Raw genomic sequence first — 57,671 nt, 5'->3', positions numbered from 1 at the left:
CAACACTGGTGGTTTTACAGACATCGATGAAGTGATCTTTGACAATGTTACGATAATAAAGCAAGATGCTGGATTGGAAAATTCATGGTGGTTATATGAGGAAGTATATAAAATGGATGACAGATACGAGTTTCACATGTTGTTTCAGAATCAGGATATGGGGCTAATTGACTTTATCATCTCAGCTGAGCAAGTCTTCTTTAGAAGGAAGGGGTCCGATGGTGGTTAAACTAATGGGCATTTATAATAGTATTCATTAATCGGGGAGCACATCAGCTGCTCCCTTTTTGTTACAATTTTAATAAGGAAATATTAATGGCGATTGTACTAATCGTCATCATTGGATTCATATCGCAAGATAAGCGTAAAAGGGCAGCCGATTAGGCAAGCACGGTCGCGCCGTTTCGCGTTTATAAGGACGGCGCGCGCGCAGCGCCTGCATTACCCTCTGCGCGAACGCTGATTATCAGTAGCTAAGAGATATAGAAAATAAGGCGCCCCTATAATAGCAACAATAATCCCTGTGGGAATACCGGCAGGTGGTAGAATAACCCTGGATATTGTATCCGCTACAGACACAAGCAGTGCCCCAACCAGCGCACACACGGGGATAAGGATAATATGTCTGGAGCCTACTAACCGTCTGGCGAGGTGAGGTGCCATCAGCCCCACGAAGCTTATACTTCCGCTGACAGACACACAGGACGCCGCCAAAGCCACAGAAACGAATAACATATTTCTGTGCTGTTTTGCAACCGAAAGACCTAAGCTATGTGCGGTGTCTTCACTCATGCTCAGTACATCTAATTTTCTCGATTTGTAAATTAAGTAAGGTATCAAGATGAGAAGCCATGGAAGCAGAGCTAGCACAAATCGCCAATCTCCCCCCCATATATTTCCTGCTCGCCACACGGCTACAAAGTCGAACTGTTCCTCATCTAGCTTGATGACAAGAACGGTGGTCAGGGCAGAGATTCCCGCCTGCATGGCAATTCCTGTTAAAATCAATCGCATAGGCGCAATGCCATCTATTTTTTTGTAAGCAAGGACATTTATTAATAGAGCCGTCAACCCGGCACCTATTAAGGCTAAAAAAGGCAGAGTAAATACAGACAAGACGGATGCCGTGCCAGCAAACATGATAAATAGAATAACCATAAGCCCTGCGCCTGCCGATATACCAAGCAGTCCAGGATCTGCCAACGCATTTTTTGTTACTCCCTGAACGACACATCCAGATAAAGCCAGCCCAGCACCTACAAGTATGGATAAGATTATTCGTGGTAACCGGAAATCAAATAATATGACATTTTCCCTCTCCGTTCCTCCCCCGAATAAAGTGCGCAGGGTATCAAGCGCGGAGAGCTTTGTGTAACCAGTATTCATACTAACAATAAAGGAAATGGCAAGTGCGCACACAAACAGGAGAACGATCGCTGTATTTCGAAACGCCACCTTGTTCTTGTAGGCTTGATTCTTCTTAATCAGCTCATTCATTACGCCGCCCTCCTTTGCTTGCGCGATAAATAAAGGAAGAAAGGAATGCCAACCAACGCAGTCAACACACCAACAGGTGTTTCAAACGGTGGGTTTATCATACGCGCACCCAAATCCGCGCTCACCATCAAGATTGCTCCTAATACGGCTGATACAGGTATAATCGAGCGGTAATCAACACCTACCAGAAATCTAGTTACGTGGGGTACGACCAAACCGACGAAACCTACCGCGCCTACCACGGATACCGAAGTTCCGGCTAGAACCAGCACAGTCAGTGAGCATAGCAGAGTTATCAGCTTCGTATTTAAGCCCAAGCCCTTTGCAACATCTTCTCCCATATTAAGGATAGATATATATCGTGAAAGGACAATAGCACCAATTAATGCTATGCATACCCAGGGAGACATGAGAATAATCTGTTCCCATGTGGCACCAGCAACACCGCCCGCCATCCAAAACATGATGTTTTGCGCAACTTTGCTATAAAGCGCAATACCCTGGCTTAACGCGGTAAACAAAGCACCGATAGCGGCGCCTGCCAGCACGATACGCATGGGCGTTGCAGCACTACGGCGAAACATTGCGATTCCATTGACCATTAAGTAGGCAATTGTTGCACCAATAAAGGAAAAAACAATGATAGAACTGTATCCAATTTGCGGAAAAAACGCGAAACAAACGGCCAGAGCCAAGCCCGCGCCGGCATTAAGACCCAAAAGGCCGGAATCAGCCATGGGATTGCGCGTTATGCCTTGCATGACTGCTCCTGAAACTGCAAAAGCTGCACCTACCAGAGCGCTAGCAAGCACACGGGGGATGCGTAGGTCTACAATGATTACGTGTGACATGTTGTTGCGGTCAAGATTGAAAATTGCTTCCCAGATATTTGAAAGCGGAATATTTTTGGCTCCCAGTGTAACAGAAAATGCCATCAAAAGTAGCAGGGTGATACTCCCGCCAAGCATAATAAGTAAAGCTGTCATTCCGTTTTTATTATGAATGACGGAAGATGTAGCAACGGATTTAGAAACCATACTGAACGCCCTCATTCTACTGGATATAACATAAGAAATCGGGCAGACTTTACCAGTCTCCCGATTTCTTATGCGGTTTTATTCTTTATTTCACTATGCTTTGTACCACTTTTTCTATAGCAAGTTTCTGACTTAGTGGGGCACCTGACATGGAGCCAGGAGGAAGTTTGAACACGTTATTATTTTTTACAGCCTTTAAATTCTTCCATATTGTCGTGTCCTCTGTACCAGGCTTAGTCCAGGTTGGCGTATAATTGTCTTTCTCCGCACCATCAATATTATCTAAGAATATGTAATCCGGATCCAATGCTGCCAAACCTTCTAGTGATATCTGGGTATATTTCTCAGGGTAACCTTTCGGTGGGGTCAAGCCAAACCCTACGTTTTTATCAAAGTATGCGGTTCGATTCGTAGGACCGGAGCCAGTAAGGCCAAAGTTATTATTACCCAAGTCGCCAATAACAACTGTAGTTTTGTCCTTGTATGGAGCCAACTTTTCACGGGATTTCGCTATTAAGCTTTCTAGATCGGTGATGATTTTCGCAGCATCTTTTTCTTTGCCCAGGATCTTAGCATAGTCGTTTAAAACCTCTTGCCAAGTTGGAGAATCAAATACCAGTGTGGGTGCAACCTTATTGTATGCTGCATAATCATCTTTATCATTAGCTGTTACGACAATTACATCTGGAGAGAGACCCATCATTTGCTCATAGGCTTTAGAGTTACCCAATTCTACGATTTTCAATTTATCTGCCATTGGTTTGAGCGCTTCTCTAGTCATAACAAACGACTTTGCAGTTGGTGCTGCAACCGGCGGTACACCAAGCGCTATAAGCGTTTCTATGTGTCCAAAATAAGTCGGAATGATTTTTGTAGGGGCCTGTTTAAAAGTAACGGTATGTCCAAAATCATCCGTGATCGTTTTTGGCCACTCGGAAGTTGACGCTGTAGGCGCCGCTGAAGCCGCTGGCGCTGTTGACGGCGTTGAGGACGTTGCTGCTCCCTTGCTTTCTGAAGCCGTGGATGCACACCCTGTCACCACACCCACAATTAATCCAAGCGATATAATTGTACTAATATTTTTCTTCATTTTTTCCTCCTGCATTTTTATATGATAATGATTATCAATATCGTTTTCTTTTCTGAATTCTAAAGGCATCAGCAATAATTGTCAATACTTTCTTTTAATTCGGAATCAACCAACAAAAAGATGACTCCTGATCAATCCATCAATCCAGAAGCCATCTTTTCATAAATGGCAATCAGATATATATGACTACTCAATAAATTAACCCTAAAATTCACAAAGGCATTCCGCAAGCATATTGGCATTGATGAAGTTGCTCAAAAAAACGAAGTATTTTCCATTTATTTCCTATATATAATATATAAAACGTTCGAATGGAGTGATTCATACGGGGACATTTGGAAGAGGATGTTTATACATCATTGTAGGTATAGTCATTATTACTATTCTTGCCTTCATTACAAGTAGCACCATAAATATACCTTGGTTTATTTTCATTCCACTCATTATTCTTGCCTTCTGGATTGCAAATAAGAAAGGTAAATGAATATGTAATGATGAGGAACTAGAAAGGGTGAGTTTTTGCATTTGAAGAAGATGCAATTGACATGAAATCAGGAAAATCAGCAAGGTACTTCTTCGCTATTGATGTTCGTTAATTAAGTTCTGAAGTTAAAAAATGGCGTGCACTCATTGAGAGTGCACGCCTATTTCATTTCTACCTGTATGGAGAAACAATAATCGTGGTTTTCTTTTTAATCAAATTGTGCTCGTACATGTTTTGAGAATTCCTTGGTGTAGCTGGATAGATTCGTATTGCAATGAACAGCCCATATATCTCTATAGAAATAATCTGGATCTTTAAATGGAATTTGAATTAGAGTTCCACTAGTAATGTCATCATGGCCCTTTGTTGTAAAATTATCTAAAATCGTAAAGGCATTTCCTTTCAAAATAAACTCACAAAATGGTTCAGTACTGGTCAACGTCACATAAATCGAGTTACCATCTAGATTTGCTCTTTTGATCATTTCTTTATGAGCGGTAGAGTTGAGCATGATGATGGGTTCGTTTTTTAAATCTTTCGATGTTAAATAATCTTTAAATCGAAAACGAGACTCTTTTCCAACGCAAATGCACAAATAGCTTGTATATAGCGTTTCAATATCAAAATTTCGATTCATTAATTCTTGTTGTTCACCAATAAAAGCAAGATCGATGCTATTGTTTGTAATTTCTTCACAAATCTGCTGAGGCATTTTTTCTAGGAGCTCTATTTGTATATCTTTAAATTCCTTTTTGAAAGAAAATAACGCTTGTTTAATGATATGTGCAAACGCAGTAGAATACGATATTTTCAATTTTAAATAATTCTCATTTTTTGCACGATTAATATCTTCGTATAATTCTATATATTTTGTTTTCAATTCTATAAGTTTTGACAGTACGATTTCGCCTTCAAGTGTTGGAATTGTTCCTTTGCTAGTTCGTTGGAAAATGGTTATTCCTAGTTCGTTTTCTAATGATTGAATGGATTGACTAATGGCTGAGGCAGTTATATGTAATTTATCTGCCGCTTTTCGTATTGATTTTTCTGTGGCTACTTGTAGAATATATCGGATCTGTTCTGAATTCATGGGGTCACCTTATCTCAAGTGGTTAAATAAAACTATACACAGTGTAAACAATCTCTAGATTGATCATACTCATTTTAATAATGTAATGTTCATGATACTGGAGAAATAGTTAAGATTACGTTCTCCTTAATCTTAGAAGAACAGGAGATATCTATAGCTGATCAAAACGGCTCGAATGAATCCTTGCTTGACATTATTCTTGAATGTAAACAGCTCATTCATCAGCTTGAAGAATTATCCATATTATATATGGAAAAGTCGAATGTGTATACGGACGAACTTTATATTCGCGAGCAGCGCCCGCAACACATTGAATTCACCGCATTCTCGGACATTACTCTTGACGACACGGATTCCATTAAAGTGGAACTCCACAAAATCCAAAATGGAGAGCAGAAGGATGAATATCCAGTTGATCCAAAACTATATTCGGCTAATGTAAATGCAAGATAGTGACTGTTTACAACTTCATAAAAAGTAATTCTTTTTAAAGGCTTGAGGAATCAAGTCTTTTTTTGCTGAGTGTTGAATGCTTTTGGCAGGGAACGCACTGTCTTGGTACTGAAAGTTATGTTTCTTCCTGTTCACAATGTCAAGTAGTTAAATAAAACTATACACAGTGTCAACAATCTCTAGATTGTTCATACTCGTTTAAATAATATAATGTTCATGTTAATGGAGATAACGTTATGAGGCTCTTCGCCCTAATATTAGAAAATCGCTATTATACCTTGAAAGTTTGGAAGGAGAAGTTTTCATGAAATTAAAAATAGGTTTGTGGCTGCTGACGATAGCCCTCATAATTGGGGCGGTGTCGCCGCCCGGTAGTCTGAACGCGTGGGCGGCGGGTGCGGACAAGTCTGGCGCGCTGACGGGGGTTACGGGGAATGTGAAGCAGGGGACCACCGTTATTCCAGAAGGAGGTACCATCGATCTATCCAATGGGGATGAACTCAGCGTCGAAGTATCGTTCGGTGTGCCTGTTGCTGGCGATGATCCGACTCCGACGACGGTCGTGGAGCGTAATGATACGGCCAGCTTCTCGCTCAGTGAGGGGTTCACGCTTACATCGGGAACAACGCTGCCGCTTCAATTCGACGGAAAGCTCGTAGGAACGACGTCGCTAAACACGACCGGAACCAATACGGTGACGGCCGTTACGGTGTTCGATGGAGATGCGGATGTATTCGATGAGAACGGGGGCTATTATGGCGTCCAGGGGAAATTTAACGTAAGTTTGAAATACGACAGCGCCGGTACCGCCGGGGGTGAAGGCACCCACCAAGTACAGATTCTAGGCAAGACCTATACCGTCGTGGTGCCGGCACAACCAATCGTGTACAACATGGTGAAGACGGGGACTGCGGATTTGACCAACAAGATCATCCATTGGACGGTGAAACTGTCCGGGACGAAGGGGGCAACCGCGGTTAATCTGGACGGGTATGTGTTCAGCGACGACCTGAGCGGCGTGGGTGCATATGTGGCGAATACGTTCCAAATCGACGGCGTCGCCGCTACCCCTGACGAGACGGTCAGTACGGTGACGTATACGCTGGGTGATGCGGCTAGTGTACGCACCATCATGTTCGATACCGCGATTCCGGATGATAAATATTATAGGAATCATCAGACGGAGTCAGTCAGCAATACCGCCAATCTGCTGAAGGACAATGCACCGGTGAAGAGTGGTACGGGCACAGTCACCTATACGACGCCGACGTGGATTGAGAAGACGGGCGCAGCTAAGCACAACAATCCCGACAGCGATCCTACGTATGATCCGGACGATCAATATATCACATGGACGATTACCGCCAACAAGTCACAAGCTGCGCTAGTAGATCTGACCATTACGGACGCGTTGCCAATGAACTTGAACTTCGTGTCGGCGCAATGGCAGACTTCTACGGACGCTGCAACCTGGACTGATGAAGGTGCCAGTATTGTTGTCGAACCGGCAGGGGGCGCATATACGCGACCGGGAACGACCAACACGATGGTCCGGCTCGTAATTACGAGTAAAGTGCCGTATAACGGCACCGACATCACCGTAGACAAACGAACCTTCAATAACACCGCCACGCTGGATTGGACTGGCAAGCCAAGCAGTTCAACGATGAGCACAGGCAGCGTCGGCGTTGGCATAGGGTATGACGCGCTTAAGAAATCAGGTGTGCTGGATAAAGCTAACCGTGAAATTACATGGACAATCAAGGCCGATGCCAAGAATCAACCCATCACCGATATGAGAGTGTATGACTTGCTCGTATACGACAGTAGCACGAGTATGGCCCTCACGACAGGCTGGCCGGGAGGCATCTCCGAGGCGAACGTGTCGAAGCAGTCGGGATTGCAGTATGTAGCGGGCAGCGGTACGACTTCCGTGGGGACATTAAACGTGATTCCGATTATGAAGAACGGGCAGCAAGTCGCCGATCTGATCGAAGTGACGGGATTGTCGACGACTGTGGTCAATACGATTACTTTTAAAACACGGATCGTGGACCCGGCGGTGTATGCAGGCAACAGCAATAAAAACGTGAACAATACCGCTACGCTTTTTAATGGGACGAGCAAGCTGAGGGGCGCATCAGGCACCGTCATCTATCAAAGCCGCACACTGGCGAAGGAACTGCTGAAGCGCGAGGCGATGGCTGATCCGGCTGCGGCGGTCAATGTGCAACGTACGACCAACGTGAATGAAGGCTTCGATTATGTCGACAAGTCGGTTATCTTCCGCTTGAGCGTGAATGCGGATAGCTTGAATTTCAACACGTCGAACGTGGCGAGCAACGAGGGAAATGATACGCTCGGCACAGCGACGGTGACGGATACGCTGCCGGCTGGCTGGGAGTTCGTCGACGTCGTGCCAGGTCAGAAGTATATGATCTTCGAAGGAACGGCGGGTTCCGGTTCTTCCGTATATGCGACTAGCACGACGCCGACGCCAGCAGCGAGCGTAACCGGACTGACGTCCAACTTCGGCACCGCAGGCCAGGCGATCTTCACGTTTGCCCAGTTGGACAAGCCATACGTGATTCTCGTGAAGGCTAAGCCGACGGACGCTAAGCTTGCCGGGTACTTCGACAGTAATGAAACTTCGACAATGACCAACAACCTGAACCTGCAAGCTGCCAATTGGACCCCAGGGACTTCCAATTCGCAGCAGGTGTCCATTCATAGCGAGATTCTGAATAAGTCCCATACGCTGCCTGTGAATGGAACGCTGATATGGACCATCGTGTACAATCCGAATCAGTTAGGAGCAAGCGGCCAGACGATCGTCGATACCTTGCCGCTCGGCCTGGACTTGCGCACGGATTCAACAGGCAAGCTGCTGTTGGACGACGGTCACGGTATCAGCTACTTGACCGCTACGGAACTGACGCTGAAGCCAGATGGATCGCTGGTGGACGGAGCCCCCGTCACGCTTACACTGGGGAGTAATCTGATCTACGATAACGGAACACGTGAATTGACCTTCAATATTCCGGACTACAGCAAGGCTTACCGTCTGACCTACTTGACGGACATTACTGGCGAGATCGGCACGATTATTAACTATGCGATACTCTCTCAAGGCGACGCTAATGCGTCCAAACAAGAGATTCAGTATGCGATCAGTAACGCAGACAGCTCGGCGACGCTGTTGCGAGGCGGCTGGCTGGTAGTGGAGAAGACGAATGGATCTACGGCAGCCCCACTTGCTGGCGCTGAGTTCACCCTCTATGCGCAGGATGGCAGTACGATCATACGTAAGGCTGTCAGCGCCGCCGACGGCAAGCTGAAGATGAAAGCTATTCCTGCCGGAACGTACGTTCTTCGCGAGACGGCCGCTCCTGCCGGAGGCTATGCATTGGAAGGCATTAATCATACGGTCAGCGTCGATATTTCCGGCCCGACTGTCGTGACTTCCATCGACGGCAAAACGGGAGCGGACGCCAATATGTTGGCGGTAGCGAATTATCTGACGAATACATCGGGCAAGCTCGTCATCTCCAAGACCGTTGCTGGCAATGACGGCGATCTTTCCAAGAAGTTCGATTTTATCGTGACCTTCATCGATGCGCCTGTCGTATACAACTATACCGGCACTGGCGGCGCAGCAAGTGGCACGATCGCGAGCGGTGGCACGATCTCGCTTGCGCACGGGCAGAGCATCATCATCGCAGGGTTGCCTGCGGGCTCGAAGTATACGGTGGCAGAAACGAACTATGCTAATGACGGATACAAGACGACAAGTCTCGATGCAACAGGCGAAATCGTGGTCGACGAGACGCAAACTGCAGCATTCTTGAACACCAAGGACAAGCCCGGCAATCTGATCATCAGCAAGGCGGTCACAGGCAATGACGGTGATCAGTCCCAAGCATTCAATTTTACCGTCACCTTTAACGCGGCTGGGGTCTACAACTACATCGGCACAGGCGGTAAGGTGAACGGCACGATTACGAGCGCCGATACGTTATCTCTCGCCGGTGGACAGAGCATTACAATAGAAGGTCTGCCTGCAGGCACCACGTATAACATAGCCGAGGACGACTATGCTGGGGTCGGTTATGCAACGTCCAAGACTGGCGACACAGGGACGATTGTGACAGACGACTTCCAATCCGCCCAGTTCGTTAATGCTAGAGACGACTGGTTCGGCAGCCTGAAGATTGGCAAGTCTGTAACGGGCAACGCGGGCGATAAAGCCAGGAAGTTTGATTTCACGGTGAATATGAGCGCAGCTGGCGTATTCAGTTACATCGGAGCAGGAGGCGCGGCGAATGGCACGATTACGAGCGGGGATACGATTCAGCTCGCTGACGGTCAGAGCATTACGATTGCAGAACTGCCTAGAGGCACAACATATACGGTCATCGAATCCAGCTACGTTGCGGACGGTTACGTCACGACGAAGGAGGGCGATACCGGAGCAATCGTAGGCGCGCAAGAGCAAACCGCAGCATTCGTCAACACGAAGAATGTGTGGTACGCGTCGGACGAGGGCAGTCTGACGATTAGCAAGACGGTGGATGGACCAGTCACTGATCTTACAAAGAAGTTCAGCTTCTCAGTCGTTCTGGACGGCGCTTTGGGTACTTACGCGTATTCGGGCAGTGGCGGCAGCGGAACGATTCAGAGCGGCGGGACGGTGGCGCTCGCGCACGGAGAGGCAATCATGATTACCGGCTTGCCACTCGGAACGAGCTATACGGTCAGCGAAGCAGATTACTCTGCGGAGGGGTACAAGACGACCAGCACTGGCGCATCCGGCGTCTTCAACTCGTCCGGAAACAAGAGCGCGGCCTTCGTTAACGTCTATGAGGCGAAGGAGCCGAAGCAGCCAATGACGGGCGGCGAGGACGGCGGGAAGGACAACGACAGTAAGGATGACATAAGTGGGGAAGGTAATGGAAGAGTGCAACAACCGGAGGGCGGTAATGGGGGCAGCTCCGGCGGCGCCAGCGACATTTCAACGGATGGCTCGACTGTTGGCAGTACTATCGATGCCGGCTCCGGCGGCAAGACGGGCGACAAGGTCGAAACGGGCAACAACGGCACGCCGAAGACCGGTGACCGCAACGACAGGCAGATCGGTCAGCTCGGGTTGGTCATCTTTGGAGCGGCGCTTGCTGCATTAATCGGCACGAATGTCATCCTGCGCAGAAGAATCAGCAGGAAGCGTTAATTAACAAGTAAGAGTTCAATAAACAACCTCGACAGGAGGGCCTGTGTAGCGGCCGCCGCAGGTTCTCGTCGCATAGAAGGGAAACAACATGAAGCGTAGTAGAGTACAGCGGTATTTGTTCTTGCTCATAGGCCTATGCATCGTCGGTATCGTCTGCTCGGCATATGTGGTGCTGTCGGCCGATCGGCAATATACATATGGCGATACAGCCTACGATCAGATCCGATTGCACAACCAGACGCCGAAGCAGATATCTGCTTCGGTGTCGCTGCCGGCTTCGGGTCAGAAAGAGTCTGTTGACGACAGGGAACCGGCGAAGAGCGCAGTTAATTTTGCCATGCTGGCGGACATTAATCCGAATACGGTGGCCTGGTTGAAGGCCGAAAATACGGAGATTGATTACCCGGTCGTGCAAGGTCAAGATAATGCCTATTATCTCGAGCATCTGTTCACGGGTGAGAAGAATCGGATGGGCAGCCTGTTCGTCGATTACCGGACGCCGGGCGACTTCTCCGGGCGAATGACGATTATCTACGGTCATCAAATGAAAAACGGCTCAATGTTCGCCTCGCTGCTCGAGTATAAAAAGCAGGTGTATTACGATGCTCACCCGCAGATGCAAGTTGAGACGCCAAGCGGCAGTTATACCCTGGAGTTGTTCGCGGGCATCATCGCGGACGGCAAGGAGGAGTTCCTCCGGCGCGATTTCGACGATGACGACGATTATGTGGCCTATATCCATTCGCTGGCGGAAGCGTCTACGTTTCGTTCGAATGTGACGGTGGGGGCGGACGAGAGAATCGTGGCCTTGATTACTTGTTCTTACGAGTACACAAATGCCAGGTATGCACTGTTAGGGAAGCTTGTTCCGGCAGCGGCGTAGCTACGCCGCTGTGAACGGTACAGAATGAGCGTTCTACAACGGATAATGTCATTAAAATAGGAGGTTTGTGGAAATTGATAGGACAGAAGAACAGGTTTATGTTACAGATATCTTTGGGCACCATAGCACTCAGCCTTATCATCCATTTATTGCATCGAAAATTTAATTTCATGGGAAACATGGGACACATGATGTCGATGGAGAATATGGCAACCACTCATGATACCGGCCAACACTATTCATTTGCGCTGAACATTTTTTTTATTATTCCCGTGGTTTTCTTGGGGGTAGCTTATTTTCTTTATCGTAAGCAAACAGATCAACCCATAATACCAACGCTTAATGCGTTAGCTCTTACCTTTTCTAGCATCTCTATTATTGCTGGTGGGGGAGGTGTGGTAGAAATGCATTTTTCTATATTTATGGTAATTGCTATAGTAGCTTATTATGAAGATATTAAGCTAATTGCCCTTATGACATTCATTTTCGCTGCACAACATATTTTAGGATTTTTCTTGGTGCCTAAATTGATTTTTGGGATTAGCGAATATTCCTTCTTAATGCTTCTTATCCACGCTATATTCCTGATCTTAACGTCCATTGCAACAAGTCTTCAGGTTCTATCCAAGAAAAGAATTATGGGCACAATAGAATTGGAAAAAGCGATTAAACAAAAAGAAGCTGAAGCGCTTCTCGAAACGGTACGAAAACATTCTCAAGAATTAGAACAAGCATCTGTGATCATTTCAGAGAAATCTGAAAATAACATTGTGGCTAATAATGATATGCTGGCTACCTTTAAAGAAGTGTCTACAGGTCTTGAATTTCAAAGCGAATCACTAAGCAATATGGAGACTAATCTGCACAGTATTAATGAGATGATTGAGCAGAACTCCCAATCCTTTTCTTACTTGCAAGCAACGGCTGTTACAACAGCAACAACGATGCATAACAACCAAAATAATATTGAACCTTTGTTCGAGCAAGTTAGAATCGTATCCAATGCGATACACCAAACGACGGACACCATGCAAAATTTATATGAGTCTTCTCACCAAGTAGGCGATATTATTACCACGATTCAAGTAATAGCTAGCCAAACGAGTATTTTAGCTTTAAATGCTTCTATAGAAGCAGCTCGAGCTGGGGAGCATGGCAGGGGGTTTGCGGTCGTTGCCAGTGAGATCAGGAAATTAGCTGAGCAGAGTAATAAGGCCACATATGAAATAAAGGGGATTCTAACTAATATTCAAGAGGAAAGTAAAGAATCTTTAACTCAGATTGAAGTAGGAAGACAAGCTACATCTTACACGGTTGTACTTGCAGAAGCGTCGATATCCAGTTTGGAGCAAATGAACCAGGCCATTACCGAGATGATTGAGATTGTTGAAGCCCTTAATGAATCTGTGAAACATATTGAACTACGGTCACAAGTGATTTCTAATGAAATGACTAACATATCAGCGGTCACCGAAGAAAGCGTTGCTTCTGTACAAGAGCTTTACAGTACTACAGAAACCCAAACGAATACTTCTCACCACATTAATAGAGAGTTGCTCCGTTTGAAGGAGCTTTCCAAAACGTTACAAGAACAATTTACTTCTTAAGTTTATAAAAGGACCTACAATCGAACCGATGAGTAATTTAGTGTAGTATCAAAAGTATATAGTCGATTTTTTCAGCCACCAGTCAACGATCCTCTCTCAGAGCTCTTCCAGTACATGTCGCTCCATCGATCAACTAGATTAGCACCATTCCAAATAACACCTGTCAGCTTGTATTTCTAACCGCAATAATATCATAGTTTCCGTGACATATTTTTATTCTTAAAGATTATAGAGAGATGTCTTTGCCCGTTTAACCTTTGGCGGGCTTATTTGTCTGCGTAATAGCCCCTATAAAGGGATTGATATTTGCGGTTTCACTTCTGATTTCAAACACATACTTCCTATTATAAGGAGAATGAATCTAGCGATGACATTAAACCAATTGATTGTAGAGTCCCCTGTGTTTAATGCGTACTTCAATACGTTTAAGGAACGTTTTTGTCTCACTCGGAGGGAGAATGAGGTATTACGCTTGTTGACAGTTTGTGGAGGCAATAATAGAGAGCTAAGTGAACAACTCCATATTACTGAAAAAACTCTGAATAATCATATTGCTAATATTAAGTTAAAAACCAGAACACATTCCATTCGTGAGCTTCAAGCACTTATTTATCGAGACTCTTTAGTCCTGCTTCTCGTCAATATTTATTTTCATCGATGATCTCAGGTACGAATGATAATAGAGTTATATACATATGCAAAATTACCTACTAACAAGCAATAATGAACAAAGGCAAATCCATCGAAAGGTGGAGACGCAAAGCCACAGGTCTAAGCTAGGAGATGCATTTCTCCTGGTATGATAGCTGGGTTACCTTTAAAGGCTTGTTTTTTTGCCTGAAAAAAGGAATGAAATAATTCTATATTATTTAGTTGCATAAAAAATAGTATGTAAATAAGGAGATGTACATGTGTGCAAATAACATTCCAATTCTACACAAATACAATTTGTATTATCTTGCTAATAGTAATGCTAGTAATAGTTTTAAGACTATATCGACTAAGAAAAAAACAAGTGTATTTGATACTAACATTCGGCCTGATATTATCAGTGGTATATGAAGTCCTTGAAATTACCTCGTTAGGATCCAGATCACTACTACACATTGCTAGTGCCATCATGTTCATGAATTTAAATATTGGCATATACGCTACATACCTTAAAAAGATAAAACGAAGGATCATTTATTATCTGGCAGCTGCGATTTTCACCCCACTTTTGCTCTTACTAACCAGTTCTTTCAAAGCTGAATTATCACTTTCCATAATTGAACTTGCCGCTGTATGTATCTCCTGGTTACTTATCAGCCCTTATATAGATGAGAAAATTAAACACCGAGTATCATTAATAATCTATTCTTTTATTGTTGTGGGAAACGCTGAAACAAACCTATGGCAATCAGAAAAATGGATCCTAATTACAAGCGATATTCTACCGGTTATTTACTATTTTATACTGTTCTTAATTCTAATGGAACGTTTCGTAACTATGTTTCAAAGTGTTGTGAGCTCTTCATTATTAGATGGGCTAACTGGACTGTACAATCGTAAAGCTATCAGCGCCAAGATTAAGCAATGTGTGGAAAAAGGGGAATGTGCGATCGTATTCACGGATATTGATAATTTCAAGCAGCTCAATGATACCTTTGGCCATCATGCTGGGGATGCTGCATTAAAGACCGTCGCTGAAATTTTACAAGAAGAGACGGATGAAATTGGTTTTCCAGGGCGCTTTGGAGGTGAAGAACTCATTGCTATTATTGATGATAAAGATACTATCTCGCGTATTGAAGAGTGGGCAGAGAACTTCCGTTCTAGAGTAGAGAGAGAGAGTAATGTCACTTTAAGTATAGGATTCAGCATATCCCGCAATGGTGTAAGCCCAGAGAAGCTACTCGAGCAAGCTGATCTAGGCATGTATTCCGCTAAACGGACGGGTAAGAATAAAATTGTTGCATATAAAGACGGACTGGACGGCGAGTATTAAAAATGAATGTAATTTATATAGTCATAACAATAAATGTTGCATTACTGATTTTCAAACGTGCGCCGCAGCATCATCTTGAAGTCACCGAGAACTCAATTGAACTAGCCCTTTAGTAACAAAGATCGGCCTTACGAGATGAATCGTAGGGCTTTTATTTTTCTATACGATAACAATGGAAGAATGAGTGGAATATGGATTACTGTAATGCACATGTTTTTCTTTACATCACAGTGTAGAAGAAAAATGAAACATAAGCGGAAAAATGGCACATCCATTGGAGGGCAGAAATGGTTCATGATCGGGCAATTTGGTGATGTTATTCGGTTACGCGAGGCAATTATACTGAGGTAGCACGATTTAAACAATCTATGAACAGAAACAACGCAAAAGTAAGGAGTGAACCAACTGTGGATCCGCTAGCCATGCGAGGCATTATTACGGTTTTGAACACCCCGTTCACCATACAGAACGAGCTTGACGAGGTTTCGCTGCGGCGAAATGTCAGGTTGGCGATAGACGCGGGAGTCGTTGGTTTTCTTGTGCCAGGACTGGCTGCGGAACTGTACAAACTGACGCCAGAGGAAAGGTTGCGCATGACCCAGGTTGTCGTGGAAGAGACAGGCGGACGTGTCCCTATCATCGGCGGTGCAACAGCAGCTACTTCTGCTGAAAGGTTGAAGTATGCAGAACAATTCATCTCGCTCGGGTGTGCTGGAATACTGGCGAATATTCCCTATCAAGATGATCGGCAATACGAGCGGGATGTGCGGGAAATTGCCGGTGTAAATCCTGGCTTTTTGATGCTTCAGGACTGGGATCCTTCCGGTTTCGGTGTTCCCGTGCCTCTGATCGCTAAGCTCTTCCGCGAGATTGAGGCGTTCCGTAGCTATAAAATCGAGGTGGTTCCAGCAGGTGTAAAGTACAGTCAGGTCCTGGAAGCGACGGACGGCGGCCTGCATGTTGCCGGAGGATGGGCCGTGACCCAGTTTATTGAGGGCTTGGACCGAGGGATTCACGCGTTTATGCCTACGGGCATGCATGAAGTGTATACCACGATATACAGACTGTACGCGGATGGGAAGAGAGCGGAGGCCGTCCGTTTATTTTATCGGCTTCTGCCTGTTTTAGCGTTCGCGAACCAGCATCTGGACGTGTCGATCCACTTTTTTAAACGACTCCTATACAAACAAGGGATTTACGATACCCCTCAGGTGAGGGAGCCGATCTTGCCGTTTGACCCCTGTCATGAGCGGATTGCGGATGAGTTGATTGCCTATGTCTCTCGGTTGACAGATGAACTTAAAGAAACGAGGAACTGAGTTGGGAAGCTCTCTATATCGGAAAATGAGGAATTTCAAATGTCGGATTCAGGAAGACCTCACAGTGAAAGGTCACAGAGCGATTTCGCTGGAGAATGAAGTATTGCACATTACCTTACTTTTGGATCGAGGGGGAGAGCCGGTTCGATGGTTGCATAAGCCAACCGACAGCGATCTCATTTGGTTTGCAGATAGAAACCTATTGCCCTCCCAGCCGCTATTTTCAGATTATCAAATGACCTATTTCGGTGGATGGCAGGAAATGTTTCCAGAGGTCAGTGAAACGCATGTTTATCGAGGTGCTACGCTGCACCGTGGAGAGTCCGCCCTTGTGCCGTGGGATTATGACATTGTGAAAGACGATCCGGATGAAGTCATCATTTTGTTGACAGCACGAATGCAATCCATGCCTTTTCGTATGGAGAAAACGATTCGCCTGCAGTCCTTAAGTTCGAAAGTTCGGATAGACGAGAAGATTTATAACGAATCTCCAATAACGCCACTAGAGGCAAATTGGGGACATCATTTGGCATTCGGCCATCCTTTCTTAACGGAAAATGCTATCGTGGAACTTGGGAAAGAGGCGGTTATTCATCATCCCATGACGGGGCAAAGCTGGAAGTGGCCAGCGATGTATGAGGATGAACATCCAATCGATTTGTCCACATTGCCATCAAGAGGAACGAATCGTGAACTCTTATATGTAACGGCTCCTGATGGTGAATATAGGATCGTCTCCCCGGATCGAGGGATCGCAGTGAAGATTCGTTGGGATAACACGATATGGCCTTATTTATGGTATTGGCAAAATTTCCAAAGCGACCTCAATCATCCTTTTTTTGGTTGTGATTATAATATTGGCTTAGAACTGTTTAACGTTCCGCCGAAGCTTACGGTCAAGCAAGCTGTTGAAGCGGGCCTTGCCCTAAGTATACCGCCGCTGGGAAGTGTGGCCTCTTGGCTTGAAATCGACCTAGTGCAACAGTAATTCAATATTGTGAAAGGAGGCTCAGCGCCTTATGGAATACCGTACGACTAAACTTACATTTGAGAACATCAAGACGAATAGTGTAAAGACCAGAACTAATCTTGTCACGATCAAAAATATGGCGAGGCCGAATGAAGACATTCCTGTGCATTGGAAAGCACCTGAGGCTTTTCATGAGCTGGTGGATCAGGTGCTCCTGATGAGAAAACAAGGCAAGCCTGTCATTTGGTCGATGGGCGCACATGTCATCAAGAATGGGTTGTCGCGCTATATCATTGAGCTAGTCAAGGAAGGAATTATTACCCACGTTTCGGGAAACGGGGCGACAAGCATTCACGATTTTGAACTAGCTCTCATGGGGGAAACTTCGGAAGACGTTGCTCGATCCATCGAAGACGGCTCCTTCGGGATGTGGGAAGAAACGGGTCGCTATATGAACGAGGCGATTCGCGAAGGTGTCGCCAAGGGACTGGGATATGGTGAAAGTTTATTCGCTTATGTTGCCGCACAACCGGAACAGTTCCCGCATGTAGACGATTGTGTTTTTGTGCAATGTCAGCGCTATGGCGTGCCGTACACATGCCACATCTCCATCGGAACAGATATTATTCATCAGCATCCGATAGTCGATTTTGAAGCGCTCGGAACTGCGAGCGGCAGAGATTTTGAATCCATGAGCCGCTCGGTTAGTCAGATGAACGAAGGTGGTGTATTTCTCAATTTTGGCTCGGCCATCTCCGGTCCTGAAATCTTTCTTAAAGCATTAAGCTTGTCTAAGAATGTTGGGTTAGAAATGGCTAACATTACGGCTGCCAACTTTGATATCGTACCCGTTACCGGCAGCGTCATTCCGGAAGATTCAGATCCGGATTATTATTATCGACCGCGCCGAATTTTCATGGATCAGTTGAGCGAGATTGACGGCAATGGTTACTTGTTCCATGGACTTCATCAGGCAACGATCCCGTATTTTTTTCAGGCAATACGGAAGAGAAAACGGGAAATGGGCATAGATTTGCCACTAGATAGAATCACGAAAAATGTAAAACTACTCGATTTTCAAAGTGTTCAGCTATATCCAATTCAGGAAAGAAAGAGCAAGTTGAATGTGGAAGCCGTTCAGATTCTGGGAGAGACGCAAACGGAATGGGCCTCGGAAGAGTTCGAAGAATTCATATCGAGGTGGATGCTTGCGACAAGCCAGAAAAAGCATGTTTTAGTATCACTTGGGGGAAATGTCGTCGGCAGCGGTGTTACACCTTACTTGATTGATTTAATCCGCAAGGGTGCGATTACTCACCTCGCCGTCAATGGGGCCACATTGTTTCAGGATCTAGAGTTAGCCGCGTTCGGGCACGCTGAGGAAATAGAGGATGGCTCGCTTGTAACTGGCCGAAGAGGAATGTGGCAGGAGCCAGGACAGATGATTCATAGAGCTTTGGCCGAAGGTCGGGTATTGGGATGGGGGTATGGCGAAAGTGTCATTCGGTATGCTTCGAATCATTTGGATGATTTCCCTTATTTGTCACAAAGCCTAATGGGAGCGTGTATGGCAGCAGAAATCCCCTATACATGTCATATCACAATCGGAACAGATGACATCCAACTTCATCCTGACGGAAACTTTGCGGATCAAGGGCGTGCGAGTGGACTAGATTTTCAGGCGTATTGTCACAGTGTAGCGAATCTCGAAGGGGGCTTGTTTGTTAATTTTGGTTCGACGGTAACAGGACCCGAGGTGTTCTTGAAGGCTTTATCCATTGCAAGAAATCTTGGGAATCCAGTCCAGCAGATAACCACAGCAAATTTTGATATCGTTCGCTTAGGTAATTATCATAAGAAGGTTGGTTATGAGGACTGGGATTATTACTATCGTCCACGAAAAAATATCATTCACCGACCGACCAGCTTAGGAGGCAAAGGGTATCATTTTGAAGGGCTTCATCAAGTAACGCTTCCAAATATTTGGAAGAAAATAACTTGTGTACATTCTCAAGAGGGGGCTGACTGAGTGCAAGCTGTGAAAAAAGATGATGACAGATGTATGGATGAGCCGCTCTCTCGCGAAACGCTGAACGCCATTTTATCCGACATCTCGAAATTAAAGATCGGCGTCATCGGAGACGCATGTGTGGATATGTATTGGCATGCTGATATGACCAAAAGTGAGCTCTCACGAGAAACGCCTCATCACCCCTTGCCGATTGTAGAGGAAAGCTTTTCACCTGGAGCGGCAGGTAATGTGGCCCTCAATCTGAAGGCGCTGGGCTGTCAGGAGGTTTCGATCTGTTCAGTCATTGGGCCCGATTGGCGAGGAAATATTTTGCGTGATTTGTTTCTAAAGTCTGGAATAAAGAACACCTATCTGCTGGTCGATGACAACTGGATCACGCCTGCTTATTGCAAACCGATTCGATGGGGACTCCAGAACGCGAAGCAAGAGGATGCCAGGATTGATTTCATTAATATGAAGTCTTTGGATGATAAACAAATGGAAAATCTTCTCGAGAAAATCGACCTCATTATGGAATCATCCGATGCAATTGTAGTAACTGATCAATTTAAGTGTGGCATCATTGGTGCAGAAGTTCGCAAAAGGTTAACCGAATGGGCACGACGTGGCAAATTAATTGTGGTTGACAGTCGGGATCGCATCGGACTTTTTGAGGAAGTCATTGTCAAGCCGAATGAGGTGGAAAGCTTAAAGTGGCATCGCCCTGACGACGAGTTGCCTACATCAACGTGGGATGATTGGATTGAAGCTGGTAAGAAGCTATCCTTTAAGAATAGCGCTCCCTGCTGTATGACGCTCGGAGAACATGGGGCGATTTGGTTTGACAAGGAAGCGTATATTCATGTACCGACCAAACCTGTCGATTCACCAATTGATATTGTTGGGGCAGGGGATTGTTTTGCTGCTTCTCTGCTCTGTGTGCTCGCTATGGGGTTACAGGGACCTACTGCGATTGCCTTTGCGCATCTCAGTACAGCGGTTGTTTTGAAAAAGCTGGGGATGACCGGAACGGCCAATCCAGAAGAAATTCGTCACAGGTACGATGCAATCCGTATGATTACATAATTACATATAGCAGAAGATAGGAGAGATTAAATGAGCACGACGACAAGATCTACCATTCGGGCTGTTTTGTTTGACTTCGACGGAACAATATCCACTTTGCGAGCGGGTTGGGAAGAGATTATGGCGCCATTTATGAAAGAATGTATTCTAGGCCCACATAAACTGACTGAGGAACAGGAAAAAAGCTTAGAAGCGGAAATTGATGCGTATATTCAGCAATCTGCAGGCATCCAAACCGTGCTCCAAATGGAATGGCTTGCTGAGCAAGTACGAAACAAAGGCTGGAATCTAGTCGGCTGGAATGCCTGGGATTACAAAGCAGAATATAACCGTCGTCTACTCGAGCAGGTGAATAATCGCATTCGTAAGCTGGAACAAGGTGAGCTATGTGCAGATGATTTTCTAATGAAAGGAGCCATCCCTTTCCTAGTTGAGCTTCAGAATCGTCACATTGAGATGTACGTTGCAAGTGGGACTGACCATCCCGACGTCCTCCATGAAGCGGAAGTGCTGGGTGTTCGGCCTTTTTTTAAAGAAATAGCGGGTGCCCCTGTCGGTCGAGCCGACTGCTCCAAAGAAAAGGTAATCAAGGATCTGCTGGAAGAGAAAGGCTTTACGGGAGGCGAGTTGGTTGTCATCGGCGATGGGAAGGTAGAGATTCGACTAGGTAAAGAGAATAATGCCCTGACCATTGGATTGGCAAGCAATGAGGTTAACCGTGAAGGAATCGATTCGATTAAAGAAGAACGGCTGTTGAAAGCGGGAGCCGATCATATTGCAGGTGATTATTTAGATCTTCAGTATTGGTCGAAGTGTCTGAGATGGTAGATGAATCAAGGCAGCAGAATCCGATACATGCAACGGACTAAGCCATTCCTAGGAATGGCTTTTTTGGTGTTCCACGATGGAATGGTGGGAGAAATATGAAACATAGGCGGAAAAATGGAACATACCCACTAGGCGTTAAATGGTTCATGATCTAGCCATTTGGTGATATTCATGACTTTCGCGCGGCGCGTATACTGAGATTGCGCCATCGAAATAGAAGGGGGCTTTCCAGGGATGAAGAAAATCAAAATCAGTACGTACTTTCCGCTGAAAAACAAATTGTTTATGAGGATTTTGCTCTATTTCTTGTCGCTTTTGTTACCAATTCTGGTCATTGGCTCATTTGTATACATCAATTTCAGCAATAAGGCGAAGGACGATTTTAAGCTTAAAATAGAAGCGAATTTACAATCGTCCGCTGACTTTATTGATATTTATTTGCAGACGGCTCAGCGGTCGAGTGTAAGCTTTTTTTACGATAAAAACATCATATCGCTTTTGCTTCCGTTCAATATGTACAGCACGTCCGACAAAGTAAAACTGCCTAATATCTCTTACACGATCTCCAGGATTTCTGGTGATATCGGAGACTTAATCGATAATTTATTTGTTTATGTGGATGACCAAAAAGTATATACGAAGGATGGCGTAGAGGATTTCAATTATTTTTTCAACAGCATCTATCGATTTGATTCTTATGACACCAGCTATTGGAGAAGCCGAAACAATCGGGACACTTATTTGGAGCTGCTCAATCCTTCTAAGGTCGTATTTAATCAATCATTCGAAAAAAACGCGATTCCTTTTGTGTATTCAAATATCGTGAACGGCCATCAGGCCAATCTGGTTTTGACAATTTCTGTGGAGAGGATTGCCAGGGCTATTCGAGAAAATGCCATGTTTTCAACGACACGTTTTTTGCTCTTAGACAGCAATGATCATCTCGTTTGGAACGGCATCGGAAGCGGCAACGAAGAGAAGACGCCCCCTTTATTCACGAAGGAGCAGTTAAACAGTGGGGAAGTGACAGTGAAGGGGAAGCCTTATTTTGTCTCACATATTGCATCAGGTGTGTATGGGTGGAAATATTATTCGCTCACGCCGGTCGTCGAATTTACAGCGCAAACTACGAATCTATTCACCATGTTTGTGGTGATTTGTTTGCTTCTAATTAGTATTGGTTGCGTTTTATCTTTTGTTTTCGCTTTTAATCTTTTTAATCCAATTAAAAAAATTCAAGATATTGTGCTTAACGAGGGAAATGAGCCGTCGACCTCATGGATGTCGCCAAACGGTAAGCGGGAGACCGAACTGGATCGGATCGGAATAGGGATACATCAAATCATTGAGAAAAACAATACCTTCAAGAAAAAGCTCGACAGCATGTCCTTGGAATATATCGACCATATGCTGCTGCATGTCATGACAGGAAGCAAGCCTGTTAGCGAACAGGAGCTGGGCAAAATTGTACGGTGTGATCTGTCCTTTAAGAAGGATTACTTTATTTGTTGTACGATCAACTTTTCTTATAAGACTGACTTTTATAATGAAATCCAAGACGTCGAACGGTTAATGATCATGAACAAGATTAAAAAAATTATAGAAAGTCTATTAGGCAAGTATTTGCCTAATTATGTATTCGAAACGAAAGAAAACGTGTATGTGTGTCTAGTTAATACGGATGAGCCGGAAGGAATGAATGACTTCAGGAGAGCGCTGCGCGCTATTATCGGAGCATTCCAGCATGATGCCAGGTACTGCAGCATTCAGATCGGCCTTGGTAATGGTTATTGTGGTCTTGATGGCATTGCTAGATCATATGCCGATTCGGCAGCTGCGTTGGAAGCCGCTGATCGCAAACCAGATTTTCTCATCGCCGAGCTACCAGACCCAGCCAAAGTAAAGACCGGTACGCTGAATAAATCTGATCAGTTAGTTAGTACGATCGTTCAATATATCCAAAACCATTATCAACAAGATCTCTATCTTGAGAAAATTGCCGAACATATGGGGGTTTCTTCAAAATACATATCCAAGGTATTTAAGGAAAAGACAGACACGAACCTTACGGATTATATCAGTATTACGCGCATTAATAAGGCGAAAGAAATACTCGAGAGTACGAATATGAACATCAGTGAAATTTCGGAGCGGGTCGGCATCTACAGCAGAACGACATTCATCCGTTTGTTCAAGAAATATGAAGGTATTACGCCTAATGAATTTAGAAAAGCAAGTCGAACCTAAGGCTTCATGCGGAGAGCTGATACAGTCTGTGGGAGTAGTGAAACAGGGTGTTTATAGTTGGCTAGATGAAACAAAAATGCATGTATTGGACGTTTTGATTCGGCTGCAAGCGTGATACAACTAAGTCAACTCAAACCGAAAGGAGGTATTCGTATCAGGCTGATTCGTCAAAACAAATATATGTATCTAATGATGATCTTACCCATGCTGTACTTTGCACTTTTTAAATATGGTCCTCTATTCGGACTCTTGATCGCCTTTAAGGATTACAACGTTTTCCAAGGCGTCTGGAACAGCGAATGGGTGGGAACCAAATACTTCCGAGAGTTTTTGTCGGACCCTTATTTCTGGAAGCTAGTACGCAACACCCTTTTAATGAATTTATATTTGATTATTTTCTTTTTCCCAGCTCCCATTGTTTTGGCACTTCTGTTAAATGAACTCAAAGTACAGAAATTCAAAAAAATTGTACAAACGGTTAGTTATTTACCACACTTCCTTTCCACCGTGGTGATTTGCGGAATGCTCGTCAATTTTTTGACCAACGACGGGTTGATCAACCGTATTCTAGGGGGACTCGGATTTGAGAGAATTCAATTCCTGCTTAAACCTGAGTGGTTTAGAACGATTTATGTCAGCTCGGAAATTTGGCAGGGACTCGGTTGGGGAGCCATCATTTACTTGGCGGCGCTCACTGCGATAGATCCTCAGTTGTACGAGGCTGCTACTATGGACGGGGCCAACCGCTGGAAGCAAGCATTCCATGTGACAATTCCAGGTATAGCGCCGGTCATTACGATTATGTTTCTGCTTAATCTAGGTAACATCATGAGCATCGGATATGAAAAAATATTACTGCTTTATACCGGGCCGACGTATGAGACAGCGGATGTTATCTCTACATTTGTATATCGCAGAGGTCTTCTTGGAAGCGATTTCAGCTTTGCGACGGCAGTCGAGTTTTTTCAATCCATTATTGTATTGATCTTTGTAGTTACAGCGAATTATATTTCCAAAAAAGTAAGCGAAACCAGCCTATGGTAGAAATGAGAGTGACCCCTATGAGGAGAAACAAAGGGATCGCACCCTTGCTGTTTGACGGAGTTAATGTGTTCTTAATGCTCATACTCATGCTGGTGACGTTGTATCCCATTTATTACATGGCGATCATCTCCGTAAGCGATGGGTTTAGTGTGGCAAGGGGGGAGGTGAAGTTTTTTCCGTCCGGCTTCAACTGGGAGGCCTATAAAACGATTTTGGAAGACCCAACGATCGTCCGTTCCTATGCCAATACGTTCTTGTATACCACATTAGGTACAGCGATTAATCTTGCCATGACAGCCTTATGTGCCTATCCGCTATCTCGTAGTCATGTTCCTGGAAAAACATTGTTTACCGTACTTATTGTGTTAACGATGTTTTTTCACGGTGGAATTATTCCTAATTATTTGGTAGTTCACAATTTGGGACTGCTGGACTCGATCTGGGCGATTCTGCTGCCTCCAGCCATTAACGTATGGTACATGATTATGATGCGGACTTTTTTTTCGGGTATTCCCAAAGAAATAAATGAATCCGCTCTCATGGATGGCGCGAACGATTTGATTATTTTTTTACGCATTGTTCTCCCTCTTTCCGTTCCGGTTTTAGCAACGATGACGATGTTTTACGCGGTTTGGCATTGGAACAGCTTTTTCCCTTCGATGATTTATTTGGATAATCAGAAACTGTTTCCCATCCAAATCATCATGCGTAAAATCGTTGTCGCTGGGCAGATGGGCAACCAGAGTATGGCGGCCAGCGGCTCGGAGGTTGGGGGAATGGTCACTGCAGAAACGATCAAGTACGCCGTCATCATCATCACAATTACACCGATATTGGCCATCTATCCGTTCATTCAGAAGTATTTTGTCAAGGGAGTTATGGTGGGGGCTTTAAAGGGTTAAACGCCAGCAACTAAATTAAATAATGAAATGGAGCGAATGAAATGGCAAATAAAAAGAAACAGGTTATTTCTTTGATTTCCACCTTGGCACTGACATCCGCAGCATTGCTCGGTTGCAGTACTTCACAGCCCGCAGCTGAGACGAAACAACCGGACGCCACAAGCCAGCCGACTGCGGATTCGAAGAACACAGGAGGCAAGCTGCTTGACAAACCGATGACGTTAAAGGTTGCGATGCCGGATGCTGCAAGCCAGCCCCTTGTTCTGGATTCGCCTGCCATTCAGGAAATTAACAAAAAGACCAATGTCAAGATTGAACTGCAAGGTACGCCCGACACGAACTATTCGGAAAAATTGAAAACGATGCTGGCCACAAACAATATCCCGGACATTGTAAGAATCGCTAAAGCTAACTTGCCGGACGCCGTTCCGATGCAGAAGGCTGGAATGTTCCTTGCCGTAACCGACTATTTGGATAGTGCGCCCAATTTCAAAAAGGTGATGGACCAAAACCCAGAAATCAAGAAATTGATGGTAGATGGAAAGCTGTACGGGTTCCCAGTAATGGGGAAATGGAAGGTTCGTTACGGGCAGCTCCCGCTGGTACGGGACGATATTATGAAAAAACTGAATTTGCAGGCACCGACTACATTTGACGAGCTGTACCAGGTTTTGAAGAAATTCAAGGAAGCTTATCCGGATTCGTATCCGCTGACCTTCCGCAATGGTATCAAGAACTTCCTTCCGTATATGGCATATGCGCTGGGCTCTGGTTATACGATTTACTTCGATCCAGATATTAACGGCGGCCAATATGTGTATGGCCCTGCGCATTCGGAGGACTTCAAGCCGGTGCTCACTTATTTCAACAAGCTATACAGCGAGAAGCTGCTAGATCCAGATTATGCGATCAATACCCAGCAAACATGGCAGGAGAAACTGAGTACCGGCAAATCCCTCTTTTATTACGACAATAATACGTTCGCGCTTGGGTTTACCAAGACGCTTCAGGCTAAAGATCCGCAGGCTAAATTCGAGCAGATTCGTATTATGAAAAACTCGAAAGGCCAAACCCGCAATTACGAGTACGCGAAAGACTGGTGGCACCTGTATGCGGTGAGCTCCAAGGTGAAGGATCCGAAGGAAGTCATCAAATTTATGGATTGGATGTACAGCGATGATGGTGTAAAGGTAACCAACTACGGCATTGAAGGAGAGCAATACAAGCTGGAAAACGGTAATCCTGTCGTGCAGGACAGTGTTCTGAAAGCCTATTTATCCAAAGCGGATCCATTCCATGCCATGCAGTCCGCAGTGGGTACTGGATTACTGGCATTCGCTACGTATGTCGATGAAAAACCGCTTGTTGCGATTTCTCCTCCTGAATTGGAAAAATGGAGCAAGCTGATGGATCAGGATAGCAAAGGCTATTTCCAAAATCCATTGCTGGATCCGCCATTCACGAAGGAAGAAACGGATAAATTAAAACAGCTGAGAACGCAAGTGGATACATCGGTTGAGCAGGAAATGGATAAATTTATTATGGGTACGCGCTCTTTGAACGAATATGAAGACTTTGCCAAGCAGTTAGTCAGCAAAGGTGCACTGGAAATTGAGAAGATTTATAACGAGGCAAATGCCCGCTTGAAAAAATAATGTTTGGAGGCTTGTATCCATGATTTACGATCATATTCGAAATGCTGCACTATACACCGGTTTAAATGAGAAATTTGCTGCTGCCTTCGATTATTTGAGCAGCAATAACGTGCTCGAGATGGAGCCTGGTAAATACGAAATTCAGGGATCTGAGTTGTTTCTGCTTCTTCAAAGCTATGATACAAGACCGGAAGATCAGGGCTTCTGGGAAGCGCATCGAAGCCATATCGACATCCAAGTTATGCTTGAAGGGACAGAACGAATGGGAGTGGCGTATGCAGGCCGCTTAACGGTAACGGAAGATCACCTGGATGAGAAGGACTATAAGGTGTTGGTGGGAGATGGAGATTTTGTGGATGTAAAAGCGGGATGTTTCACAATTTTTTATCCCGACGATGCCCATATGCCTTGCCTCTCTCCAGCCGAAGGCTCTCAAATGGTGAAAAAAGCGGTATTTAAAGTAAAAATTTGATGAGGTGAACTATGAACAGTCGGGAACTTTTAACTCAGATGAATGAAGGAGGCCGCATCTACGGGACGTTGATTATATCAACGTCTCCCCGCTGGCCTGCGGAAGTAAAGAAACTCGGTCTAGATTTTGTTTTTTTGGATACGGAGCACATGTCCATGGACCGCGATCAGCTTTCATGGATGTGCCGCACATACGCAGCGCTTCAGATCGCTCCAATTGTTCGCATTCCTTATCCGGATCCTCATCAGGCAAGCATTGCAATGGATGCCGGGGCAGCTGGTATCGTCGCGCCATATGTGGAAACCGTGGAGCAGGTTCAAGCGCTGAGAGGTGCAGTTAAGCTGAGGCCCCTTAAAGGGCAGAAGCTGCAGCGGATTATAGAAGGCAGTGAGACGCCGGAGCCGCAGCTCGCTGAATATTTACAGGATTTTAATAGAGAAAATATATTGATTGTGAATATCGAAAGCAAACCAGCGTTAGATGCATTGGATGATATTTTAGCTGTGCCAGGACTGGATGGCGTGCTGATCGGGCCGCACGATCTATCCTGCAGCTTAGGTGTTCCCGAGCAGTATCGGCACCCGATATTTGTGCAGGCTATCGAGACGATTATCCGCAAAGCGAGAGCCGCAGGCGTCACAGCTGGCATTCATTATTTTTTTGGCGTGGATCAGGAGATCGAGTGGGGGAAGCTGGGCATGAACATGTTTATCCAGGCTTCCGATATGACAGCATTTGTGGACAATATGACGCGCGAGCTTCATGAAATTAAACAGGCGCTAGGCGATGCGGCACACAATGCCGAAAACAGAATTCATATTTAGTCATTCATGTGAAAACGAAACAGGAGGGACCAAATGAGCCGCAATCAACAATCTGTTATTCAGAATACCGCTAACTTGGACTTATCGGACGCTATGTTGCTGATTCCCAATGGGTTAAGTGCAGTAGAAGCAAAAGCGATTACTGTTCTGATTGAAGAAGTGGAGAAACGAACGGGCATCACCCTGTCGGTTACAAATAAACAGCCGGAAGGAAGCAACCCTGTCATTGTTGCGGGAACCCGTCAGGCGCTTAACGAACATATCCAGCCGTTTGCTGCTGCTCTGCAGCAATTGGAAGCTCCCGGCAAAGAGGGCTATTGGTTGCTGGGGCAGCAAGAGGATAAGCCAGTTGTCCTGATCGTTGGCGAGGATGAGCGAGGTCTATTGTACGGCATAGGCAAATTTCTTAGAAAAGCAAATCTGAAGCGTCAATCGATCTTGGTAGATGCCAATCTATCCATCTCGAGTACGCCTCAGCAATTATGCAGAGGACACCAGCTGGGATACAGGCCTAAGACGAACGCATACGACGCGTGGTCAGTTGAGCAGTTCGAGCAGTACATTCGCGAACTTGCCTTATTCGGTGCCAACAGCATCGAAATTATGCCTCCGCGTACGGACGATGACCCGACGGGCCCGCTAATGAAGGTAGATCCGACGGAGATGATGATTCGTTTATCAGAAATCATCCATTCGTATGGTCTGGATACCTGGGTTTGGTACCCGAATATGGCGGACAATTATGCGAATCCAGAAACGGTTCAAGCCGAGCTGGCGGAGCGGGAAGAGATTTTCAGTAAAGTGCCATATATTGATGCGGTGTTCATTCCGGGGAGCGATCCCGGTGAACTTGAACCCGACCTATTGTTTGAATGGTCAGAGCAAGTCGCTGGACTGCTGCGCAAATATCACCCACAGGCTAAGCTATGGCTTTCCCCACAGGTGATGTCTCACGAATCGAAGCGATGGCTGGAAGGATTTCTCGCCAATGTTCTATTGGAACCTGAATGGCTTGGCGGAATTGTGTTCGGACCGCACGTAGATATTACCTTGCCGGATCTGCGCCGAATCGTGCCTGACCAGTATCCGATCCGCCGTTATGAAGACATTACGCATAATTTCCATTGCCAGTATCCTGTGCAGGACTGGGACCTTGCCTATGCCTTGACGCTAGGCCGTGAAAGTATTAACCCGAGACCGCTTGCGCAAAAGCATATCCACAACCTGCTGGAGTCCTACGCTATCGGTAATATTTCGTATTCCGAGGGCATCAATGATGACGTCAATAAATTTATCTGGAGCGACCAGGATTGGGACTCGCGGACACCGGTCATTGAAACGCTGCGCGACTTTGCTCGGTTATTTATCGGAGCTGATTATACAGAAGGCGTTGCTCAAGGGCTGTTGGCTTTGGAGCGGAATTGGGAAGGACCACTGATTGCTAACGAGACGGTTGATGATACGCTGCGGCAGTGGCAGTTGATGGAGCACTCCGCACCTCCGGAGGTAGCGAACAACTACCGTTTCCAAATGGGGCTGCTTCGCGCTTACTATGACGCATATACCAGACGGCGTTTGATTTATGAAACGGAGCTGGAGAAGGAAGCGAAGGATTGGCTGAAAGCTGCCTCGACAGTGGGAACAGCCGCAGCGATAGAACGAGCCGAAGCTGTCTTGCAGAAGGCGACGGTTGCACCAGTTGCTGCGCAATACCGTTCACGCTGTTGGGAATTGGCTGACGAGCTATTCAAGAACATTGGCGCGCAGCTCTCGGTGGTCAAGCATCATGCAATCGCGTTAGGTCGGGGGGCGTTCATGGACGCCATTGATTTTCCGCTGAACGATGCGATGTGGCTAAAGTCACAGTTTACTTCCATTTTGAAATTAGAAAGTGAAGCGGAGCGTCTGGAAGCAGTGCATCAACTGATCCACCGCACGAATCCGGGACCTGGAGGCTTTTACGATAATTTGGGCTCTTATCAAGGATGGCAGCGGGTTCAAAAAGCGAAGGGCTGGGAGCTTGATCCGGGGTATCTCGAGTCGCCAAGAATGGCCCCTGCCATTTATTTACTTCAAAATGAACGGACGATAGCACCGGGGCATATTCCACCATTGGCCGCTGTCCGACATGCGAATACACTTGCCGATACCGAGCTTTCACTAAGCTATGAGCATCTGGATCCTGCTTGTTCCTACACCATCAAGGTGAATTACGTGGGAGATACCATCGGGGAACATACCAGAGATTATCGCGTAACATTGACAGCGAATGGTGAATGCACGATTCATGAGAACGTACTTGTGAAAGAAGGGCAGTGCACGTTAATCGAATCGTTGATCCCACAAGAGGCATTGAGCAGCGGTACGCTCAACCTCACCTTCAAAAGGATTAGCGGATTTAAACGGTTGAACGTCTCGGAGATATGGGTTATCCCTAACAGCCCTATCATGGCTAAGACTCTATAAGCGAAAATGTTCTAGCACGATATTTAACAGGCTCCCTCCAATTCACGATAAGGCTGATGTGAGTTAAGGGGGCCTTAACTTTCCGGATTTATCGTATCCTGCGGCAAGGAGTGTTCAATTATGACGTCATTTTTGCAATCCATTGATCTCACATGCGCTGTAATCATACGTTCAACTAGTGCTTCGGCTCATGAGAACAAAGCCATTCACGTATTCATTGAAGAAATCGAAAAGCGAACTGGAATTACCTTGCCTACTAATCACAACACGATCACGCATGCCCAAGTCCCCAGAATCATCATCACATCGGATACCTCGCTTGAAAATTTAATGAAATCCAAGCTTCCATACTCTGAGCTGCTTAGCGAGCTGCCTTCTCCGGGGGCAGAAGGATTCCGCGTTGCAGTGGAGACACAAGCCGGCAAACCGCCGGTTGTATGGGTTGTTGGCGCCGATGCGCGCGGTGTGCTGTACGGTATAGGCAAGCTGCTACGCGAGCTGCAACTGACGCCTGGTCGGATTCTGCTGGATTCGCAGCTGCACATATCCAGTACCCCTGCCATGAAGCTGCGTGGTCATCAGCTCGGATACAGACCCAAAACGAACGCCTACGATGCATGGTCAGCGGAACAGTTTGAGCAGTATATCCGCGAATTGGCCCTATTTGGGTCCAACAGTATCGAGATTGTGCCTCCTCGTACAGATGACGAGGCCACAGGCATACATATGAAGGTGCCTGCTCTGGATATGATGATTGGGCTGTCTGAAATTATCGATTCCTACGGTCTTGATGTGTGGATCTGGTATCCGAATATGGCAACCGATTATAGCGATCCGGAAACTCTTGCATTCGAATTGACAGAGCGGGAGGACATATTCCGCAAGCTGCCTAGAATCGACCATATTTTAATTCCTAGCGGTGATCCGGGACATATCAAACTGGATGAATTTTTTAGATGGACGGAACAGATCGCTGGTTTATTAAGAAAATATCATCCCCAGGCCAAACTATGGTTCTCACCCCAGCACCCCCAGCCTACGGATGAGTGGGTACAGGGGTTTATGGACGGGGTGAACCGCAAGCCGGAATGGCTCGGAGGTGTAGCACACGGACCCTGGGTGCGACAGTCGCTGCATGAAATGCGGGAGATGCTTGATGAGGAAATTCCGATACGTAATTACCCGGATATCACGCATAACTTTGCCGCTCAGTTCCCAATTCGGGAGTGGGATCTCGCGTTGGCCATGACGCATGGGCGTGAAAGCATCAATCCTCGACCTGTGGCGATGAAACAGATCCATAACCAAATCTGCGCCTATACGACCGGCAGCGTTACTTATTCCGAAGGCATCTATGATGATGTAAATAAGTTCATCTGGGGGGCTCAAGACTGGGATCCAACCACGGATGTTGCCGTCACGCTTCGCGAGTACGCACGGTTCTTCTTTGGAAATGATTACACAGAAGCGATAGCAGGAGCCATCTTGGCGTTGGAACGCAATTGGACTGGGCTGCTAATTGCAAACAATGGCGTAGAGGCTACGCTCAGACAGTGGCAGGACATCGAGGACACCGCTGGGGCTGCCGTACAGGATAATTACCGATTCCAAATGGGCTTGCTGCGCGCAAATTATGACGTCTATATTCGACGGCGCCTTCTACATGAAACCGATCTGGAGCTGCGAGCCGTCTCCGTTCTGGAGGACGCCCCCAAGACGGGCGCCTTGCTCGCTTTGGCTGAAGCGGAATCCATTCTGAGCCTTGCCCGTACCGTTCCGGTTGCACAGAAGCAGCGCCAAGCCTGCGAAGAAATCGCTGAACGTCTATTTCAATCGATTGGGGCTCAATCGTCCGTCGGCAAATATCACGCGATCGCCTGGGATCGGGGGGCATTCATGGACGATATCGACCAACCGCTTAATAATGCAGATTGGCTGCTAGCCCATTTCGATCAAGCTCGGCAATTGACGAATGAGTGCAGTCGGTTAGAGGTCATCAACAAAGCGATACGTCGAACGGATCCTGGTCCTGGCGGTTTTTACGATAATTTGGGTTCCGCCTCAAGCTGGGAGCGTGTGGTCATGAGACGTAGCCGGGAGGAAGATCCAGCGTTCGAAGATTCGGTGTTTACTGCTTACTGCGTGCACTTCCTTCATCTCACAGAGCAAAGAAAGCGGGAAATCGGTCCTGTTCCGCTGGCCTGGTTGACACAGCTGACTACGTTCTATAAATCCCCGCTCACACTAAAATATGAGCATTTGGACAATACCTGTGATTACATTCTGAAGGTAACCTACAGCGGATTTATGACCGCACGCAGCGGGCCGATGCAGCTGATAGCCAATGATCGTTATGTTCTTGCTGAGGGTTTCCGTGTGAGCGTGCCAATTCTGCAGCAGGAGTATTTCGTTCCCAGTGAGGCTATTATAGAGGGTCGGCTTCTCCTGTCCTGGCATACAGCTCCAGATCGAGTAGGCCCTTATGCCGCTGAGGTTTGGTTAATGAGAGCGGGGGACCGATCAAAGGATCTTCCGTCTTTGCAAGAGGCGCCACATTTAGCTGAAATTCACCGTGCTTCATTTAATGGCACGATGGGATAGCACGATTGCATGTTAAGAAAAGGAGAGAGGCATGATGAAGCACACCGTATGCAACGGGGTACAAGTGATCGATATTTCCGACGCTAGCATTTACGCAATGGAATCTATGCCGGCTAGAGGAATGACCGCTGTAACGATTATGGTCGAGGAAGTTGAAAAACGAACAGGAATTCGAATTCCCGTGGTGGATACGCCACCTGCAGATTCTCGGCCGCTGATTATCATTAAATATGTAAACCAGCTGCTTGAGAAAGCGCCTGATCCGGAGAGTTTCAGAATATCCACGGATCAAGAGGGCCGATATACGATTACGGTAGAAGGCGTTGATGATAGAGGTGTTCTGTATGGAGTAGGGAAGCTGCTTCGTTTAATGTACCTCACCGAAGCTAGTATTAAGGCTCCTTCCATGATCAGTCTCTCTGAAACACCGCATTTCCCTTTGAGAGGGCATCAGCTTGGATACAGACCCAAAACCAATGCGTATGACGCTTGGACACCAGAAATTTATGCCCAGTACATCCGAGAACTAGCCCTGTTCGGAGCCAACAGTATTGAAATCATGCCACCAATTACGGATGACGATCGAACTGGTCCCCTGATGAAATATGATCCTCTCTTTATGATGCAGCATGTATCGGAAGTATGCGACGCTATGGACTTGGATGTCTGGATTTGGTATCCAAATATGGGTTCCGAAGATAATTGGTATCCAGCTTCTGGCAGCGATGAGGAGTTTATGAAGCCCGAGTACCTGAAGTTGCAATTGGCAGAGCGTGATGAGATTTTTGGCTCAATGAAAAGAGTGGATCATGTCTTTGTACCCGGCGGAGATCCGGGTGCGTTAAGCGCGCAGGATTTATTCGATTTTATGGCGATGCAAGCCGAGGTGCTGCATAAACATCATCCCCAGGCTAAGTTGTGGGTTTCCCCGCAGGCCTTTAATCCGACGGATGAGTGGCTGAATGTATTTTTTGAGAATGTGCGCAAAGAACCAGAATGGCTCTCCGGGGTTGTTTTTGGACCATGGGAAAAACACTCCCTGCCTGAGCTTAGAAAGCTTGTTCCTGAATCTATAGCCATTCGAAGCTACCCTGATATTACGCACAGCCTTAGCTGCCAATATCCGGTAGCGAATTGGGATACGGCTTTTGCAATGACGCTCTCCAGAGAATGCATTAACCCGAGACCGATAGCTCAAAAACACATTCATAACTCAACGAAGAACGATGGGATTGTCGGCTCCTTAAGTTACTCTGAGGGCATCAACGATGATGTGAATAAATTTGTGTGGAGCGGTCAGGATTGGTGCCCGGATACACCAGTGCTCGATACGTTAAAAGAGTATGCCCGGTACTTTATCGGTCCGGAATTTGAACATGGGTTTAGCCAAGGCTTGCTTGCGCTGGAGCGTAATTTCGAAGGGCCTGTGGCGACAAGCCACCAAATTCCGGTCACATTAAAACAGTGGCTGGCCATGGAAGCAGTGGCTGACGACAAGGTTAGGAACAATTACCGATTCGAGCAGGGCTTACTGAGAGCGAACTACGATGCTTATATCCAAAGAAGATGGATACATGAAACGGAGCTTGAGTGTAAGGCTATGGATGTTTTGGCTCAAGCTGCTGAACTTGGCACTTTGAAGGTCATGGAGCTTGCGGAACAAATACTAGATAAGAAAGTTACGGAACCTGTATGCATGGATATTAAATTGAAGTGCGACGAGCTGGCCGACCGGCTGTTCGAGCATATCGGAGCGCAGCTAACCGTGGAGAAGCATAAAGCCATCGGAGTGATCCGTGGCGCGTTTATGGATGGCATTGATCTACCGCTAAACGACATGGCGTTCCTTAAAAATTGTTTTGCAATCATTAGACAAATGCCAGATGAAGATGAGCGATTTTCCGCGCTTAACGACAGTATTATGAACCGAACCAACCCCGGAATTGGCGGCTTTTACGATAATTTTGGATTCAATCATTCTTTGTCAAGAGTTGAATTTGCCCATTCGTGGGCCGACGATCCGGGCTTCTTGAACACAGCGCTGCTGAGGCATAACCCAGCTCTTTTACAAGGAGTATTGAGGACCTCATCGACTACCACCTATACAAGAGTTTGTAGGGAAGCGCTGCAGCGTATTTTACCAGGGTTAACTTGCCCGCCTTTAGCCTGGGTCACTTATCTGAATGCCTATTACTCGGCACCGATCAAGGTGACTTACGATGATCTGGATCGACACGCATCCTATGTCATTAAGGTGATGGGCCTGTGGGGTGGTCGGGTTCGGATGCTGGTTAACGGGAATTATGTCGATGATGTGCAAGTGAAGTATCGAGGCTTGTTGGATGAGTATCTGGTTACCCCAGATATGATTTCTGATGGCAAAATGGAGATCGTCTGGATGAATGAAGAATCGGGCGTAGGTCCATACATTAATGAGCTATGGGTCATGAAACATGAGGGACAAAAACTATGAGGAAGGATCGACGATATGAAGCCGAAAGTACTCATAACAAGAAAAGTACCTGAGAATGCTCTTGCTGCTTTGCAGGAAGCCTATGAGCTGGTCGTGTGGCCAAGGGAAGATGAACCAGCGCCAAGAGCTTTTCTCGAAGAGCATATCGTGGAGGCGGAAGGCCTTTACTGTCTGATCACCGACAAAATCGATCAATCCCTAATGGCTCTTGCCTCAAAGTTAAAGGTGATCAGCACGATGGCTGTCGGTTATAACCATATCGATATCGCCGAAGCCAATCGACGGGGGATTCTGGTGACGAATACACCGGAGGTTTTGACTGAAACGACAGCGGATTTAGCGTTCGCGCTTCTGCTTGCCACGGCTCGCCGACTTGTGGAAGCATCAGATATGTTGCGGAACGGCGAGTGGAAGACGTGGTCTCCCATGCTCCTCACCGGACAAGAAGTGTATGGCGCCACGCTCGGTATCGTTGGTATGGGCCGGATTGGTGAAGCGGTTGCTCGGCGGGCACGTGGCTTTGATATGCAGGTGCTGTACCATAATCGCAATAGGAAGCCAGAAGCGGAAAAGATCTACGGGCTCGAATATGCGGACCTGGACCGATTGCTTGAAGTTTCCGACTTTGTCCTGCTGCTGATGCCGTATACGCCAGAGACAGTGAACATGATTCACATGGAGCAGCTACAGAGGATGAAAAAAAGCGCTGTCCTCATCAACGTTGCGCGAGGCGGTATTGTCAACGAGGCTGACTTGTACGTAGCTTTACGCGATGGAACGATCTGGGCGGCAGGTCTTGATGTGTTCGAAGAGGAGCCCGTCAAGACGAACCATCCGTTGCTTACGCTGCCGAACGTGGTCACGCTGCCGCATATCGGAAGCGCAAGCATTACAACTCGGATGAAGATGGCACACATTGCAGCGGAGAATTTGCTGCAGGGTCTGGGGGGGCAGCGCCCCAAATTTCTGGTCAATGCGGAGGCGTGGAAATAATTTGGTAGTAAATGGTTTCATGAGTAAGAGAAACCAGACACTTGCATCATAGCGGATAAATGAATCATGCTCCGAAAAGCGGAATAACGGTGCTATAAAACGCCAATTTGGATATTCAAATGCTCAAAAATGATGTGCTAATATCTTCGTGTAAGGCAAAAGGAAATGAAAGGAAGGGCAAGGTTGTAAGAAACAATAAGATTTAAAAGGGAAGAAACAGGTAGTAAGGGTACTGTATTAAACATTATGAAAGGACGTGACTCCGTTTGAAGAAGATGAAACGTTTTAGCCTCGTATTATCTCTAATGTTAATGTTTAGTATGTTAAGTTCTGTTGTTGTGGTTGCTGCTGCGCCGGAAGGCATTACCCATGCTAGAATGATGCCCGTCGACACACTGGCGAATCACGGTTCAACGATGGTCGAATTGCGAGATGGTACGCTTTTCTCTGTATGGTTTAACGGAAACGGAGAAAGAGATGGGAATTTAACCAAATTAATCGGTTCTCGCTCGAAAGATGGCGGGAAAACATGGACAGAACCATTTGTTGTTTATGATACATGGGATTTCCCAGATAACAACCCGGTTCTTTTTGTAGATAGCACAGAAAGACTTTGGTTGTTCTACGGCGTCATATACAACGGACAATGGGTATCCACGCAAACGAAGTTCATGTATGCCGATAAGGGCAGCTATGAGTATAACGCTCGTAATGGCGGCAACGCGAAGTGGCACTATCCACAGCCGATCTATACGAATGTTGGGGACGGCATGGTTGGCGAAGGTAAGTTTACAAATGGACAATGGACTTACGGCATCAAAGGTGCTGATATTAAGTTTGTAAAACCAAGCTCAGTGGGTACATCTGTGTCGCAAGCGACTTATTTGCCCCCATCCAGTTATGTACCAGTAACTTCATTATTTAACAACACAGATACTCGATATATTACAGACAGCTTTGTAGTCTCGATGAGAAATAAATATGATCAGTACGTTACATATTTGAATACCGCCAAGCCTTACGATGATGTCTATGCAGGTAGAACAGCTGAAGTCGTCAATTTGCTCACCACTGGCGTCTTTACTCCGAATGGTACAGGTGGTTACACCAAATATGAACCGCCAATTATTAAAAATTCAATTGAACGTGCTTCCGGTGCAGATAATAACGTGAACACATGGGGGCCGATTTACCGCAGATTGGGCTGGCAAACGAAAAATAAACCGATTGAAGTCACACTTGCAGATGGCGTGACTAAACGATTAATTTTGCCGTTGTATTCAGATTCGTTGTCCAATTCAGTTTGCGCATATACCGATGATCACGGCATCACATGGAAATTTAGTGACCCAATTGTGGGATCAGGTACGATTCAAGGCTCATTGATTCAAAAGAATGATGGCACGATTCGTGGTTATTTTAGAAGCGGTAAGCTAGATGGCAGAAACGGACGCATGGCATGGCACACAACATACTCGGAGTCAACGGATAACGGCGTAACATGGAGTGTTCCGAAAGTTGATCCTTACTTGAAAAACGATGGTGGTTTTGAACTTTCTAAGCTTCCAAATGGTAACTGGTTGATTGCTACCAATCAAGAAACCGCACGCGGTGCTGTGAAGGTTACACAAGACGGTAATCGGAGTTCTTTCAGTTTATTGCTTTCTTCCGATGAAGGATTGACTTGGAAGCCGATCATGATTAAGGATGGCATGAACAATGGGGAGACCTATGAATATCCATCGGTTGTCGTCGACAAAGCTGGAAATGCTTTGATGAACTACACTTATAAAACACCAGCAGGCCCAACAATTGGCTTCTCTAAAGTCGCAAACACCGAGATTGGGACGTTATTTAATTCTGTAACGACAGCAACTTACGGCGCTGGACTAGCGATGACGAATGACAGTATGACAAATTTACCTACTATTGAACTGAGCGTAAATGGAACTACGACGCTTAAGTACAGTTTAACGATTGGAGGAGCAACCTCCGATGCAGCACTCAACACACTGACGTTGACTTCAGATATGCCTTCTGTAGCTACTATTAACGCTACGACTGGTGTTGTGACTGCACTGAAAGCAGGAACTGCCATGATAACGGCTGTAAGCAACCAATACGGGACAATTTATAGATGTATCATTAAAGTTAACTAAGTTATCCATGGGAAGGAGTAATGTAGATGAAAAGGAAGTTCAAGTTACTAACTACACTGACTGTTTGTGCGGCGATTTCTGTAACAAGTCTAGTTCCTGCTGCCTTGGCTGCTCCTACGGGAACATTTAGCTATTCAGATAAAGCTGTAAGTATTTTCAACCCAATCAAGGATAATGGTGCTGCTGGTGACCACATCCACGGATCTAGTATTGTTGAGTTGCCAAGCGGAGAGTTATTATGTGTCTGGTTTCAGGGAAATGGCGAACGAGATGCGACTACGACACGGATTATGGGAGCACGATCAACGGATGGTGGAAAAACGTGGTTGACACCGTTCGTAGTGACGGATGCCCAAGATATTGCTGATATTAATCCTGTCGTTTATGTGGATTCCGGCGACCGTCTCTGGTTTTTCTGGTATCCCGTATTGGCGGGCAGATGGCAAACTTCCCAGCCTAGATACGCTTATGCCGAAAAAGGCAGTTATGAGATTACAGAGGTTGGAAATGTAGCGCCGAATTGGAGATTTTCTGAAAATGTAGGGATTAAACTCGGTAAAAATATTGGCGGTGTTGTCAATCCGGAAAGCCCTGATGACAATATAAGTCTGTCACTGGATGATAGACCTGGGGCAATAACAAGACCTTCTTGGGCGACAGCGCCTGTTGTAGCGCGCCCTGAGTTGGCCAAGGGTTTTGTAAATACGATAAAAACCAAGTTTATTGAGCAAAAAGAGTATTTGTTCAAACCTGTTGCAGATGGCGGAGCAGGTATGAGCCGTAGAGTTAATGAAGCTGAGTTTGATGGTCTAGTTGGGCAGACAATGCAGCTTATTGGCGGCGACCCAACGAAGTATCTGTACGCTCCGACTGTAGCGGACGTCATATATCAAGACCGTTCAGGTTACCCATACGCCCGTCGTCTCGGCTGGCAAACCAAAGATAAACCATATGAGGTCGCTATTGGCAACGGTAAAGTTCGTTTAATTTTACCCTTGTATTCAGATGTCGTTGAAATGAGCATTATGGCATTTACAGAGTATGATCCTTCCAAACCACTTACAGACAACTCGGTTCGTTGGGAGATGAGCGAGCCCATCGTAGGGGTTGCCAACATTCAAGCAACAATGGCTCAAAAGAAAGACGGCACGATTGTAGCTTATATGCGTGATAATGGTCCAAGACCTTATCGAGTAGTAGCTTCTGAATCGAAAGACAAAGGATTGACGTGGTCAACAGTCAAGGACGTTCCTGAACTACAGGATCCGGGTGTAGGACACGATCTTCTTCAGCTGAAGAATGGCAATTGGGCATTCGTTCACGTGGATACGGAATCGAACCGGAACACGTTGGCTGTCGCTCTATCAGATGATGAAGGGAAAACGTGGAAATACAGAAGGCATCTTGCCCTAGATACAAGAGAAAGTGTGGGAAGCTACCATTACCCTGCCATTACGCAAGGAGACAATGGGGATATCCTGATCAGCTTCAGCCGGTTTTTCTCAAAGCTTGATAAGGACTCTGCAAATCAATCCTTGGAAAGTTTTAAAAATATTGCCTTCTCCAGAATTACTGAGGACTGGATTAAACAAGGTGATTCTGTAAACATCATCAGAGAATATGAAAGCTTTGATCGTGAAATTGCTGTTCCTGCTTCATTTAATATCAGCTCGGCGTCCGATAGTCAGATTAAAGCGCTGTTTCCAGCAACAGTGAAAGCCTATACCTCCTATAAAAGTGGAGCGGCGAACGGTGTGCTTCCTTCTGTTGACTTGCCGGTGAATTGGGATATTGCAGCAATTAAGGCCAATTATAAACTTGATGCTTTAATTACCAACATTACTGGGGTTGTTGATGAAACCAAGCTTCCGCAGGGTGTGACAAGCGATATGCTGCCGTTCTTCAAAGTACCATTGCGCGTGTATCTCTACAATGCAATCCCTGCACAATCGGTACAGCTTGATAAAACGACACTTTCATTGGTAAGAGGCAGTGAAGCAAGCCTAGTTGCTACCGTATTGCCAAGCACTGCAAGCAATAAGGCGGTTCTGTGGAGCTCCAGCGATAGTAATATTGCTACTGTCGATGCGTCAGGTCTTGTGAGAGCGGTGAATTCAGGTACAGCTGTGATTACGGCGACAACCGTAGATGGTCATTTTATATCGACAGCGAGTGTAGAGGTTAAGCTGCCATCAGGTGGTGGATCATCTTACACACCTCCGGTGGTGCAGCCTAAGCCAGAGGAACCGAAACCCGAGCAGCCGCAAGAGCCTGCTAAGCCAGTTTTCAGTGATGTAACAGAAGCTTATGCATGGGCGCAAAAAGCTATCGAAGTGTTGGCAAGCAAAGGAATTGTTAACGGAACCTCGGATCAATCGTTCTCGCCTGAGAAAAATATTTCGAGAGCTGATATTTTAACAATGGTTGTGAGAGCGCTCAATTTGAAGGCAGATGTGAGCAACAACTTTGATGATGTGAATAAGGACGACTATTTTTATGAAGCAATTGGTATTATGAAGGCTCTTGGAATTACGAATGGCGTTGGAAACAACAATTTCAACCCACGTGAGGAAATCAGCAGACAAGACTTGATGGTACTAGTTACTAGAGCTCTGCAAAAAACAGGGAAGTTGTCCTCGGTAACTGGTAGTGAAGACGCTTTACAATCGTTTAAGGATGCAGCTAGTATTGCGGAGTATGCGAAAGAAAGCGTCGCTGTACTTGTCAAAGCAGGAATAATTGAGGGCAGTGATAACTTGATTAATCCGGAAGGTAAAGCAACAAGAGCAGAAGTGGCAACTATCGTTTATCGCGTTTTACAATTGCTTTAATAATGAAAGAGACCGCTTCCCTAGCTGGAAGCGGTCTTGTTGTTTTCCAGGGGATGTCCACGTGTCCATGTTGACTTTTTGCATCATAGCGGAGAAATGAATCATGCTCCAAATAGCGGAGAAACGGTGCTTTAAACGCCATTTCGGATATTTAAATGCTCAAAAATGGTGTGCTATGATCCTCGTGTAAACAATCCAATTACATGGGAGGATTCATTCGATGAAAGCAAAAAAGGGGATTATGGCAGTAACTGGTTCATTATTAGTGCTATCAACTGTGCTTAGCGGTTGTGGAAGCAGCTCAACGACATCAACGAATAATTCGGCAGCACCGGCAACGACGGGTGGTACGGCAAGCACGCCTGTATCGGCTGAACCACTATCATTGACTTGGATGAGGTATGAACATGCTTCGCAAGCAATCGTAGCCAATTCCAAAGCTGTACAGGAAATTGCCAAGCGTAAAAATGTGAAACTAAATCTGCAAAGTGTTCCTCAAAGTAACTACGATGATAAAAAGAAAACGTTAATCGCAACGAATACCCTGCCTGATGTGATGCTTGTTAAACAAGATGATATTCAGAATTTTGCCGACACAGGCGCATTCCTAGATTTGACTCCTTATTTGGATAAAATGCCAAATCTGAAGAAAGTTATTTCCCAACAGCCTGAAATCAACAAAAACAAAATTGACGGCAAGCTTTATGGGTTCCCGCTAGTCGCGAATTGGCAGGGGGTTGGCGGCCAGCTTTCGATGATCCGTACGGATCTGCTTGATAAACTGAGTTTGAAAAAGCCAACTACGTATGATGAATTGTATCAAGTGATGAAGAAAATGAAAGAAGCGAATCCGGATTCCTATCCATTTACGGCTCGTGCTGCAAATGGACTTACAGGAACAGAAAATCTAATCAATCCAATTTCCTTCGCATTTGGCAGCGGATACACAACCTTTAATGGAACGAAAGTGTACTACGAGCCGAAAGATAAGCAATACAAATTCGGTCCAGCAATGCCAGAGTTTAAAGCTGCTATCACATACTTGAATAAACTCTACAAAGATAAGCTTCTTGATCCAGATTATGCAACAGCTACATCACAAATTTGGCAAGAAAAACTAAACTCAGCAAAATCCTTCTATTTCCAAGATAATAATGGTTTCGCAAGTACGTTTAATATTAACCTGCAGAAGAAGGATCCGAATGCGAAGTTCGATATGTTGGATACGATGACATCGCCGAGCGGTGCAAAGCGTAACCTGATCTATGCACTTGGCCACTTGTCAGAATCCTATGTCATTAATGCAAAAGTAAAAAATCCTGAACAAGTTGCTCAATTCATGGATTGGTTCTACTCCCCAGAGGGAATTGAAGTGACAAACTTCGGTATCAAAGGCGAAGATTTCACTGGCGAAAATGGCACTTACAAATTAACTGATGCTGTGGTCAATAAATACAAGGACAGACAACCAAGCGCGATTTATGCCCTGCAATCCGAATATGGCACTGGCTACCTGGGGCTTGCTCTGAACAATGATGATCACTCTGGATTACCATTTAATTCCAAAGAGTGGATGGATTGGAACACGAAAGCATCGAAAGCGTTGGATGCAGGCGAAAATGTACAATTCGTTAACGACCCGCCATTTACAAAAGAAGAACGCGAGAAGCTAAAACAAATCCGTACACAGCTTGACGCTCACTTAGCTCAAAACATGGATAAATTTATTGTAACCGACGGTGCACTTAATGATTGGGATAACTTCGTTAAACAACTCAAAGCAAAAGGTGCAGATGATATCGTCAAAATTTACAACGATGCCTTAGCCCGCGTGAAGTAAAGTTTGAAGCTCATGCAGTGAGAGGGCAGGTTGCTAAGACATACAGGGCAGCCTGTCCCTTTATTTACTAGAGAGGAGTGGAGATATTTGACACCAGTTGTTGAGACTAAGAAACATACACCAGTTATTGAGATTAAAAAAAATATCCGCAAGAGCATGCCGCTGTATCTCATGTTTCTATTACCTTTTGCCTATTTTATAATTTTTCACTATGCACCCATGGTAGGGAATTTGATGGCATTTGAAGACTATTCGATCGTCAAGGGTTTCTTTCATAGCCCGTGGGCTGGGACGAAGTATTTCCGCCAATTTCTAACGGATCCGTATTTTTGGCAAGTCGTTCGCAACACAGTGCTCATTAACGTATATTCACTCATTTTTTATTTCCCATCTTCTCTTGTGTTCGCTTTATTGTTAAACGAGCTGCAACAAAAGTATTTCAAAAGATTTATCCAAAGCGTCACGTATATTCCGCACTTTCTGTCTACCGTTGTTGTCGTAGGTATGCTGGTTAACTTTCTTTCCATCGATGGACTGATTAATGAAGTGATTAAGGTTTTTGGCGGCGAAGCGAAGACATTCATGTCCATGCCGCAGTGGTTTCGAACTATTTATGTAGGATCTGAAGTTTGGCAAAATCTCGGTTGGAACTCCATCATTTATTTGGCGGCATTGACCGCTATCGATCCGCAACTGTATGAGGCGGCGACGATGGACGGGGCCAATCGCTGGCGCAAATTGCTTCACATCACGTTGCCAGGCATTTCAACTGTTGTCACAATTATGCTCCTTTTGACAGTCGGTAAAATGCTATCGGTCGGATTTGAGAAAATTTTATTATTGTACAGTGGTCCCACGTATGAAACCGCAGATGTTATTCAAACCTTTGTTTATCGTCGAGGGTTGATTGACAGCGACTTTAGCTTTGCAGCGGCTGTAGGTATTTTTCAATCTGTACTGGCATTTGCGCTCGTTGTATCAGCGAATCAAATTGCTAAGAAAATAAATGGATCAAGATTGTTCTAGCGGAGGGGATTAAGATGCTAAGTCGTAGGTTTTCATATTTCGATACAATGAACATTATTTTTATGCTGGCTATGATCTTTATTACCCTATATCCGCTTTATTATATGGGCATCATCTCGATTAGCTCCGGGTCATCGGCTAGCAGCGGTGAAGTGTTTTGGCGACCCATTGAAATTAATTTTAAAGCTTATAGTGTCATTCTGAATGATCCTGCCATTATTCGGTCTTACGCAAATACCTTTTTTTATACGGCCGCAGGTGTTGTAGTTAATTTGATGATGACGGCGCTTTGCGCCTATCCTTTATCTCGCAAGCATATGTATGGGCGCTCATTTCTTGCGTTGTTTGTTGTATTCACCATGTTCTTCGACGGGGGTCTCATCCCGCGTTATATGGTGGTTCATGCGTTAGGCATGGTCAATACCGTTTGGGCCATATTAATTCCGACTGCGATCAATGTTTTCAATATGATTCTAATGCGAACATTTTTTGAAGATATTCCAGAAGCACTACACGAGTCTGCGATTATGGATGGCGCCGGAGAATTTCGCGTTTTCATGAAAATTGTGCTGCCACTTTCCATGCCAGTTATGGCCACGATGTTCCTATTTTACGCGGTAGCTCATTGGAACAGCTTCTTCCCTGCACTTATTTACTTAAATGAGAAGGAACTGTATCCGCTGCAAATCATTTTACGTAATATCGTCATTTCCGGAGATATGGCTTCACAATCCGCACAGCTTGGCGCAGCAGAAGCGGGATTGGCCGTTATGACCGAAAATATTAAATACGCTTGTGTTTTCGTTGCCATCTTGCCCGTGCTTGTCATTTATCCGTTTGTACAAAAATACTTTGTGCAAGGAGCCATGCTGGGATCTGTAAAAGGTTAGAGGTTTCAAATCATAATAAGGAGTGAAGAGAGATAACATGACTGTTGAAACAAAGCTTCATTTAATCGGAAATGCACATTTGGACCCCGTTTGGTTATGGCGCTGGCAGGAGGGGTATGCGGAGATCAAAGCGACATTTCGATCTGCTTTGGATCGATTGAATGAGTTCCCTGACTTTGTATTTACTTGTGCTTGCGCGGCTTACTACAAGTGGGTTGAAGAGAATGCGCCAGAGATGTTTGCTGAAATTAAGCAGCGTATAGCAGAAGGACGTTGGGTCATTACAGGCGGCTGGTGGATACAACCAGACTGCAATTTGCCTTCGGGCGAATCATTTGCTAGGCACAGCTTATATGGTCAACGGTATTTTAGGGAGAAATTCGGTGTTATGGCCAAGGTGGGCTACAATGTGGATTCTTTCGGTCACCATGGCATGATGCCGCAATTATTGAAGCAAGGCGGAATGGATTACTACGTCTTCATGCGTCCTGGGGCACATGAGAAGACATTGCCGCATGATTTATTCTGGTGGGAATCGGAAGATGGCAGCCGAGTGATGACATTTAGGCTAGCGGACAGCTATGGCAATTGGGCGAGCAATGGCATGGAAGATAAGATCATAACCCACAGAAATGTGGCAGTAGCGAGTGGTCATGCCTTCATGTCGTTCTATGGCGTCGGCAATCATGGCGGGGGTCCGACCATTGAGAATATTAAGCTCATTCATGAGCTCCAAAAGCGACCTAATCTGGACGACATTCAATTAAGCTCCCCGAATCATTATTTTGCAGAGATGAAGAGAATGGATCCAGATATCCCTGTGATTAAGGATGAAATGCAAATGCATGCTGTCGGTTGTTATTCCACACACTCCGAATCCAAGGCCACGAACCGGCGAGTGGAGCACCGGATGCTGACAGCCGAGAAGTTTGCTACCCTTGCTAATTTGACGCTTGGTTTACCGTATCCGCTAGAAGCACTTAACCGGGCATGGGAAAATGTCATGTTCAACCACTTCCATGATATTATGGGCGGCTGCAGTATTAAGGAAGCTTATGAAGATGTTCAAGAATTTTATGGTGAATCATTAAGCATTGGGGCAAAAGCGATAAACGCTGCGCTTCAAAAGATATCCTGGTCGATTAACACGATGAAACCAGGTGTGACATCCTTAAGCAAGGAGAAGGACTGGCAGCTGTGGGAGCAAAATGATCTTGGTTCACCTCTTGTTGTGTTTAACCCTTTATCGTGGGAAGTGGAGGCACCGATTGGCATTAACAAGAAGCTGGCTGGTGTGACCGATGCTGCCGGCAATCCCTTGCCGATGCAAACGATCCGTGCATCTCGAACAAATACCAGCGATAAATGGGATACGTTAATCACGGGGCGAATTCCTGCATTTGGTTATCAGGTGTTCTGGGTTTACCGGGATAAAGCCTGCGATCCGAAGGAGCCAATAGGTGCAGCGCGAGCTGAGGGATGTTTTTTAGAAAATAATAAGCTGTTCGTTGAGATCGATCCAGATACCGGTTATATCAGGCATATCATTGACAAGCTGCATGGCTCTAGAGAAGTACTGGCTGGAGACGGAGCAGTGCCCATCGTCTTGGATGAGAGCCACAGCGATACATGGGGACACGGTTTGACACATTATCGTGAGGAATGGGGACGTTTTTGTAACGCAGAAGTGAAAGTACTTGAAGCGGGGCCACTGCGAGCGACGCTTAGAGTCATTAGTCACTTTGGAAATTCCGTTCTTAGTCAGGATATAAGCCTGTTACATGACAGTTCCGACTTGCATATCAAGGTGAAGCTGGATTGGAGAGAGCAGCATAAGATGCTGAAGCTTGCCTTTCCTATCAATGCCCTGCAGCCTCGAGCCGTATTTGAAATTCCGTACGGTTACATTGAGCGTAAGGTGGATGGGAATGAGGTGCCAGGACAAATGTGGGTGAATGTATCCGGAAATGAACCTGGTACAACGGAAGGAATTGAACCGTCTGCCGTATTCGGATTATCGCTAATTAACGATACCAAATATGCGTACGACGTGCTGGACAATGAATTAAGAATGACGGTTGTGCGCAGTCCGATTTTCGCCGATCATTTTGGCGAACGAGATGAACAATCGGAATATATGGATCAAGGTGTACAGGAGTTTGTCTACATACTCTCGCCTCATTCCGGATCGTGGCAGGATAGTGGTGTCGTACGCAAGGCTTACGAATTGCATACGCCGTTGCAGCAAATATGGGAAACGTACCATGAAGGTAGTTTACCGCAAGTTTCCGAGGGAATTGTGATTTCTGCAGAAAATGTGGTAGCTGTGGCCTTTAAACCAGCAGAAGACGGGAATGGTTGGATTCTACGCTGTAATGAAGCTTACGGAAGAGAAGTGGAGACCGACCTGTATCTTCCTGTCTTACAACGCAGTTGGCGATGTACTTTTGGCAAGTGTGAAATTAAAACGTTTTTTATACCTGCAGATCAGAACGCAGCCATTCAGGAAGTAAATTTTGTGGAACTTAAAAATAACGATGAGAGTGGGATGTCTTATGAAAATTAATAACCCTAATGGCGTATGGCCAACAATGATTACCTTATACAAGGAGTCTGGCGAAATTGATTTTGATGCGATGGGACGTATGGTGGAGTGGTTTATTCAAAACAAAGTTGATGGATTATTTGCTGTATGCCAGTCTAGCGAAATGTTCTTTTTGAGCTTAGAAGAGCGTGTGGAGCTTGCCGCTTTTGTGGTAGAGAAGGCCGCAGGCCGGGTTCCTGTTATTGCTTCGGGGCACATTTCCGATTCGCTTGAAGACCAGGCTCGCGAATTGACAGCGATGTCAGAAACAGGCGTTGAGGCCGTGATTCTCATTTCAAACCGCTTAGCTGCTGCAGATGAGTCCGATGACGTATGGAAGGCTAACGCGCAGAAGCTAATTGATCTGCTGCCGGAGCATGTTGCGTTTGGCATCTATGAATGTCCGTTTCCATATAAACGCCTATTAACACCATCTGTTTTGAAATGGTGTGCGGATACCGGAAGATTTTTCTTCTTAAAGGACACTTCTTGCGATGTGGAGATGATCAAAGAAAAGCTGGAAGCGATTAAAGGATCTTCCTTAAAGCTTTACAATGCCAATACAGCAACGCTTCTGGAAACCTTGAAACTTGGCGTTGATGGTTACAGCGGGGTCATGGCTAACTTTCATCCGGACCTGTATGCGTGGCTTCTGCATAATTGGGAGAAGCAACCGGAAGAAGCGCAGCGTTTAAGTGATTTACTAAGTGTAGCTTCATTTATTGAGCGGCAGTTGTATCCGATTAACGCCAAATATTATCAGATGAAGGAAGGCATCAGTTCGAATTACCGTTCGCGTGCGCGAATTCACGATGAATTTACCGCCACGAATAAAGCGGAAGTCGATCAGCTATACCGTCTTTCCAAGGAGTTATCGAAGCAGTTCTCAGCCGTGGCGACGAGTAATTAACAGAGGAAAGAGGAATAACCATGCTTCCCAAAAGTATACATTTAGCGGATAAAAAGTTGGAAAAACGAATTAGTGAATTGGAACCTTATCGATACATCGAACATCGACCGATACCTAGCTATCAATTTTGGGTGGATCAAGAAGCAGCAGTAGCTGCGATGCCGCCAGAGCACGCAGAGTGGCGTACGATCTCCCTTGGCGAACGATGGAGCGGCTGGGATTTGACAGCTTGGTTGAGAACGGAGATAACAATTCCAGTAGAATGGAAAGGGAAGAAGGCACTCGGACTTTTTGATTTCGGTAAAACGGGTGCAGGGCACAATTCAGGGTTCGAATCGCTTATTTTCCTTAACGGTGAGCCTTTTCAAGGTGTCGGAGGCAACCATCCAGAGGTATTTCTACCAGAGAAGCTGATCGGGCAGAAGGTTGAGCTGCTGTTTAAGGTGTGGACAGGATTAAACGGTATGACAGGCGATAAGAGTGAGTTGGAGCATAAAATTCAGGTGTCCACGCTTGCTCTTCTGGATGAAGAGACGGATGATCTCTACTACACAGCAAGTGCTGTGTTACAAACCATTCAATTGCTAAACGATAATAGCTGGGAGCAAAAAAGCCTATTAAGGGCGTTAGACCTAGCTTTTCAGCTCATTGATTGGCGTGTTCCCGGAGATGATCATTTTTACGCTAGCATTAAAGAAGCTAATACCAAGCTAAAGGAAGAGTTGTCTAGTATTCCTACCAACAGCGAAGTGACCGTTCGCTGCATTGGGCATACACACATCGATGTTGCCTGGCTGTGGCGTCTCAAGCACACCAGAGAAAAATCGGCTCGTTCCTTCTCCACCGTATTACGCTACATGGAACAGTATCCTGAATATACGTTCTTGCAGACACAGCCGCAATTATACGATTATTTAGAAAAGGATTATCCCGAGCTTTACAGCCAAATCACCGATCGCATCCAGGAAGGCCGCTGGGAAGCCGGCGGTGCCATGTGGCTGGAATCGGATTGTAACGTACCTTCCGGCGAATCGTTGGTTCGTCAACTCGTATACGGAATGCGCTTTTTCGAGCAGCGCTATGGCGCTAAATGCGAATATTTGTGGCTTCCCGATGTGTTTGGATACAGCTGGGCGCTGCCGCAAATTTTGCTTAAGGCGGGCTTGCGCTATTTTATGACGACGAAGATTAGTTGGAATGTCTATAATCGGTTCCCGCACGATACGTTCTATTGGCAGGGGATCGACGGCAGTCAAATTTTGACGCATTTCATTACAACGACTGCTCCGGATGCTGATCCAGGCACTACGTTCTATACGTATAACGGCCTTGTGACGCCTGAGACGGTGACTAGTGTATGGGAGAATTATCAAGATAAAGAGTTGAACCGTGATATGCTGCTTGCGTTTGGATATGGTGATGGCGGAGGTGGACCAACACGGACGATGTTGGAGATTAGACGCCGATTAGAACATATGCCAGGTTTGCCGAAGGTAACGATCGGCCGTGCTGACGAGTATTTCAATCAGCTAGAAGAGACCGTAACAAGTTCGGATCGCTATGTCCATAAATGGGATGGGGAGCTTTATCTGGAGCTTCATCGCGGTACGTACACATCGCAAGCGTACAATAAAAAGATGAACCGACATATGGAGAATCTCCTACATGACGCGGAAATGATCTCAACCATTTTAGGCTCACTAGCAGGCTTTGCGCGTTATCCTCAGTCCCAAATCTATGAGAGTTGGAAGATCGTACTGCGCAACCAATTTCACGATATTTTGCCAGGATCGTCGATTGCGGAAGTATATCAAGATTGCCGGATCGAGTACGCGGAGGCGGAAGCTCTGGCAGCGGGAGCGAAATCAGAAAGCTTACAGGGACTCGCAGGTCTTGTTCACAGCGGAACTTCGCCAAGTTGGATCGTCATGAACACCCTCCCGTGGAGCCGCAAAGATCTCATCCAACTCCCATGGGAGCTGCGATTCGAGGGTAAAATCTGGTACGACGCAGAAGGTCGCATGCTGCAGACTCAGATGGTGAAAGATGCCGAGCAAGGTAACATCCTGATGATTGAAGTAGACCATATTCCTGCCTTCGGGTATACAACGATTCACTTTGAAAACGCTACTGAAGCCAAGCCCGTCATGGAGAGTCCGATTAACGTAACGAGTGATTCCGCAACAACGCCTTATTATGAAATTGAATGGAACGGTAAAGGGCAATTGACTCGCTTGTTCGATAAGCGGATGGGTAGAGAAGTGCTCGCACCAGGCGAAATCGGTAATCGGTTCGACGTTCATGAGGATAAACCACTTGATAATGATGCTTGGGATATCGACATTTTCTATCACGATAAAGTTCGAAACATTACAAATTTAACTTCAGTGGACACCATTGAACAGGGGGTTCTCCGCACTGTCGTTCGTTTTACTTGGACTTATGAAAAATCAGAGATATTCCAAGATATGGTGCTGTATCCGGACAATCCTAGAATAGATTTTGTTACCCAGGTGAACTGGCAGGAACGTCAGCAATTGCTTAAAGTGGCGTTTCCAGTCGATGTTCGCGCAACGGCAGCGACCTATGAGATCCAGTTCGGTAACGTAGAACGTCCAACGCATTGGAATACAAGCTGGGACTTTGCCCGCTTTGAAACGTGTGCTCACCGATGGGTAGATCTATCCGAGCGAGGTTTCGGCGTCAGCCTGTTGAACGATTGCAAATACGGTCATGATGTGAGGGACAACATTCTGCGGCTCACTTTAATTAAATCAGCGATCAATCCGGATCCAACGGCTGATCTTGGCGAACACCAATTTACATACTCCTTGCTGCCTCATAATGGAGACTGGTTTCAAGCAGGAACGGCGATCGAGGCTCATAAGTTAAACATCCCAACCTCAGCTGCTGAGCTCCCTGCCGGAAATAACGATTTGACTAGTTCCCAAGCTCAGTTACCAGCTTCACTTAGCTTTTTCGCTTGTGATAGCCTGCATGTAGTCGTGGATACAGTGAAGAAAGCAGAGGATTCAGACGCATGGATCGTCCGCTGCTACGAATATGCTGGTCAACGTGGAACAGTCGATTTCAACTCCCATTTTCCAATCGGAAAAGTGGAAGAAGTTAACCTCATGGAGCGCGAGGCGCAAGTGGTGGCACATACAGACAGAGGCTTTGCAGCGTATTTCAAACCGTATGAATTGAAAACGTTTCGTATTCTTTTAGCCTAGGATATCTATTCAGTCTTCTTAAAAACGAAGGTCACATAAACTCGCTCTACGCTATTGGCGATGTTATGTGGCCTTCGTTCATGCTTAGTCAGTATTGGTAAAAGATAACAATCAACGTTAAAGGAAGGAGTTCCTTTGGAGTAATCCGAATATTACATAGAGTGAATGTTACAAAGTCCCTAAGCTGGGATTTGTGGGGAGCGGAGGATGTAGATTCATTTGAGGGTAGAGATGCTGCGTCCGCATCATACATGGGGGGATTACATTGAATTGGAAACATCTGAAGCAATCGTTGGATAAGAACAGGCTATTTTTTAAGATTTTACTCTATTTTACCTCATTACTAATTCCAATTGTTATTATTGGCGTCATCTCTTATTTTAACGCAGATCAATTGATTAAGAAGGATGCTTCTGAGAAGCTTAAAGCTAATATCATGGCCTCTTCCAAAACGATCGATATTTATTTAAGTATGGCTCAAGCAACGAATAACAGCTTACTGCTCAGTGAAACCATTCAGCAATACTTACGACCGGATGCCTTACTTACGGATGAGGAAAAAATCAAAATGCCATCGATTGTGAAAGCAATAGCGGGAAATCGCAATCCAATCAGTCATTTTGTTGATAATATGTTCATTTTTGTGGATGATAAACGCGTGTATTTAAGTGATGGTATCGTTAATTTTGACATTTTCTTTGACAAATTTTATAAATTTGACGAGTATAATAAAGATTTCTGGCGTAAACGCTTACAACAAAGCAGTCTATTCGAATTATTAAAGCCGACCAAAGTGGTCAATGCTGATATGAATGCTTCTCGCGAGGTCATTCCGAGTATTACAACCCAATATTTAAATGGACATCTGGCGACGATGGTGACAACGATATCGATTCCGACGATCATGGCTACACTACAAAATAACTCGATATTCGCGGATAGCCATTATCTTGTTCTGGATAAAAACAATCAGATCATTCTGCAAAGCAGTGGGATCGATGAGAAAGCGAAACAGGAAATCATTGCTGGATTTTCTTCGGAGGAGCAGAGCACAGGAGCGATTCGGATAGGTGACGAGCAGAACTGGTTAGTTCAAACCACGTCCGATTTTGGGTGGAAGTATTTTTCGATAACCCCTGTAAGTTCATTTAACCAGGAGTCTGCAAGTATTTTCAATTTGATTATTTGGATCTGTATTAGCTTACTTGTTATTGGCGTAGCTTTCTCGTTTATATTTAGTGTTCGTTTATATAATCCCATCAAGAATATTCGAGATATTTTACAAGAAACTGAAAAAGCCGATGAATGGAACAATGATGCACATCACAGCAGCGAGCTTCAAAGGATCGGTAACAGCGTCAATCAATTGATCAAACAGCATCGGGATGACAATATTAAAATCAACACATTTTCTGATGAAATTCTCGAGCAGTTTTTCACGAATTTAATTAAAGGATATCGAGGTCCACAGCCTTATTCCGTTAATCAAATCTTAAATGAAATCGATTTCAACTCTGGGAATTATTTATGTTGCTGCTTCATGCTTCAGTTTAGGGACCGATTTTATTATGAGATTGTGGAAGCAGACCGATTATTGATTGTAGAAAAGATGAAAAATGTGCTTTCGGGCATTATGAAGAAGTACGTAAATTGTTATTTGACGGAATATGAGCCTTACTTATATGTTTGCATGGTCAATTTGAAGAGTGAGGATGACCGCGGTCAATTAGACCAAGCGTTAGAGATGGTTAAAACGACGTTTGCTTACGACATGATTTATTGCGAATTAATTATAGGCTTAGGAAAAAAATACGATCAAATCGATGATTATTCAAAATCGTACAGTGACGCGATTACAGCCATCGATAAGCGGACGGATTCCTCCAAGATGGTCATATTAGATGCGGATCATTTTGTTATCGACCAGAACTATTACTATTCCTTCCTCGATGAGAACAAAATTGTAAACGCTTTGAAATCGGGTGACATTGGCGGGTTGAAGGTAGAATTGGAATCGATCATTAGCTTGAATAAAGAAAGAGGAGTCTCCTATCATTTCCTAGGTGCTTTGCTCGTTGAGTTCTTTAATACGGGAAATCGCTACATTACGGAGAAACGATTAAGTGTTTATGATTTTCTGGATGCGAATGAACATGCTTTTTTAAGTCGAAAGGAGCTCCTGCCAAGTGAGTTTGATGGCAGATTGAAAGGGATTCTTGAATTTTACGATAAAATTATCGCAAAAACGTTGTATAAGCCTGAAAGCAAATCTGGCGCGGTGGTTTCCTTCATCACTGATTATATCGAGAAGCATTATGAAAAGGATTTATATCTCGAAGTGATCGCGGGTGAGATAGGTCTTTCCGCGAAATATGTATCGAGAATGTTTAAAGAGTCGACGGGGACGAATATTTCGGACTATATCAGTCTGATTCGGATTGCTAAAGCGAGAGATTTGTTAGCCAATACAGATTTGAAAATTAGCGAAATTGCCGATCAGATTGGCATATTCAGCCGCACCACCTTTTTACGTCTTTTCAAAAAGTATGAAGGCATATCGCCGAATGAGTATCGTAGTGCACATGGAAACAAGCAGAAATAGGCTATACGGGACAGTTGGAACAAGAGGGAATAATGATTCATCGCGTTGAATGTGGAATAACGGTTCATTATACACTATTTTGGTTCTTTCATAGAGAGCCTGCTAGCCTATAAAATAAAATTGCCAGTAACAAATCCAGAATTGTAAGGAGGAACAACGTGGTTATTCACAAGAAAGGACTGTTAACCGTCTGCTGTTCATTGACCTTATTGGGGAGTTTATTGGCGGGTTGTGGCAGCACAGATAAGCCAAAAGATACGGCAAGCACATCACCAGTTACTGCCAAACGCTTAACGCTTTCTTGGATGAGATATGAGCATTCTTCGCAAGCGTTAGATGTCAATTCGGTCGTTGTTCAAGAAATTAGTAAAAGAAAAAATGTGAAGCTTGAATTACAAAGTGTTCCACAAAGTAATTATGAGGATAAGAAGAAGACGCTAATTGCTACAACCTCTATCCCCGATGTGATTATGGTGAATCAAAATGATCTTTCGAATTACGCTGATTTGAATATTTTCCTAGACCTTACACCGTATCTGAATCAGATGCCGAATTTTCAAAAATTGATGAAACAGAAGCCAGAAATCAATAAGACGAAGGTCGATGGCAAGATATATGGCTTTCCGCTTGCAACCAAATGGAGCTTGCAGTCAGGTCAACTTCCGATGATCCGTGTAGATCTATTGACAAAGCTTAACCTGAAGACCCCTACGACCTACGAGGAACTCTATCAAGTTCTCAAAAAGCTGAAGGAGGCTTATCCTAGCTCTTATCCTTTTACTAGCCGCGCAGCGAATGGGAAAACAGGAACAGAAAATTTAATCAATCCCATTGCATTCGGTTTTGGCAGTGGATATACCACGATTACTGGTACGAAGGTGTACTATGAGCAAGCGACAAAGCAGTATAAATTTGGTCCCTTTTCACCTGAATTTAAAGAGGCGATTACCTATCTTCATAAGCTCTATAAAGAAAAACTTCTGGATCCGGATTATTCCGTAGCTACCTCACAAACATGGGTGGAAAAATTAAGTACAGGGAAATCTTTCTTTTACCAAGATAATAATGGTTTCGGTGCTAACTTTAATAAAGCACTCCAAGCGAGTGATGCTAATGCCAAATTTGAATTGTTACCTGTTATGGCTAGTCCCAAGGGGGTTAAACGCAACAACGTATATCAACTTGATCATCTTGGTGAAATGTACGCAATAAACGCTAAAGTGAAGAATCCTGAAGAAGTTATCAAGTTTATTGATTGGATGTATGGAGACGAGGGGACCAATCTGACAAGCTTTGGTGTAGAAAATGTTGATTATACGCTTCCTGGCGGCGAGTATCAGATTTCCGAAGCGACGCAAGCGAAGTTTAAAGATAAACAGGATCCTTTCCGGTCGATGCAATCTGCACTTGGAACTGGTTACCTTGGTTTAGCGCTGCACTCTGACGACCATCCTCTTGTACCCTCTTCCGCACCGGAACTCATTAAGTGGTCTGAGAAGGCAATTAATGATCTTGCGAATGGCATTAATTTCAGAGAAGTCAACGATCCGCCGTTTAATAAAGAAGAACGCGAACGACTTAAACAGCTCCGCACACAATTAGATGCGTATTTAACGGTGAATATGGATCGATTCATCATCAATGATGGGGCATTAAATGATTGGGATCATTTTATTCAACAATGCAAAGAAAAGGGCGCAACAGAAATTGAACAAATTTATAATACGGCCCTCGCAAGAGTAAGTCAGTAATTGTACGTTTAACAGAATAAACCATGTCCCCTGAGGGGAGATGGCACCAATCTGTTGTATGTATATTACAAAATTAAACGAAGATTTTTAAGGAGATGGCGCGTTATGATGACGAATTTAGGGTTCAAACGCTATGCAATTGGTGTTGATTATGGTACAGAATCTGGCAGGGTACTGCTCGTAGATATCGAAAATGGGGAAGAAATAGCATCGCATGTGACCTCTTATCCTCACGGCGTGATTGACGAACGTTTGCCGAATTCGGATCGATTGCTGGAAGCCAATTGGGCTCTTCAGCACCCAGACGACTATATGGAGGTATTAAGAAAATCAGTGCCTGCCGTACTAGGCTCCTCGGGTATTGATCCGAAGCAGGTGATCGGAATCGGTATAGATTTTACAGCGTGTACGGTTCTTCCGATTGATGAGCGCGGCGTTCCTTTATGTTATCAAGATGAGCTTCGGGATGAGCCTCATGCTTATGTCAAGCTATGGAAGCACCACGCAGCGCAGGATGAAGCAAATTGCATTAATGAGACGGCAGAGCGCATGGGAGCTGGCTTCTTAAGTCGATATGGCGGCAAAACATCTTCGGAATG

General features: G+C 45.3%; 36 protein-coding genes and 1 riboswitch (2 of these 37 cut by a window edge). Of the genes, 32 read left to right on the top strand and 4 right to left on the bottom strand.

Annotated elements, in window-relative coordinates; all coding sequences use genetic code 11:
- Positions 1–229, top strand: the 3' portion of a protein-coding gene (locus AC58QM_RS31860; RefSeq protein ID WP_497288775.1) for a DUF4085 family protein. Its footprint begins 527 nt before the window's first position; 229 of the gene's 756 nt are visible here — the last part of the coding sequence; the start codon falls outside the window, past its left edge; it ends in the stop codon at positions 227–229.
- 212 nt (positions 230–441) lie between these two features.
- Here AC58QM_RS31860 and AC58QM_RS31855 read toward each other — a convergent pair whose 3' ends face one another.
- The 4 genes from AC58QM_RS31855 to AC58QM_RS31840 all read right to left on the bottom strand — a co-directional run bounded on the left by AC58QM_RS31855 (position 442) and on the right by AC58QM_RS31840 (position 5,198).
- Positions 442–1,497, bottom strand: coding sequence for a FecCD family ABC transporter permease (locus tag AC58QM_RS31855; RefSeq protein WP_497288774.1), 1,056 nt, complete (start codon positions 1,495–1,497; stop codon positions 442–444).
- Positions 1,497–2,534 carry a FecCD family ABC transporter permease gene (locus tag AC58QM_RS31850; protein WP_497288773.1) on the bottom strand — a complete coding sequence of 346 codons (1,038 nt, stop codon included), beginning with the start codon at positions 2,532–2,534 and terminating at the stop codon, positions 1,497–1,499. Before AC58QM_RS31850 ends, AC58QM_RS31855 begins: the two co-directional genes overlap by 1 nt.
- An 85-nt stretch (positions 2,535–2,619) precedes the next feature.
- Complete coding sequence (locus tag AC58QM_RS31845; protein ID WP_497288772.1) at positions 2,620–3,624, bottom strand: ABC transporter substrate-binding protein; 1,005 nt, start codon at positions 3,622–3,624, stop codon at positions 2,620–2,622.
- Between the two features lie 692 nt (positions 3,625–4,316).
- The gene (locus AC58QM_RS31840) at positions 4,317–5,198 is read right to left on the bottom strand and encodes a LysR family transcriptional regulator (RefSeq protein ID WP_497288771.1); all 882 of its coding nucleotides are present in this window, start codon (positions 5,196–5,198) and stop codon (positions 4,317–4,319) included.
- A 757-nt stretch (positions 5,199–5,955) separates the two neighbouring features.
- Between AC58QM_RS31840 and AC58QM_RS31835 the strand changes: the two genes are divergently transcribed.
- The 31 genes from AC58QM_RS31835 to AC58QM_RS31685 form a co-directional block, all read left to right on the top strand.
- Positions 5,956–10,878 carry a beta strand repeat-containing protein gene (locus AC58QM_RS31835; RefSeq protein WP_497288770.1) on the top strand — a complete coding sequence of 1,641 codons (4,923 nt, stop codon included), beginning with the start codon at positions 5,956–5,958 and terminating at the stop codon, positions 10,876–10,878.
- 88 nt (positions 10,879–10,966) lie between these two features.
- Positions 10,967–11,761, top strand: a complete 795-nt coding sequence (srtB, locus tag AC58QM_RS31830; protein WP_497288769.1) for a class B sortase — start codon at positions 10,967–10,969, stop codon at positions 11,759–11,761.
- A 74-nt stretch (positions 11,762–11,835) separates the two neighbouring features.
- Positions 11,836–13,368, top strand: coding sequence for a methyl-accepting chemotaxis protein (locus AC58QM_RS31825; protein ID WP_497288768.1), 1,533 nt, complete (start codon positions 11,836–11,838; stop codon positions 13,366–13,368).
- Between the two features lie 355 nt (positions 13,369–13,723).
- Positions 13,724–14,029: a LuxR C-terminal-related transcriptional regulator gene (locus AC58QM_RS31820; RefSeq protein WP_497288767.1), complete on the top strand. Its 306-nt coding sequence runs from the start codon at positions 13,724–13,726 to the stop codon at positions 14,027–14,029.
- Positions 14,030–14,090: 61 nt separating this feature from the next.
- Positions 14,091–14,187, top strand: a riboswitch (cyclic di-GMP riboswitch).
- Between the two features lie 307 nt (positions 14,188–14,494).
- Entirely contained in the window at positions 14,495–15,355 is an 861-nt protein-coding gene (locus tag AC58QM_RS31815; protein ID WP_497288766.1) for a GGDEF domain-containing protein, read from the top strand.
- A gap of 407 nt (positions 15,356–15,762) precedes the next feature.
- A complete protein-coding gene (locus AC58QM_RS31810) occupies positions 15,763–16,674 on the top strand; it encodes a dihydrodipicolinate synthase family protein (RefSeq protein ID WP_497288765.1) in 912 nt (303 codons plus the stop codon).
- A 64-nt stretch (positions 16,675–16,738) separates the two neighbouring features.
- Positions 16,739–17,662 carry a DUF4432 family protein gene (locus AC58QM_RS31805; RefSeq protein ID WP_497288764.1) on the top strand — a complete coding sequence of 308 codons (924 nt, stop codon included), beginning with the start codon at positions 16,739–16,741 and terminating at the stop codon, positions 17,660–17,662.
- Positions 17,663–17,693: 31 nt separating this feature from the next.
- Positions 17,694–19,673, top strand: coding sequence for a GSU2086 family protein (locus AC58QM_RS31800; RefSeq protein ID WP_497288763.1), 1,980 nt, complete (start codon positions 17,694–17,696; stop codon positions 19,671–19,673).
- Positions 19,674–20,741, top strand: coding sequence for a bifunctional heptose 7-phosphate kinase/heptose 1-phosphate adenyltransferase (locus tag AC58QM_RS31795; RefSeq protein WP_497288762.1), 1,068 nt, complete (start codon positions 19,674–19,676; stop codon positions 20,739–20,741).
- Between the two features lie 30 nt (positions 20,742–20,771).
- Positions 20,772–21,569, top strand: a complete 798-nt coding sequence (locus AC58QM_RS31790; RefSeq protein WP_497288761.1) for an HAD family hydrolase — start codon at positions 20,772–20,774, stop codon at positions 21,567–21,569.
- A 234-nt stretch (positions 21,570–21,803) separates the two neighbouring features.
- Complete coding sequence (locus AC58QM_RS31785) at positions 21,804–23,816, top strand: AraC family transcriptional regulator (RefSeq protein WP_497288760.1); 2,013 nt, start codon at positions 21,804–21,806, stop codon at positions 23,814–23,816.
- Between the two features lie 204 nt (positions 23,817–24,020).
- Positions 24,021–24,860: an ABC transporter permease gene (locus tag AC58QM_RS31780; protein ID WP_497288759.1), complete on the top strand. Its 840-nt coding sequence runs from the start codon at positions 24,021–24,023 to the stop codon at positions 24,858–24,860.
- 17 nt (positions 24,861–24,877) lie between these two features.
- Complete coding sequence (locus AC58QM_RS31775; RefSeq protein WP_497288758.1) at positions 24,878–25,762, top strand: carbohydrate ABC transporter permease; 885 nt, start codon at positions 24,878–24,880, stop codon at positions 25,760–25,762.
- A 41-nt stretch (positions 25,763–25,803) separates the two neighbouring features.
- Positions 25,804–27,417 (top strand): extracellular solute-binding protein, encoded by a 1,614-nt coding sequence (locus tag AC58QM_RS31770; RefSeq protein WP_497288757.1) that lies wholly within the window; start codon positions 25,804–25,806, stop codon positions 27,415–27,417.
- A 19-nt stretch (positions 27,418–27,436) separates the two neighbouring features.
- Positions 27,437–27,889: a NanQ anomerase/TabA/YiaL family protein gene (locus tag AC58QM_RS31765; protein ID WP_497288756.1), complete on the top strand. Its 453-nt coding sequence runs from the start codon at positions 27,437–27,439 to the stop codon at positions 27,887–27,889.
- An 11-nt stretch (positions 27,890–27,900) separates the two neighbouring features.
- The gene (locus AC58QM_RS31760; protein WP_497288755.1) at positions 27,901–28,713 is read left to right on the top strand and encodes an HpcH/HpaI aldolase family protein; all 813 of its coding nucleotides are present in this window, start codon (positions 27,901–27,903) and stop codon (positions 28,711–28,713) included.
- A 33-nt stretch (positions 28,714–28,746) separates the two neighbouring features.
- Complete coding sequence (locus tag AC58QM_RS31755) at positions 28,747–31,179, top strand: alpha-glucuronidase family glycosyl hydrolase (protein ID WP_497288754.1); 2,433 nt, start codon at positions 28,747–28,749, stop codon at positions 31,177–31,179.
- A gap of 120 nt (positions 31,180–31,299) precedes the next feature.
- Positions 31,300–33,780: a hypothetical protein gene (locus tag AC58QM_RS31750; protein ID WP_497288753.1), complete on the top strand. Its 2,481-nt coding sequence runs from the start codon at positions 31,300–31,302 to the stop codon at positions 33,778–33,780.
- 31 nt (positions 33,781–33,811) lie between these two features.
- Complete coding sequence (locus tag AC58QM_RS31745; protein WP_497288752.1) at positions 33,812–36,253, top strand: hypothetical protein; 2,442 nt, start codon at positions 33,812–33,814, stop codon at positions 36,251–36,253.
- 15 nt (positions 36,254–36,268) lie between these two features.
- Complete coding sequence (locus tag AC58QM_RS31740) at positions 36,269–37,246, top strand: 2-hydroxyacid dehydrogenase (protein ID WP_497288751.1); 978 nt, start codon at positions 36,269–36,271, stop codon at positions 37,244–37,246.
- 275 nt (positions 37,247–37,521) lie between these two features.
- Positions 37,522–39,405 carry an exo-alpha-sialidase gene (locus AC58QM_RS31735; RefSeq protein ID WP_497288781.1) on the top strand — a complete coding sequence of 628 codons (1,884 nt, stop codon included), beginning with the start codon at positions 37,522–37,524 and terminating at the stop codon, positions 39,403–39,405.
- Positions 39,406–39,431: 26 nt separating this feature from the next.
- Positions 39,432–42,236: an exo-alpha-sialidase gene (locus tag AC58QM_RS31730; RefSeq protein ID WP_497288750.1), complete on the top strand. Its 2,805-nt coding sequence runs from the start codon at positions 39,432–39,434 to the stop codon at positions 42,234–42,236.
- Positions 42,237–42,456: 220 nt separating this feature from the next.
- Entirely contained in the window at positions 42,457–44,076 is a 1,620-nt protein-coding gene (locus AC58QM_RS31725) for an extracellular solute-binding protein (protein ID WP_497288749.1), read from the top strand.
- An 87-nt stretch (positions 44,077–44,163) separates the two neighbouring features.
- The gene (locus AC58QM_RS31720) at positions 44,164–45,102 is read left to right on the top strand and encodes an ABC transporter permease (RefSeq protein ID WP_497288748.1); all 939 of its coding nucleotides are present in this window, start codon (positions 44,164–44,166) and stop codon (positions 45,100–45,102) included.
- 14 nt (positions 45,103–45,116) lie between these two features.
- Entirely contained in the window at positions 45,117–45,992 is an 876-nt protein-coding gene (locus AC58QM_RS31715; RefSeq protein ID WP_497288747.1) for a carbohydrate ABC transporter permease, read from the top strand.
- Between the two features lie 37 nt (positions 45,993–46,029).
- The gene (locus AC58QM_RS31710; protein ID WP_497288746.1) at positions 46,030–48,558 is read left to right on the top strand and encodes an alpha-mannosidase; all 2,529 of its coding nucleotides are present in this window, start codon (positions 46,030–46,032) and stop codon (positions 48,556–48,558) included.
- Positions 48,548–49,486, top strand: coding sequence for a dihydrodipicolinate synthase family protein (locus tag AC58QM_RS31705; RefSeq protein ID WP_497288745.1), 939 nt, complete (start codon positions 48,548–48,550; stop codon positions 49,484–49,486). Before AC58QM_RS31710 ends, AC58QM_RS31705 begins: the two co-directional genes overlap by 11 nt.
- Before the next feature lie 20 nt (positions 49,487–49,506).
- Positions 49,507–52,719 carry an alpha-mannosidase gene (locus AC58QM_RS31700; protein ID WP_497288744.1) on the top strand — a complete coding sequence of 1,071 codons (3,213 nt, stop codon included), beginning with the start codon at positions 49,507–49,509 and terminating at the stop codon, positions 52,717–52,719.
- 265 nt (positions 52,720–52,984) lie between these two features.
- Positions 52,985–55,321 (top strand): helix-turn-helix transcriptional regulator, encoded by a 2,337-nt coding sequence (locus AC58QM_RS31695; RefSeq protein ID WP_497288743.1) that lies wholly within the window; start codon positions 52,985–52,987, stop codon positions 55,319–55,321.
- 158 nt (positions 55,322–55,479) lie between these two features.
- Positions 55,480–57,072, top strand: coding sequence for an extracellular solute-binding protein (locus tag AC58QM_RS31690; protein WP_497288742.1), 1,593 nt, complete (start codon positions 55,480–55,482; stop codon positions 57,070–57,072).
- A gap of 108 nt (positions 57,073–57,180) precedes the next feature.
- Positions 57,181–57,671, top strand: partial view of a ribulokinase gene (locus AC58QM_RS31685; protein WP_497288780.1) — the 5' portion only. Its footprint extends 1,198 nt past the window's final position; 491 of the gene's 1,689 nt are visible here — the first part of the coding sequence; it begins with the start codon at positions 57,181–57,183; the stop codon falls past the right edge of the window.

The organism is Paenibacillus sp. J22P165 (genome assembly GCF_059692015.1).
Note: the sequence above shows the minus strand (reverse complement) of the source record. Positions and strands in the feature narration are given on the sequence as shown.

What these genes read in the sequence shown, in the direction of transcription:
- AC58QM_RS31855 (WP_497288774.1), bottom strand. Translation starts at nt 1,497, where the DNA reads ATGAATGAGCTGATTAAGAAGAATCAAGCCTACAAGAACAAGGTGGCG.
- AC58QM_RS31850 (WP_497288773.1), bottom strand. Translation starts at nt 2,534, where the DNA reads ATGGTTTCTAAATCCGTTGCTACATCTTCCGTCATTCATAATAAAAAC.
- AC58QM_RS31845 (WP_497288772.1), bottom strand. Translation starts at nt 3,624, where the DNA reads ATGAAGAAAAATATTAGTACAATTATATCGCTTGGATTAATTGTGGGT.
- AC58QM_RS31840 (WP_497288771.1), bottom strand. Translation starts at nt 5,198, where the DNA reads ATGAATTCAGAACAGATCCGATATATTCTACAAGTAGCCACAGAAAAA.
- AC58QM_RS31835 (WP_497288770.1), top strand. Translation starts at nt 5,956, where the DNA reads ATGAAATTAAAAATAGGTTTGTGGCTGCTGACGATAGCCCTCATAATT.
- srtB (WP_497288769.1), top strand. Translation starts at nt 10,967, where the DNA reads ATGAAGCGTAGTAGAGTACAGCGGTATTTGTTCTTGCTCATAGGCCTA.
- AC58QM_RS31820 (WP_497288767.1), top strand. Translation starts at nt 13,724, where the DNA reads ATGAATCTAGCGATGACATTAAACCAATTGATTGTAGAGTCCCCTGTG.
- AC58QM_RS31815 (WP_497288766.1), top strand. Translation starts at nt 14,495, where the DNA reads ATGAATTTAAATATTGGCATATACGCTACATACCTTAAAAAGATAAAA.
- AC58QM_RS31800 (WP_497288763.1), top strand. Translation starts at nt 17,694, where the DNA reads ATGGAATACCGTACGACTAAACTTACATTTGAGAACATCAAGACGAAT.
- AC58QM_RS31790 (WP_497288761.1), top strand. Translation starts at nt 20,772, where the DNA reads ATGAGCACGACGACAAGATCTACCATTCGGGCTGTTTTGTTTGACTTC.
- AC58QM_RS31785 (WP_497288760.1), top strand. Translation starts at nt 21,804, where the DNA reads ATGAAGAAAATCAAAATCAGTACGTACTTTCCGCTGAAAAACAAATTG.
- AC58QM_RS31780 (WP_497288759.1), top strand. Translation starts at nt 24,021, where the DNA reads ATGCTGTACTTTGCACTTTTTAAATATGGTCCTCTATTCGGACTCTTG.
- AC58QM_RS31775 (WP_497288758.1), top strand. Translation starts at nt 24,878, where the DNA reads ATGAGGAGAAACAAAGGGATCGCACCCTTGCTGTTTGACGGAGTTAAT.
- AC58QM_RS31770 (WP_497288757.1), top strand. Translation starts at nt 25,804, where the DNA reads ATGGCAAATAAAAAGAAACAGGTTATTTCTTTGATTTCCACCTTGGCA.
- AC58QM_RS31765 (WP_497288756.1), top strand. Translation starts at nt 27,437, where the DNA reads ATGATTTACGATCATATTCGAAATGCTGCACTATACACCGGTTTAAAT.
- AC58QM_RS31760 (WP_497288755.1), top strand. Translation starts at nt 27,901, where the DNA reads ATGAACAGTCGGGAACTTTTAACTCAGATGAATGAAGGAGGCCGCATC.
- AC58QM_RS31755 (WP_497288754.1), top strand. Translation starts at nt 28,747, where the DNA reads ATGAGCCGCAATCAACAATCTGTTATTCAGAATACCGCTAACTTGGAC.
- AC58QM_RS31750 (WP_497288753.1), top strand. Translation starts at nt 31,300, where the DNA reads ATGACGTCATTTTTGCAATCCATTGATCTCACATGCGCTGTAATCATA.
- AC58QM_RS31745 (WP_497288752.1), top strand. Translation starts at nt 33,812, where the DNA reads ATGATGAAGCACACCGTATGCAACGGGGTACAAGTGATCGATATTTCC.
- AC58QM_RS31740 (WP_497288751.1), top strand. Translation starts at nt 36,269, where the DNA reads ATGAAGCCGAAAGTACTCATAACAAGAAAAGTACCTGAGAATGCTCTT.
- AC58QM_RS31735 (WP_497288781.1), top strand. Translation starts at nt 37,522, where the DNA reads ATGAAACGTTTTAGCCTCGTATTATCTCTAATGTTAATGTTTAGTATG.
- AC58QM_RS31730 (WP_497288750.1), top strand. Translation starts at nt 39,432, where the DNA reads ATGAAAAGGAAGTTCAAGTTACTAACTACACTGACTGTTTGTGCGGCG.
- AC58QM_RS31725 (WP_497288749.1), top strand. Translation starts at nt 42,457, where the DNA reads ATGAAAGCAAAAAAGGGGATTATGGCAGTAACTGGTTCATTATTAGTG.
- AC58QM_RS31715 (WP_497288747.1), top strand. Translation starts at nt 45,117, where the DNA reads ATGCTAAGTCGTAGGTTTTCATATTTCGATACAATGAACATTATTTTT.
- AC58QM_RS31710 (WP_497288746.1), top strand. Translation starts at nt 46,030, where the DNA reads ATGACTGTTGAAACAAAGCTTCATTTAATCGGAAATGCACATTTGGAC.
- AC58QM_RS31705 (WP_497288745.1), top strand. Translation starts at nt 48,548, where the DNA reads ATGAAAATTAATAACCCTAATGGCGTATGGCCAACAATGATTACCTTA.
- AC58QM_RS31700 (WP_497288744.1), top strand. Translation starts at nt 49,507, where the DNA reads ATGCTTCCCAAAAGTATACATTTAGCGGATAAAAAGTTGGAAAAACGA.